Raw genomic sequence first — 56,335 nt, 5'->3', positions numbered from 1 at the left:
GTTTCCGGCAGCACCATTGGTGCTCGGACTTGTGCTCGAGCCGCTGTTCGAGAATGCGCTGCGCCAGTCGATGACCATCGCCCAGGGCAGCACCGCCATCTTCATCACGCGGCCGATATCGGCCCTCCTGCTGCTGGCAAGTCTGGTGTCAGTCGTATGGACAGGGGTCCGCGCCCACCAAGCACGCGCGCGCGGTCGAATGTGATTTCAACGGCACAACGGTGATCGCATGGCGGGCACCCCGAACCAAGCGCGCTAGGCCTTCAGGAAGCCCGTCACCAGGCGCGCCGTCTCGTCGATGAGCGCCTCCATCCGGTCGTTGGTCAACATCCTGGACTGGTGTAGCACTGCGTTGTGTGTCAACGCCTCGATCGTCGTGACACACACGAACGATGCGAGCTCCAGGTCGTCGACGCCGAGCTCGCCCCGAACACCTTCGAGATAGTCCCTGAACAGGCTGAAGTTTTCACTGCTGAAGGTTTCCAGCTTCTCGAGCTTTCCAACCCGCGGGATCTGCTCGGCCAGCACTCGGTGCAATTGAGGATCGAGGCGGTGCGCCTTCACGGCGACAGCGACGAACCTGCGCACGGCTTCCTCCAGCGGCTGCGTCGAAACCCGCGCCAACTCGCTGCGAACCGTTTGCATGATCTGCTGTTGATGGCGCTCGATCACGGCGGCAACGAGTGCTTCCTTGCTCGGGAAGTATTGATAGAGAGAGCCGATGCTCACCCCCGAAAGTTGCGCGATGCGGTTGGTGCTGGCCTTGTCGAAGCCCTCCTTGACCAGAATGCGAGCGGTTGCCTCGATCAAGCTGTCTACGGTCGCTCGCGATCGCTCCTGCGTGGCGAGTTTCCTCGGCTTGATGAGAGGTCTGCGTGCCATTTCTCGAAGCTGCCAATGCGAGTAGCAAAAGCGAATGATCGCTCATATTCTTGGTAGACGTGAACAGGCAGCGCAACATCCTGCACGCAAGACCTGTGACGCGCAAACACTCAGGAGCCTCACGACATGCACGACACATTGCACCGCCTCTTCAAGTTCAAGGCCTGGGCAAACGACCAGCTGTTCACGGCGCTGGCCCGGCTTGGTGACGAGCCCCCGGTTACCGCATTGGCGATCAAGGCGTTGAGCCACACCTACGTGGTCGACCGGATATTCGCCGCGCACCTTCGGCGAGAAGCTCACCCGTACACGTCGGCAAACCTGAGCGAGATGCCGACACTCGAAGAGCTATCCGCTGATCTCGGAAAGAGCGACCAGGAATACATCGACTACGTGTCGGCGCTCGATCGCGACGAACTGGCCGAAGCGATCGAGTTCACCTTCACCGACGGCGCGACTGGGCGCATGTCCCGCGAGGAAATGCTCATGCATGTCCTGGCGCACGGCACAGGTCACCGTGGACAGGTCAGCGCCGTGATGCTGCTCAATTCCGTTCCGCCGGCCAAGGACGGACTTGCGACCTACCTGCATGAAGTGGAGGCGTCGACGAGGAGGCGGACTCTGGCTTGAGCGCGAGAGCCCGGGTTCGCCTACCTGCGCTCGTCAGTGCTCCGAGCCGCTTCTGACCGCGGCGATCACTCTCTCGGGCGCCACGTAGTGCACCATGTGCCCCGCCCCCGGGACGACGACCAATTCGCTTTGCGGCACGTCCCGATGAAGTCGCGTCGAATGCGCTTCGAAGTCGACCACCTTGTCGTTGGCGCCTGCGATGATGGTGACCGGCATTCGAAGCTCCTTGTATCGGGCGCTGCTGGCGCTCGCCGCGGGCATCATGAAAGTTGCGTCCTCCGCATTGGCGCGGATCTGCACCGGGCGCAGCATCATTTCGCGCGAGAGCACTGGGAAGAAGTTGGCTGGCGCTTCATTCGGCCAGAACATGCCCTGCACCGTGCGCCCGATCAGCGCCCGGCTCGAAAGCGCAGTCACCGTATACCGCATCACGTCGCCCAACACCGGTAGCGCTACGGGAGCAATGAGGAGCGCATCGACGCGGACCGTCGGGTAGTAGTAGCCACCCATCAGCACCAGGCTGCGCACGTACTCTGGATGGTCGAGCGCCATTGCAAGCGCGACCAGGGTGCCCATCGAGTGACCGACGACGATCGGTCGCTCGACGCCCAAGCGCTTCAGAGCCGCATGGAGCATTGCCGCTTGAGCGCTGGGCGTCCAACGACGATCGCGTGGTCGGGTGCTGTGGCCAAAGCCGGGCCGGTCGATCGCGATCACGTGGTGGTCTACGGCCAGTCTCTCGACAAGGCCGCTGGCATCGAAGTCGGCGAGCGATACGACGTTGCCGTGAATCAACACGACCGTAGGCCCTTCGCCGCGCTCGACGTAGTGAAGCCTTGCACCGTCGACGTCCACGAACCGCCCGGCGGGCGGGTGCTCGCGTTCTGCTCGACGCGCCTGAAGCTCGACCCAAACCGCGGTGGCTGCCGAGGCGGCGAGAGTGGCACCAGCGACCAAGCCGGCCCGAGAGGTGGCAAGCGTTTTCTTCCGGGACAGATTCATGATGTCAGTTGAGGCAAGCGAGCCAAGAAGAAGATCGTCATCGGATTGCCCGGCAATCCACGTGCCTGGCAGCGCACGGTCAACTGGCAAAGCGCCTTCGATATTCGCCAAGACTCACCCCGAGCCGACGCCCGAACGCACGCCGGAACCCGTCGACGTTCGCGTAGCCCACCGCGGCAGCCAGTCGCTTGGCCGGCAGGTCCGACTGCTCCGCCAGGCGGCGGGCTGCGTCGATCCGCGCATGCTCGACGAAAGCGGCGGGCGTCGTGCCGGTCTCACTGCGGAAGATCCGCGCGAAGCTGCGTTCGCTCATGCCCGCACGCGAAGCCAGCGCGGGTATCGACAGGTCGTCGGTCAGCGTCGCAAGAACATGCTCCTGCACCGCGCGCACGCTGGAGCGCTCGGAGGTCTGCGCGGCCAGGTGCGCGCTGAACTGGCTCTGCCCGCCCGGGCGCTTGAGGAACATCACCAACTGGCGTGCCACCTGCAGCGCAAGTTCGCGTCCATGGTCCTCTTCCACCATCGCAAGGGCGAGGTCGATTCCGGCGGTCACACCGGCGGACGTGAACAGCTTGCCGTCCTTCACGTAGATGGCGTCTGCTTCCACGCACGTCCCCGGATAGGCTGACGCCAGGCGGGCGGTGGCATTCCAGTGGGTTGCCACGCGCTTGCCCTCCAGCAGTCCCGACGCGGCCAGGACGAAGGCGCCGGTGCACACCGACCCATAGCGTCGCACGCTGCGGGACTGGCGCCGCAGCCAGGCCTGCAATTGCGCATCGCTCGCCATGTCCTCGATGTCGGGGCTTCCCGCGACCAGCAAGGTGTCGATGCGCGCGCGATGGGTTGCCACGGTCGCATCGACGGCCAGGCGCAACCCGCTGCTGCTTCGGAGCATGCCTTCGTCGGTGCCGATCACCTGCACCTGGTACGCCCGGGGGTCGCCGAGCTGGCGCGATGCTTCGGCGAAGACGTCGGCGGGTCCGGCGACGTCGAGCAACTGGAAGCGCGGGAACGCGAGGATGGCGATGCGCATGGCTGACCTGGCCCGATGATTGGCAGAAAACGCCAGCTGTTGAAAGCGGCAAAGGGGAGAGCTTGGCAGAAACTATCAGGTCTTGCAAATACTGCCAAACAGGTCCGCCGTGCAAAGTCCCGCTTTCAGCCCCTCTTCGTCGCCCTCGGTTCTTCGCAGCGAAAGCTCCGTGAAAAACCTGCCGGTCAACCTCTTTGCCTCGGTGATGGGCCTCTCCGGGCTGTCGCTGGCCTGGCGACTCGCGCACGACAGCCTCGGCGCAACGGCTTTTGTCGGCGAAGCCATTGGCGTGTTCGCACTGGGCGTGTTCGCGCTCATCTCGCTCGGGTATTTGGTCAAGCTCGTGAAGCATCCCCAGGCCGTGTGCGCGGAGTTCCTCCATCCGGTGGCAGGCAGCTTCTTCGGAACCATCGCGATCTCGATTCTTTTGCTGTCTGCCGTCGTCGAACCCTATGCGGCGGCCGCAGCGCCGGCCATCTGGACGATCGGCGTCGTGGCGACACTCGCGCTGAGCTTCATCGCCGTGTCGCGCCTGCTCAAAGGCCAGGTCGATGCATCGCATGCCGTGCCTGCGTGGATCATTCCGGGCGTGGCCACGCTGGACATTCCCGTCACCGGACAGCACATGCGCATGGCCTGGGCTTCGGAGATCAACCTGCTGGCTTGCGCCGTCGGTGCCGTGATGGCGCTCGTGATTCTCGTGATGGTCATCAGCCGGCTCGTGCACCGTGACCCGCTCGCGCCCGCCATGACACCGTCGCTGATGATTCTGGTCGCGCCTTTCGCAGTGGGCTTCATCGCCTACACGAATGTCATCGGCGGCGTCGATCGCTTTGCCGCGCTGCTCTTGTATTTCGGGCTGTTCATGTTCGCCGTGGTCGTACCGAAGGTGTTCCGCCCGAGCGTGAGCTTCTCACCGTCCTGGTGGGCGATCGGCTTCCCGATGGCAGCACTGGCCAACGCGGCGCTCAGGTACTCGGCGTACCGCGACAGCGGTCCGCTGTGGTGGCTCGCGATCGGGCTGCTTGTGGCGCTGAGTCTTGCCATTGCGGTGCTCACCGTTCGCACGGTCCATATCGCGCTGAACGGCAAGCTTTTCACATGAGGCAGGCAGGAGGAAGATGCCTCGATGAACGACGACGATGTGCGAGCCGCGCTGCAGCGCCACTGGGCGGCCTCCGATGCCAACGACTTTGCGGCCGAACACGCGATCTATGCCGAGCAAGCGGTGCTCGAGTACCCTCAATCGGGCGAACGCATTCGCGGCCGGCAGCAGATCGAAGCGTCGCGCAGGGCGCAGCCGGACCCCAAGCGGTTTGTCGTGCGGCGGACACTGGGCGGCGGCGAGCTTTGGATCACCGAAGTGGTCGTCACGTATGACAAAGCCCCGGTCCATGTCGTGAGCATCATGGAGTTCAAGGGCACCCAGGTGATCCGGGAAACGCAATACTTCGGCGAACCTTTTGCGCCGGGTTCTTCTCGCGCGCAGTGGGTCGAGCCGATGGACCGAGGCCAGCACTCCCCTGGTCAGCAATTCCCGAAAGAATAGGGGCAATCGCTCGGTGGCCGGTTTGCCTTCGAGGGATTCGTGGCACTCAAGGGCGGGGAGTACTTCTTTGCGCCTTCCATTTCATTCTTGAAGGCGCCTGAATAGCTGCGAGGCCACCTGCGCGGCATCGCTACATCAGCGGCGTCCACCCCGAAGGATTTTCTTCCTCGTCGAGGGCGTCGCGACGCGGACCGCGCTGGTGTGTCTCATAGAGTCTGCGAAGCGCGTTCACGCCCTCCTGCAAGGCGTGTTCATAGCTGTCGCTCCCGCGAGGCGCGGAGTTCAAAAGGCGAAACTCGTCGTCAGGCCCTTGCGCTTCCAGCAGGACCCAATAGAAATGGCCCGGATCGGGCTCGTCGACGGTGACTGCAATGGATCGAAGAAAACTTGGCATGTTGCGTGGCTTGAAGTGTTGAGCCGGCACTCCGCCGATCGATCAGGAATCGGGGACTGCGCGCTCTCGATGCGATCACGGCGGTCCGCCGCTCCGGAAAGCTCAGCTGCTTCTCTGCGCCTTGCCCCAGCCGGAGAACACGCGGCCGAGGAGGCCTCGTGCCGGCGCCTCCTCGTGCTTGGCGTTGCGGCCCTGCGGCGCCTTGCCCGGGGTCGCGGCAAACGCGGCCTCCCTGGAAGCGAGTTGGCCCAGGTTCTCGAACACGTAACGCGGCGGTGCGGTGCGGAAGCCAAGGGTGCGTTCAGCCAGCTGGATCACGCGCATGGCCTTCAGCGAATCGCCGCCCAGGTCGAAAAAGTTGTCGCTCGGCCGGATGTCCGAGGTTTCGATCTTGAGCACGTCGGCCCAGATCTGCGCCAGCCGCAGCTGACCGGCGCCAAGCGCGACAGGGGGCGACGCCGACGCAGCCAGGCTGATCGCAGGCTCGACGCGCTCGCGAGAGTCCAGCTCGGCCGCATCGCCGCGCGACAGGTGCGCGAGCTGCTGCGCAGCCTCGGCCGAAGCGCCATCGGCGACCAGCGCCGCGAGGCTCTCTTGCGGATGCTCGGCCACGCGCCGCAGCAACTCGACGTAGCGGTCTCGCAGGGCCAATGCCGTTTCGCGCCGGTAGATGTCGGCGTTGTAGGTGAGGCCGCCTTCCAGCCCGCCGGGCCCGTCGGTGAGCCAAAGTCCGAGGTCTTCCGTGGCACCGCGCTGAGATATCTGGACCGGACGAAGTTGCAGCGGGCCCAGGTGCTGCGCGCGATCGCGCGTGTCCTCGAAGGAGAAGAGCACCTGGTACAGGCCGACGCCCTTGGCCCGCGTAGAAAATTCCGGCTCACCCTCGAAGCGCTCGAAGGGAACCTGCTGGTTGTCGAGGGCCGAGACCACCTGCTGCTTCAGCGACTGCATGAACTGGCCCAGCGTCTGCTGAAGATCGAAGGCGACGGGCAGCGGCAGCAGGTTGCCGAACATGCCCATCACCGGCTCCGTCTCCGGCAGCTGGCGGCCGCGCACCGGCGTGGCAACCACCAGCGAGCGCGCATCGGCCACGCTGCCCAGCAGGAGCACGTACACGCCGAGCGCGAGCATGTTGAGCGTGACGCCGTGGCTGCGCGCCACGGCATGCAGCTGGCGCGTCAGTTCGCCATCGACCGCCATCCAGTAGGTGTGGCCCTGGCCGGTCATGCCCGCGCCGCGCGGCCGATCGGTCGGCAAGGCCTTGGTCGGTGGTGAAGCGGCGAAGCGCTGCTTCCAGAAGCTCAGCTGTTGGTCGAACCGCGGCGAGGCGAGCCACTCGAGGTACCACTCGGCGTAGTCCCCGTGCGTCACGGCCAGTCCGGGCAGCTCGTGCGGCACGCCGCTCAGCTTGGCTCGATAGAGAGCCGACAGTTCGTTGATGAGCAGATCGACCGAAGCGCCGTCCCACACCAGGCGGTGCGGCACGAAGACGAACACATGGTCCTCGTCGCCCATGCGGATCAGGGCGGCATTGAAGAGCGGAGCGCGGTGCAGGTCGATCAGCTGGTCCGCCACGTCCTGCAGCTTCTCGACGAGTTCCGGCTCGCGCTGGTCGGCAGGCACGCCGCCCAGATCGATGCGCATCAGCTCGACCGGCACCTCGGCGGCGATCGATGCGGTGCACTCACCCGTCTCCGGGTTGCGTGTGAACGATGTGCGCAGCGCGGGCTGGCGTTGCACGACCTCGCGCAGCGCGTCATGAAAGACCGCGATGTCCAGCGGGCCTGTCAGCCGGTGGGCCGAGGGCGTGTTGTAGACGGACCGGCCGGGATGCAGTTCCTCGAGGAAGAGGATGCGTTCCTGCATCGGCGTGAGCGGCGCGTTGCTGCGCCCGGCGCGGCGGGGGACGTGCTCGACGGGCTCGATGCCGCTGGACTGCAGTTCGTCCAGCGCCGCCGAGAGCCGCTCGGCCGTCGGCGCCGCGAAGAGCGTGCCCAATGGCACGGTGATGCCGAACTCGCGGCTCAGCCGGGTGGCCAGACGCGATGCCAGGAGCGAATGGCCGCCGAGCGCGAAGAAGTCGTCGTGAATGCCCAGGCCCGGCAGGCTCAGCACCTGCTCCATGGCCGCGAGCACGAGGCGCTCGCGCTCGTCGCGCGGCGCCGTGGGCGCGCGCTCGCCCGCCTGCACGGCCCCCGACGAAGACGCAGCGGGCGCGGGCAGGCCCTTCCTGTCGATCTTGCCGTTGGGCAGCCGCGGAAGTTCGTCGAGCACGACGAAGTGCTGCGGCGCCATGTACTTCGGCAGGCGCGCGCCCAGGGCCTGCTTCACCCCCGACGTGTCGACCTGCGCGCCGGCCGCGGCGACGAGGTAGGCGACCAGGCGCACGTCGCCCGGCTGGTCCTCGCGCGCGACGACGACGCTGGCGCCCACGCCGGGCACGTCGTTGCAGCAGGCCTCGATCTCTCCGGGCTCGATGCGGTAGCCGCGCACCTTCACCTGGTGGTCGATGCGGCCCTGGTGTTCGAGCAGGCCATCGTTGCGCCAGCGGCCCCGGTCGCCGGTCCGGTACAGCCGGCCGCCGGTGCTCGAAGCGGGATCGGGGATGAAGGACTGCTGCGTCAGTTCAGCACGCTCGAAGTAGCCGATGGCCACGCCGGCGCCGCCGATGCAGATCTCGCCGGGCACGCCCACCGGGCAGCGCTGCCCCTGGGCGTCGATGATCCAGACGCTGGTGTTCGCGATGGGCCGGCCGATGGAGACGCCGTTGCGCGCGACCTGCTCGTCGTTCACGCGCCACGCCGTGGAGTAGACGGTGGTTTCGGTGGGCCCGTACATGTTCCAGAGCTCGCCGCAACGCGCGTTGAGCGCCAGGGCCAGATCGCGGGGCAGCGGCTCGCCGCCGGTGATGGCTTTCAACCCCTGCCTGCCTTGCCATTGCGCATCGAGCAGCAGGCGCCAGGCAGTGGGCGTGCCCTGCAGCACGGTGACCTGTTCGCGCTCGATGAGCTGGCGGTAGGCCTGGCCGTCCTTGGCCGTCTCGCGCGAGACCAGCACGATTTCCGCGCCGGTCTCCAACGGCAGGATCAGCTCCATCACCGCGATGTCGAAGCTCAGCGTGGTTGCCGCCGCAACGCGGTCACCCGGGCCGATGCGCAGCGTCTCGCCCATGCTCTGGAGCAGGTTGGCCACCGCAGCGTGCGCAATGCCCACGCCCTTGGGCCTGCCGGTCGAGCCGGAGGTGTAGATGAGGATGGCCATGTCGCCGGCCTGCGCGTCCTGCGGGCCGGCGGGCAGCGGCGTGGGCGGCGCGTCCAGCCAGTCGACGTCCTTGTCCAGCCAGAGTAGCTGCGCGTCGCCGTCGTCGCACCAGGCGCTCGGCGCGTGGGCGATGTCGGACGTGCTGATCAGCAGGCCGAGCCGCGCATCCTCTGCCTGGTAGTCGAGGCGCGCCTTCGGAAAGTCCGGGTCCAGCGGCACGTAGGCGGCGCCGCACTTGAGCACCGCCAGCAGGGCGACCAGCATGTCTGCGTTTCGCTCGAGGCACAGGCCGATGCGCTCGCCGCGGCCCATGCCGCGGGCACGCAGGGCATGCGCCAGCCGATTGGCGCGCGCGTCCAGTTCGGCGTAGGTCCACTGCCGGCCTTCGTGCCGCAGCGCGGCGCGATCAGGCTGCGCCGCCGCCATGCGCTCGAAGCCGGCATGGACGAGGCCGCCGCGCGAGAGCGCCGTGGGGGCAGGCTGAAGCGCGAGAAGGCGCGTTTCCTCGGTGGCACCGAGCAGGTCGATGCCGCCGAGCGCCACTCCGGGCTCGCGCACGGCGGCCTTCAGCAGGGCTTCGTACATGTCCATCCAGCGGGCGATGGTTTCGTCGTCGAACAGGTCGACGTTGTATTGCACTTCCCACTGCATGCCGCCGGCGACGGGCGTGAGGTTGAGGAAGAGCTCGAAGTTCTCGCAGGCGCGCGGGATGCTGCGCAGCTGCGTCTGCAGGCCGGGGAACTCGCCCGCGGAACGCTCGTTGCTGGCGTCGACATTGAAGAGCACGCTCACCAGCGGCAGGCGGCTCGGATCGCGCGGTACCAGCAGCTTCTTGAGCAGCGTGCCGTAGGTGAGGTTCTGATGCTCGAAGGCGTCGAGCAGCAGGTTGCGGCTCTGGCTGGCCAGTTCGGTCAACGGCGACGCGGCGTTCACCGAAACCCGAAGCGGCAGGAGGTTGGCGCAGTGCCCGACGAGCCGAGGCATGTCGCTGGCGAGCTGGCCGGCGGCGGCGATGCCGATGACCAGGTCATCCTGGCCGGTGATGCGATGCAGCAGGCCGGCGAAGGCGCCGAAGAGCACGGCGTAGAGGCTGGCGCTCGATCCGGCGGCCAGCTTGCGAACGCCATCGACGAGCCCGGCGTCGAGCAGGCCGTCCAGCCTGCGCGACCGGAAGGTCCGCACGGCAGGGCGCGGCCGGTCGAGCGGCAACTCGAGCACCGGCGCATTGCCACCGGCGAAGCGGCCGAGCCAATAGTCGATGTGGGCCTGCATGCGCGGGCTGGCCGTTTCGTCGGCTTCCCACTGCGCATAGTCTGCATAGCGAGGCGCGGACTCCGGCGGTGGGCGCATGCCGCGCTCGTGCGCGTACAGCTCTCCGAGCTCGGTGCAGATCACGCCCAGGGACCATCCGTCGCACACGGCATGGTGCGCGCTGATCAGGAGCGTGTGGTCTTCCAGCCCGCTGCGGTAGAGGCTCGTGCGAAAGAGCGGGCCCTGCTCCAGGATGAAGCGCTCGCGGACGGCCGCTTCGAAGGCGGTTGCCAACAGGCGCTGCTGTTCGGCGGCATCGGCCTGCGAGAGGTCGAGGCGTTGCAGCACGGACGTCGAGGCTTGCGCAATGAAGAGCTGCGTGCCATCGGGTGAGAAGGTGGCGCGAAGGCAATCGTGCCGTGCGACCAGTCGCTCGATGGCGCGTTGCAGAGCGACATCGTCGAGCGGGCCGGTGAGCCGCAGCGCACTGGCTTCGTTGTACGCCAGGGACGCGTCTTCGCCCAGGCGATCGCCCAGCCAGACTTCGCGCTGCGCCTCGGTCGTGGGAATGATCGCCTCGACCTCGCCGAAGGCGAACGGATCGAAGGCATCGGTGTCCGGCACGTGGGCCTCCCGACGAGCGGCCATGGGCACGCCGTCCGTCAGGGACTTGACTGCTGGAGCGGTGTAAATGTTTGAAAGACTCCGCATTGTCTGCAGCATTGCCGAAGGGCTGGCCCGCTACTGTCAGACGGCAACGCATGGGCCTGAAGGGCGGCGGGCCGCTGCAGTCCCATGCGCCGGTGAGTCAGGCAGGGTCGCTCGCCGCTGTCCACCCGGAGCGCAGCTTGGCAGGCATTCCCGCCGGGCTCGGACGAACGGGTGCCCGCGGCGCCCCGGCCCGGAGCCTTCGCATGGCGCCGGGTTCCGCTTCCAATCGCTGGATGGCCGTCGCGCTGGATGCCGGCTGGTGGTCATGAGGCACCACCAGCACGTCCCTGTCGCGACCATGGTCGAGCACGCGCTGGGCAACGCTTCCGAAGAGGAAATCCGACAGGGCCGATGCAGGATGCTTGCCCACGACGACCAGCTCGGCGTTGCTGCGCTGCTGTTGCACGAGCACCTGTCGGGCCGGGTCGCCATGGCCGATGGCGGAGAGCACGCGGTTGCGGCGTGAATCGTAGGAGTCGGTCATCCAGAACATCCGGTCCTGCGCATAGCGGCGGCACTGGTCGCGGTACACCTTGATGGCGTGCTCCGAGACCTCTGCGTAGCGAAGCTTTCCCTCGTTCGCGGTGCTGATGGCGTGGAACAGCTCGACCTTCGCCTGCTGGTTGAGCGCGAAGCCCAGATCCACCAGGCTGCGCGATGCTTCCGTGAAGTCGACAGCCACGACCAGGCTGCGATAGGGCGCGTGGGCCGGACGCCGCACGACGAGAACCGGCCGTTGGCAGCGTCGGAGCACGGCTTCGACGGGCTGCCCCACCAGGAAGGCACGAACGCCCCGGGCCGGCGCGGTACCCCACACCAGCAAGTCGGCACAGCGCGCCGATGCCAGGACATCATCCAGCGAGAAGGCGAGGCGGCTCAGGGCGCGCACGCGAATCCCGTGGCGCTGATGAAGTTGCAGCGCATGGTGCGCCAGCCGGCACGCCGCATCGGGCGGCGGCGGTTCTCCGGGATAGGCCACGCAAAGGAGCTTGAGCGTTGCACCGTGGGCCGCGCAGAGGTAGCCCGCACGGGCAAGGGCGTGATCGCCTTGATTCGAAAAATCGGTGATGGCGAGGACGGAATGGGGGGTCATGGCAAATCGCTTTCGGAATGGCTGGCGCCACGCGCGAGCGCCGACGGGATCGACGGCCGCGCAGTAGCGGGATGTGAAGCAGGGGGCTCGCGTTCGAGCAGCGGACGTGGCAACGGCATCGATCCGTCGCCTGGACCGGGCGCATTCAAACGCGGTCGACGTTGCGCGGGGCTTGGTGCCCGGCGGTGACTGGTTGCGCTAAGAGGATGAAGGGGAGCGGACCGCCGGGCTCAGGAGAGTGCGGGCGTCGATTGCCGACGCGCCTTCTTTGCAACCGCACGTGCGTAGGTCGCAGCAAGAAGCAGTGCGGCCAGTGCAACGTGGGTGCAAACAAGGGTGGTGGTCATGCGATCGAGTCTATCCACGGACCCCTGCAGTGGCAACCAATGGCCTCAAGCTTCTTGCCAGATTGAAATGCATGTAGGTGTGCGCTGTCGCTGCGCACAGCCCGCACCCTTCACTCTGACGGGACCATCGACGCTGTGCTTCGAGGCATGGCGATTGGAACCTCGGTTCTCCCAGTTTTTCAATCAAGGAGATTTCGATGGCCGAACGGAATGACACCAAAGAAAAGACAGCCGCCACTGGCGTTGGCGCAGTGGTGGGCGGCGCCGCAGGTGGCGTCGCAGGAGGTGCAGCTGCAGGAGCGGCTGTTGGCGGCATGACGGGCCCGGTCGGCGCGGCCGTCGGGGCAGCGGTGGGGGCAGTGGCCGGCGCGATTGCCGGCCGCATGGCCAAGGCCGATCCGGAGGCGGAAGACGCGTACTGGCGCGACAACTACACCGGGCGCCCCTACGTCGAGCAGGGATCGAGCTACGACGACTATTCGCCGGCTTACCGCTATGGCGTCGATGCGCATTCGCGCTACCCCAACCGCAGCTTCGACGAGGTCGAACCGGAATTGGGCCGCGACTGGGGCACGACGCGCGGTCGCTCCTCGCTGGAATGGGAGCGTGCCAAGCACGCGTCGCGCGATGCGTGGCAACGCGTCAGCGACAACGTCGAGCGCGCAATTCCCGGCGACTCGGACCGCGATGGACGCTGAAACGTTGTCGCGTCTTTGAAAGCGGCCCGCAAGGGCCGTTTTCTTTGTCCGGAAGCCTCGACCTTCTTGCCGGATCGGGCTGCTTCCGGCTTGGCTGGCGAAGCCTGCGCACTCGTTCACCGCCGGCAGTGGCGGTGCAGGAAAGCCGGTCGCCATGGCGCTGGACTGGGCCTGCGCCGGGTTCAGCCAGGCCCTTCATGCCGCAGGCTGTTGCCCAGTGCCGTCTTCCGCAGGATCACCGCGAAGGACTGCACCGCCGCCGGCTTGCTCTCCTTCAGCCGCCACAGGATGCCGGGCGTCCTCACCGGCGTGGGACTCTCCAGCGGGATCATCTTCAGCCCCGCCATCGACTCCGGCACGGCGTTGATTGCCACGATCGAGCCGATCATCGTGCGCGCCACCAGCGCCAGCATCGGCGCGACGGTCGACATTTCGGCCACCACGGTCGGCTCGGCCCCGCAGGCTTGGAAGCATTCGTCGAGCATGGTGCGCGTCGAGAAGCTGGACGCCACGAGCACCAGGTCCTGACGGTGCAGCTCCACCATGCGGATGCGCTTGCGCGCCGCAAGCGGATGGGCGGTGGACACGACGAGCACCATCTCCTCGTTGTAGAGCGGCTCGAACCACAGCCCGCTCGGGTCCTGCGGCCGGTAGGAAATGCCGAGGTCGAGCTCGCCGGCCACGAGACGGCTCGCAATCACCTCGGCCGCCAGCTCCTCGACGCTGATGCGCACCGTGGGATGCCGCGCAAGGAACTGCGCGACGCACTCGGGGATGAGGCCGATGTTGAAGGTGTGCGTGGCGCCGATGCGCACCTTGCCGGTGAGATTGCCTGCGCCGGGCTTCAGCAGCGCCACCCCCTGGTCCACCTCCTTCAAGGCGCGAGAGGCAAAGCCACGCAGCAGCTCGCCGGCCTCGGTGGTCACGACCTTCTTGCCGATGCGCTCGAAGAGGGGCTGGCCCAGCTCTTCCTCGAGCTGCTTGATCTGGTGGGACAGGGTCGACTGCGTCACGTGCACGCGCTCGGCGGCCCGGGTGAAGCTGAGGCAATCGGCCAGGGCCACGAAATAGCGTAGATGCCGCATCTCCATGAAAACCCCTGCAAATGATCGATGCCATCGATGATATCCATGGAAATTCATCATTTGCCGCCGCCTGCTGCGCGGCCTATCGTCCGGCCACCTTCAGGAGACAAAGCCCATGGCCGACTACAACCAGGACAGCATTACCCAGGACGTGCTCGACGCCTTCGCGAAGGCACCCGACCCGCGCCTGCGCCAGCTCATGACGGGGCTGGTGAAGCACATCCACGCCTATGCGCGCGAGGTGGACCTGAAGCCCGGGGAATGGCTCGCGGCAATGAAGTTCCTCGAGGCCACGGGGCAGATCTCGACCGACAAGCGCCCGGAGTTCATCCTGCTGTCGGACACGCTGGGGCTGTCGATGATGGTGGTGGCGCTCGAGCAGGCGCGCGCCGGCGGCGGCGCGCAAGGCGCGACCGAGGCGACGGAGGCCACGGTGGAAGGACCGTTCTACTGGGCCGGCGCGCCGGACGCGCCGCTGGGCGCGGACATCCGCGGCAGCGCACGCGGTGAGCCGACCTTCTACATGGGCCGCGTGACCGACGTGCACGGCAAGCCGCTGGAGGGCGCGGTGCTCGACGTGTGGTCGGGCGACGGCGAGGGCAAGTACGACGTGCAGCTGAGCACGGAGCCCACGATGGCGGCGCGCGGGCGCTTCCGCACCGATGCGCAGGGGCGCTATTGGTTCTGGTCGATCCGCCCCGCCTACTACCCCATTCCGGACGACGGGCCGGTGGGGCAGATGATGCACGCCACCGAGCGCAGCATCTTCCGGCCGGGCCACATCCACCTCATGGTCTCGGCGCCGGGCCATGCCTCCCTGACCACGCAGGTCTTCGTCGGCGGCAGCCCGTACATCGACCAGGACGCGGTGTTCGGCAAGCGCGACAGCCTGGTCGTCGACTTCGAGAAGCACGCGCCGGGCAAGGCGGTGGACGGGCGCGAGATGCAGGAGCCCTACTACTCCGCGAGCTTCGACGTCAGGCTTGCACCCGCGGCCTGAATCCTTTTTCCTCGTCTTTCTCTTTTCGCAAGGACCCTCATGAAGATCGGCAAGGCCACCGTGCCGCGCACGGCCATCTGCACCTCGGACGAACACACCATCGTGATTCGCGGGCGCGACCTGTCGAAGGAGCTGATCGGCAAGATCTCCTTCGTCGACCATTTCTTCCTGCTGCTGACGGGACAGATGCCGACCCCCGGCCAGGCCGCCGTGCTGAACGCCACGCTCGTCGCGATTGCCGAGCACGGGCTGGTGCCCAGCGTGCAGGCCGCGCGCATGACCTTTGCCGCGGCGCCCGATGCGATGCAGGGTGCGGTGGCCGCCGGCATCCTCGGCTGCGGCTCCGTGGTGCTCGGCTCGTCGGAGACGGCGGGGCGCATGTACGTGGAGATCGACGCGAAGCTGCAGGCCGGCACCGCGCTGGACGAGGCTGCGCGCTCCGTCATGCAGGCATGGCGCGCGGCCGGGCGTTCCATTCCCGGCTACGGCCATCCGCTGCACAAGGAACGCGACGAGCGCGTGGGTGCGCTGTTCGATGCGGCCAAGGCAGCGGGCACGAGCCTGCGCTTCGTCGAGATCGCCGAAGCCTGCGAGCGGCTGCTGCCCGACCTGCTGGGCAAGCCGCTCAAGCTGAACGTATCGGGCGCCATCCCCTCGGTGCTGCTGGGCGCGGGCTTCCCGGTCGAAGGCCTCAAGGGCGTGCCGATGCTGGCGCGCACCGCGGGGCTCATCGCGCACATGGTGGAGGAAATCCGCCAGCCCATCGGCTTCGCGCTGTCGTACCAGGCGACGCGCGAGATGGAATACGACGGCGTCGTGCCCGCCGGCTTCGGGAAGCACGAATGATCCCTGTGCTGCAAGGCCTCAAGGTCATCGAGCAGGGCACCTTCATCACGGGGCCGGCCGCGGGCATGCTGCTGGGCGACCTGGGGGCCGACGTGATCAAGGTGGAGCAGCCGGGCACGGGCGACCCCTTCCGCGCCTTCAAGAACGGCCTGTACAGCCCGCACTACCAGACCTACAACCGCAACAAGCGCAGCATCACGCTGGACACCAAGAGCGGCGAAGACCGCGAGGTGCTCGACGCGCTGATCGCCGATGCCGATGTGTACATCCAGAACTTCCGTCCCGGCGTGGCCGAGAAGCTGGGCGTCGGCGCCGAGCGGCTGCAGTCACTGAACCCGAAACTGGTCTACGTGGCGATCAGCGGGTTCGGCTCGACCGGCCCGGCGGCCAACCGGCCCGCCTACGACACGGTGGCGCAGGCGGCGAGCGGTTTCCTCAACCTGCTGGTGAACCCCGAGAACCCGCGCGTCGTGGGGCCGGCCATCGCCGATTCGCTGACCGGCTTCTATGCCGCCTACGGCGTGCTCGGCGCGCTGTACGAGCGCAGCCGCACCGGCATCGGCCGGAAGGTCGAGGTGTCGATGCTGGAGGCGATGGCGCATTTCAACCTCGATGCCTTCACGCACTTCTTCCAGGTCGACGAGGTGATGGGGCCGTACAGCCGGCCGAGCGTGTCGCAGTCGTACGTGCTGCGCTGTGCGGACGACAAGTGGATCGCGCTGCACATGTCGTCGCCGGAGAAGTTCTGGCGCGGGCTGGCGGTGGCCATCGAGCAGCCCGACATCTTCGAGGACCCGCGCTTCGCGACCCGCGACGCGCGCATCGAGAACCAGGAGGCGCTGATCGCGCTGCTGGGCGCGCGTTTCGCCACGCAGCCGCGCGACGAATGGTGCGCCCGCCTGCAGCGCGAGGACGTGCCCAACGCACCGATGTACGACACCAGCGAGGCGCTGGAAGACCCGCAGGCCAAGCACCTGCAGTTGATGACCTCGGCCGAGCATCCGGTGATGGGGCTCTTTCGCACCGTGCGTTCGCCGGTGAGCTTCGACGGTGAGCGCGCGCTGCAGGTACGGCCGCCGCCGATGCTGGGCGAACACAACGACGAGATCCGCGCGGCACTGAAGCGCAAGTAGATAGATAGAGAAAACGGAGACTAGCGATGACTTTCAGGACAACGATGCGCACGCTGCTCGCCGCGGGCGTGCTGCTCGCGGCTGCGGCAACGCAGGCCCAGGACAAGGGCCCGATCAAGATGGTCGTGCCCTTCGGCGCCGGCACCACCACCGACACGGTGGCGCGCGTAGTCGGCGAGGCGCTGGGCAAGGCACTGCAACAGCCCGTGATCGTCGACAACCGTGCAGGCGCGGGCGGCTCGACCGGCAGCGACCTGGTTGCCAAGTCGCCGCCCGACGGACGCACGCTGGTGATGGGCACGGTGGGCACGCATGCGATCAACGCCGCGCTCTTCAGCAAGTTGCCCTACGACCCGATGCGCGACTTCGCGCCGGTGGCCTTCATCGGCTACACGCCGACGCTGCTGGTGGTGGCGGCGGATTCGCCGATCAAGTCGCTCAAGGACCTGGCGCAGGCGGCGGCCAAGCCGCAGGGCGTGACCTTCGCCTCGGCGGGCAACGGCACCTCGGGCCATCTTGCGGGCGAGCTGCTGGCGCAGCGCTTGGGCGGCAAGATGATCCACGTGCCTTTCAAGGAAGGCGCAATGGCGTTGACGGGCGTCATCGCGTCCCAGGTGGACTTCATGTTCTATCACCCGGCCGCGGTGATGCCGCAGGTCAAGGCCGGCAAGCTGCGCGCGCTGGCTGCCAGCGGCGCGGTGCGCAGCGCGGCGGCGCCGGACGTGCCGACGGTGATGGAGCAGGGCATTGCCGACTTCGACCTCGTCGCCTGGTTCATGTTGTACGCGCCTGTCGCCACGCCGGCCGCCACGCTGGCGCAGTTGCGCACGGCCGGCGCCACGGCGCTCGCACAGCCCGAGGTGATGAGCAAGCTGCGCGAACAAGGCATCGAGTCGCGTCCGATGAAAGCCGAGGAGATGCAGCCCTTCAACAAGGCCGAGCTGGGCAAGTGGGCCGGGCTCGTGAAGCGCTCGGGCGCGCAGGTGGATTAGCTCGGGGGCAACACCAGCGGCCCGGCAAAGCCGGTTCCGCGGTGTTCCCCGATCAGTCATTCGTTGGCAGTGGACAAACAACTAACCAGGAGACGAGGACCATGAAAACGCAGCAGAACCTTCGAGGCATCGGGCGGCGCGCCGCCGTGGGGGCCATCGCGCTGGCCGCGGCCGGCTTTGCGCTGGCACAGCAGCCCACGGGTGCGCCGATCCGGATCGGCAGCACGCTGGCGCTCACCGGGCCGCTCTCGGCCACGGCGCAGATCCACAAGGTGGTGGGCGAGATCTACGTCGAGCAGCTCAACAAGCGCGGCGGCCTGCTCGGCCGGCCGGTGGAGTGGGTGGTCAAGGACGACCAGTCCAAGCCCGACCTGGCACGCACGCTGTACGAGCAACTGGTGACCGCCGACAAGGTCGACCTGCTGATGGGCCCCTACGCGACCGGCGCCATCCTGTCCGCCATGGGCGTGGCGCAGCGCTACAACAAGGTGCTCGTGCACCACACGCTGGGCATCCCCTCGCTGGCCAAGTACGACATGCAGTTCCCGGCCTGGTCGATCGGCTCCGACCCCGCCACCACGGTGCCCAACACGCTCTTCGATGCGCTCGCGGCCTCGCCCAAGCCGCCGAAGACGGTGGCGGTGGTCACCAGCAAGTTCCCGTCGATCCAGTTCATGAGCGCAGGCGCGCGCGAGGTGATCAAGAAGCGCGGCCTGACCGAGGTGCTGTTCCTCGAATGGGACTTCGGCAACCGCGACTTCGGGCCGATCGCCAATCGCGTGAAGGATGCGAAGCCCGACTTCGTGTGGGTCGGCGCCATCGGCCTCGAGGGCAACCTGCTGCTCGACGCGATGAAGAAGATCGACTATTCGCCGCCGCAGCACTTCTACCTGTACCCGGCGCCGGGGCCGCTGCTCGTGCTGCCCGAGGCGAAGAACGCGCTCTCCGCCACCATCTTCGAGGCGCAGCCGCCCTTCACCTCCAACAAGGGCGCGGCGGAGTTCGTGAAGCTCTACTCCGAGCGCGCCACCAAGGCCGGCTTCTCCGACACCTCGGTCGAGACGCAGGCCGCGGCCTCCTACACCGCGTGGCAGATCCTGGAAGCGGGCGTGGTCAACACCAAGAGCCTGGACGACAAGGCCATCGGCACCTGGCTCAAGGCCAACAAGGTCGACACGCTGCAGGGCAAGCTGCGCTTCGACGGCACGGGCAATTTCGGCGACGACCTGATGCGCATCAAGCAGATCCAGAACGGAAAGTGGGTGGTGGTGTGGCCGAAGGAAGTGACCGCGGGCGACGCCAAACTCATCGCGCCCTGACATGAACGTGCCCCCACGCTCACTTCGTTCGCTGCCCCCCGAGGGGGCGCGTCAGCCCCTTGGGGCGGCCCGGCGGTGCTGACATGATCATGCCCCCACGCTCACTTCGTTCGCTGCCCCCCGAGGGGGTGCGTCAGCCCCTTGGGGCGGCCCGGCGGTGCTGACATGAGCGGCTTCACGCTGCCCAGCATCTCGCTGCTGTCCCAGTCCATCCTGTCCGGCATCTTCGTCGGTGCGCTCTACGGGCTGATGGGCCTGGGCCTCAGCCTCAGCTGGGGCCTGCTGCGCCTGATCAACCTGGCGCATTTCGCCTTCGCCTTCCTCGCGGCCTACCTGTGCTACCAGATGGCCACGATGGGCATGGACCCGCTGCTGACGCTGTTCGTCATCGTGCCGCTGTTCTTCGCGCTCGGGGCGGGCCTGCACTGGGTCATGGCGCGCTTCGCGGTGACGCCCTTCAATTCGCTGCTGCTGACCTTCGGGCTGACGGGCATCGCCGAGAGCGTCATGCAGTCGATCTGGACGGCAGACTTCCGCAAGCTCGAGTCGCACTACGGGGAGCAGAAGTTCAAGCTCGCCGGCCTCTACATCCCGGTCCCGGAGTTGATCACGCTGGTTGTCGCGGTGGGGCTCGCCTTCGCGGTGTGGGGCGTGCTGCGCTACACCGACCTGGGCCGCGCCTTGCGCGCGGCGGCGCAGGACGGGCCGGTCGCCGCGGCCTTCGGGGTGAACGAGAAGGCGCTGGGGCTGCTGCTCGCCGGCACCTGCGCGGCGCTTGCGAGCATTGCGGGCGTGTGCCTGGCGCTGAGCTTCACGCTCACGCCTTCGCAGATGTACGCCTGGATCGGCGTGGTGTTCGCCGCCGTGATGCTGGGCGGCCTGGGCAGCGCGCTCGGGCCGCTGGTCGCCGGGGTGCTGATCGGCGTGAGCGAGGCGGTGACGATGGCGGTGACGGCGCCTTCGTGGGCGCCGATCGTGTCGTTCACGCTCCTCATCGTGATTCTTCTGTTCAGGCCGGGAAAGAGTGTGTAGATGAAGCAGCAGAGCATCGGATTGGGTCCCCTCTCCCTCTGGGAGAGGGTCAGGGTGAGGGCGCGCGCCGTATCAACCAGCGCAGACCCGTCCACCGCCCGGCGCCCTCACCCCCGCCCTCTCCCGGAGGGAGGGGGAGCAAGAGGGGCGGTGCGCGCGGTCGCGCCGCCCGCCCGAAGGAAGCTGACTCCGCTCCTGATCGTCGCCGCAGGCATCGCCCTCGCCTTCGTCCCTCGACTCGGCCTGCCCGCCTTCTACGACTCGCTGCTCTACCTCATGCTCCACTGGGTGGTGCTCGCGACCTCGTGGAACATCCTCTCGGGCTATTCCGGCTACTTCTCCTTCGGCCACGGCGCCTTCTTCGGCGCGGGCATCTACACCAGCGCCAACCTGATGGCGCGCTACGACTGGCCCTTTCTCTGGACCTTGCCCGCGGCGGCGGGCGTGGCGATGGTGCTGGGCGTCGCGCTGGGCGCGATCGTGTTCCGCGTGAAGGGCGTGCGCGGCGAACTCTTCGCGCTGCTGACGCTGGCGATCACCTTCGTGATCGGCACCATCGTGGTCAACACGCCGCTGGACGGCGGCAACGGCGTGTCGCTCGCGGCGGTGGCGGTGCCGAAGATCGGGCCCACGGCCTCGTCCACCTTCTACCTGCTGGCACTGGCCGCAGCGGTCGCGACGCTGCTGATCGCCTGGGGCATCCAGGTCTCGAAGTTCGGCGCCGGGCTGTTCGCCATCCACGACGACGAGGAAGCGGCCGAGGTGCTGGGCGTGCCGACCTACCGCTACAAGCTGACGGCCCTGGCCGTGTCCTGCGCACTGGCGGGCGTGGCGGGTGGCATCCATGCGCTGTTCCTGTCGTACGTGACGGCGGGCGAGGTGTTCACCATCGCGGTGCCGCTCACGGTGGTGCTGATGAGCGTGCTCGGCGGCACGCGGCACTGGGCCGGGCCGGCCATCGGCGCGGGGGCGATCACGGGTCTGCTCTACAGCTTTACCGCGGCGGACCATGCGGTGGCGGGCAAGGCACTGATCGGCGTGATCCTGATCGCGGCGATCCTCTTCATGCCCGACGGCATCCTCGAGCGGGTGAAGCGGCTGTGGCGCCGCGCCCCGGCTGCGCCTGGCTTGCTCCCTCTCCCTCCGGGAGAGGGCGGGGGTGAGGGCGCCGGGCGCTTGGAGAGGCGCGGCGATGGGACAGGCCCGGTGCCCTCGCCCCAACCCGCTCCCGGAGGGAGAGGGGGCAAGTCAACGGCAGCGAGCGCGGGTGCGCCCGGCGAGGTGCTGCTGCGTGTCAAGGGGCTCGCCAAGTCCTTCAAGGGCGTGCGTGCGCTGGCCGGCGTGGACGTCGAGGTGCGTCGTGGCGAGATCCTCGGCCTGCTGGGACCGAACGGCTCGGGCAAGTCCACCTTCATCAACGTCGTCAGCGGGCACTACACGCCGACCGCGGGGCACATCGAGTTCGAGGGGCGCAGCCTCAACGGCCTGCCGGCACACCGCATCGCGGGCAGCGGCATTGCGCGCACCTACCAGATCCCCCGCCCCTTCGGCCACCTGAGCGTGCTGCAGAACGTGGCCATTGCCACGATGTTCGGCGGCGCCGTGCGCGACCCGGCGGACGCCAACCGCCAGGCGATGCGCTGGCTGGAGTTCACAGGCCTGGAAGCCAGGCGCGATGCCAGGCCCGAAGACCTGAACCTGCACCAGCGCAAGTTCTTGGAGCTGGCCCGCGCGCTGGCCTCGCGCCCGCGGCTGGTACTGCTCGACGAGGTGCTGTGCGGACTCACGCCCGGCGAGATCGATGACGCCGTGGCGCTGATCCGGCGCATCCGTGAGCAAGGCTCCACCATCGTCTTCGTCGAGCACGTGATGCGCGCGGTGATGGCGCTGACGGACCGCATCGTCGTCTTCAACCACGGCGAGCTGCTGGCCGAGGGTGCGGCGCGCGAGGTGATGCAGCGGCCCGAAGTGATGAGCGCCTATCTCGGAAAGGCCGCCCATGCTTGAAGTGCACGACCTGCAGGTGGCCTACGGCGCGGCCAACGCGCTGTGGGGCGTGTCGCTGGAGTTGCGCCGCGGCGAGCTGCTGTGCGTGGTCGGGCCCAACGGAGCGGGCAAGACCACGTTGATCGCCACGCTCGCCGGCATGCTGCGCGCGCGCAGCGGGCGCATCGTCTTCGACGGGCAGGACATCACGCGGCTGGCGGCGCACCGCTTTTGCGAAGCCGGCATCGCGCTGGTGCCGGAAGGACGGCGCCTCTTCACCGGCATGACGGTGCAGGAGAACCTCGAGCTCGGCAGCCTGTTGCCGCAGGCCAAGGCGCAGCGGCAGCAGACGATGGCGCAGGTGCTGGACCTGTTCCCGGCACTTAAGGAGAAGCTCGCGAGTCCGGCGGGTGAGCTCTCGGGCGGCCAGCAGCAGATGGTGGCCATCGCCCGCGCGCTGATGGCGCGCCCGCGCGTGTTGCTGCTGGACGAGCCCTCGCTGGGCCTGTCGCCGCGCATCGTGGGCGACATGTTCGCGGCCATCCGGCGCATCAACGCCGACGGCGTGTCGGTACTGCTGGTGGAGCAGAACGTCGCGATGGCGATGGAAGTGTCGCAGCGCGCCTATGTGCTGGAGGAAGGCCGCATGGTGGCCGAAGGGCTGCCGCAGGAGCTGCTGGCGCGGCCCGAGATCCAGCGCGTGTACCTCGGCGTCTGAGCCTCCGTTCGAATCATCCGTTCACCTTTTTTCCTGGAGAAGCCCATGCTGTTCCCCACCACCATCGTCGGCAGCTTTCCGCAGCCGGACTGGCTGATCGACCGCGCCAAGCTGGCGGGCCGCTTCCCGCCGCGGGTGCGCGCGCGCGAGCTGTGGCGCATTCCGCCGCAGTACCTGGAGGAAGCGCAGAACGACGCCACGCTCATGGCCATCCGCTCGCAGGAAGAGGCCGGGCTCGACATCGTGAGCGACGGCGAGATCCGGCGCGAGAGCTATTCGAACCGCTTCGCGACGGCCCTCGACGGCGTGGACCTGGACAACCCCGGAACGGCACTGGACCGCTCGGGACACCCCAATCCGGTGCCGCGCATCGTCGGCCGCATCCGCCGCCGGCACGCGGTGGAGGTGGACGACCTGAAGTTCCTGCGTGCCCACACCGACCGCCAGGTGAAGATCACCGTGCCGGGCCCCTTCACCATGCTGCAGCAGGCGCAGAACGATTTCTACAAGACCGAGGAAGAGGCGGCCATGGACTATGCGGAGGCGGTGAACGCGGAGATCCGCGACCTGTTCGCCGCCGGTGCCGACGTGGTGCAGATCGACGAGCCCTACATGCAGGCGCGGCCCGAGAAGGCGCGGCAGTACGGGCTGGCGGCGCTGAACCGCGCGCTCGACGGGATCACCGGTACGACCGCGGTCCACATCTGCTTCGGCTACGCCGCGATCATCCACGAGCGGCCGAGCGGCTATTCCTTCTTGCCCGAGCTGGCCCAATGCAGCTGCAGGCAGGTGTCGATCGAGACCGCGCAATCGCACCTGGACTGCTCGGCACTGGCGGCGCTGGACGGCAAGCGGGTGATGGTGGGGTGCATCGACCTGTCGACGCCGGAGGTGGAGTCGGTCGACACCATCGTCGAACGCATCCGGCGTGCGCTGCCCTACGTGAAGCCGGAGAACGTGATCCTGGCGCCGGACTGCGGCATGAAGTACCTGCCGCGGGAGTCGGCTACGGCCAAGTTGCGGGCGATGGTGGAGGCCGCCAAGGTGCTGCGCAACGAGCACGCGTGACTTGCTCCCCCCTGCGGGGGAGGGCTGGGGTGGGAGCACCGGACCGGCACGCCTTGCATGCCGCGCGCTCCTGCGGCGGTCCCTTCGCTCTTCATGACGAAAGCGATGGATTCATGTCAGATTGCCGTGCCGATCTGACGCCCGTCCAGCGCTGCCGACCCCTATCGTTCCTGGCATGGCGACTTCCTGTCGTCGCATGAGAAAGGCAACGATATGCTGTTCAAGAGCAGGCCGAGACGAATGGCGAACGCGAGACGACCCATGGCCGCTTTCGGCAAGGAGTTGACGCGCGCTCCGGCGAAGCGCGGGCCGTCAGCGGAGCACGCCGACTACGCGCGCGAGTTCGAGGCTTATCTCGAAAGCACCATTCGCCAACATATCAACTATCTCTCCCGGGTGTCGCTGACGTCCGGGCGCCTGCAGCGGGAGATCGCTGAATTGGCCAGCATCTTCCCGGACTCCAGCAGGCTCACGGACTTTGCATGCGAAGAATGCGGCAAACCGCTCGTTCATCATCTGAGGCACGGCGCAGACGGCGACGACTTCTTCGGCTGCTCGGGCTGCTTGGACGGTTGCATGAGCCTGTACGACAACTTGGACGGCAGGCCCATTCGTAGCGCGTAAAAAACGATCGGACACGTCGCAGGTGGTCTTGCGCTGTTGCGGTGACCTTAACCCGGCTCGCGAAATCTCTCTAAATGTCGCGAATTCCATCTTCGAGCGTCAGACTTCTCTAGCATTTGCCACCTCACGCGCGGCTCGGCCTGCGGAGAGGAGCGGCCCGTTCTTTCAGACAGGGGGTCGCCTCGAATAAAAACCTTGCCCCAGGGAGTGGCGCAGGCATCGCCATGCGCCGACCAAGAGAATGAAAATCCTTTGTCCTCATTGCGATCATGCAGAGGCCGATGTCTTCGAGCTGATCGAAGTCAACGAGTTGCACGATGATCTTGTCTGCGCCCACTGCAAACTAGCTTTCGTGGCATGTGTCCGGAACTGCATCCGCTGTGATTTCGAGCAGGCGCTTACGTGGCGCACCGATTCAGTACCAGAAGCCATTGCCGCACTGCCATGCGGGCAATGTGGTCACATCGAATCGCAACCGGATGCACTGGATGAACTCTAGGCCCTTCCTCATCGCCTCCCTCGATGGCGGGAAACTCGAATTCGAAGTAGTCCGCCTGCAATGCGGTGGAGGGCTTGGCATCGTGCGCAGACTCGAGGTGATCGGCGTCGGCCTGTACGAGATGAACGTTGTGTTCGACAACCGGGGCGCATTCCTGGACTGGATCGAGTTCGATGAGTATCGACACCACGCACCAGGACTGATGGCCTTCGTCAAGAACCGGTTCGACGAGTTGTACTACTCGCCAGAGGGCAACCATGAGAAGAAGCCTTGCGGCGATAGTTAGCGATCCGGGCTTCATGCGTGAGCTCAACGATGCCATCAACCAGATCCCGCATCGAGCCCATGCCGCGGAGGTCACCGCGATCGTCAAATGGGTCGCCGGGAGGCTGGGATGCAATGGGGCCGTGTTCTCATCGTTCATCCAGGGCGAGGAGGATTTTGAGAGCTATCGGTACATCGTCGCCTGCGCTGCGAGCTGGTGCAATCTCTATATGGAGCAGCGCTGGTTCGCGATCGATCCTTTCCTCATCTATGCACAACAACACACCGAGCCGGCGGTCGGTAACGAGATTCCGCTTCGAACGGAGGGGCAGCGGCTCTTTCGACTACGCGCGCGAGAGACAGGCTTCAACAGCATTGCCGTGGTTCCCTGCCACACGGCAGCTGGGCGTTCTCGGATGGGAGTGCTCTACCTGACCAGTGACGATCCTGACTACTTCACCCACGAGACGATCGCGCTGGCGAAGATGTGTCTTCGATCGATTGCCGCGGAACTGCTGGAATGGTGGTCGCGAAAGATCCGCCGAGAGCTTCTGCGCGACCTGAGCATCCGGGACGATGAACTCCGTCTGCTTCGGCTCGCTCACCAGGGCTTTGGATCGAAGGAGATCGCGCGGCTGTTCGACACCAAGCCGGCCATCATTGACCAGAGATTCGCGCGGCTTTCCCTGAAGCTCAATGTGCCATCGCGCGCCATGGCCGCCAAGCTCGCCCATGAGAGCGGGTTGTTCGACGAATGACCACGCCTGTTTCGCTCAGGGCGGCTGGGCATCTGCTCGCGCTTTCGCCCATGATCCTGCTGGTTGCAGGCGTCGTCTTGGGGGCACCGTGGTTTGTCTTCGCATTCTTCTTCGGCGTCCTGCCGATCGTCCGCATGCTCCTGCCGGACGATCGCGCCGATCCTGGGGATATCGGTCGAATCCCCCGAGCACAGTTCGTCTTCCTGCAGACCATCCCATTGGTGCATGTGTTCTTGTGGGCCTTGGTCCTGCCATGGGCGATGTTCGTGGCTGCGCAGCTGCGCCTTGGGCAACTGGCGTGCTTTGCCCTGTCGTTCTGGGTTGTCACCTCGTTGAACCTGACCGTCGCGCATGAACTACTGCATCGACCCGCCCGATGGCAGCGGGTGGCGGCAAGACTTCTTGCGGGAAGCATCGGCTACTTCCAGATGTTGGAAGAGCACAGGTCGCATCACGTCCACGTGGGAGGTCGCGACAACGGCGACAGTCCGGAGATCGAGGAGTCCGTCTTCGCCTATGCCGTGAAGAGATACGTCAGATCGTTCCGGGTGGCGCAGGAATGGGAATGGCTGGACCAGCTCCGGTGCGGACGGGCGCGTTGGAACAACAGGATCGCCTGGACTGCGCTGGTCACGACAACGGTCATGGCGGGTTTCGGCCTCGTCGCGGGGTGGCGAGGCGTCGTGTTCCATGGCTTGGTGATTCTCGGGACGGGATTCACCATGCAGGCGATCACCTACATTCAGCATTGGGGTCTGACGGACCGGCTCGCACCGCACTTGAGAACCGTGGGTTACTCATGGGAAGACAGATGCGTGATGCAAGCATGGGTGACGCTGAATCATGCGTACCACGGACATCATCACGTCCGCCCCTCGCTTCCCTACTTCCGGCTCGGCGGCTTCGCGAACAGCCCGCGCCTTCCCGCCTCCTATCCCGTGATGTTGTTGATGGCGATGATTCCGCCATTGTTCAAGCGGACGATGCGCCGCCGTCTCGACGCATGGATCGCGGCAGAAGGCACCAGTCAGCCTCGGGCCGAGCGGCCATGTGCGAACCTGGGCGAGTTCTTCAGGCCCTGAGCAGTCGGCAGCGGTTCCAAGTCGCAGCGTTGCGCACGCGCCGAAGGCCTGGCGCCCTCACCCTCACCCTCTGCTCGAGGAAGAAGGAACAAGGCCTCACTCCCGCACCGTCTCGTCCCTCAATCCGATGCGGTCGAGCCCCCGGCCGATCCATCCGCGCGAATACGCGATCGCGTGGTAAAGCGCGGTGGCCGCGTGCGCCCAGCGCACGTACAAGCCGGGCAGCCTCACCGTATTCGCAAGGCGATACAGGCGCCGGCTCCACGCCGTGATGGCTGCGCGCATGCGGTAGACGAGCTTGCGCCGAAAGCCGAGCGACGAGGCCGAAGGCGGCACCCGCTTGCGCGGCCGAATGCCTCGCCGGCGCCAGGTCAAGCGGTAGGCCAGCCCTTCGCGCCGCTGCCGGAAGCCCGCCGCCTGCGTGCGCTGCACGAAGCCCGCGTCGACGCTCTCCAGCCGCAGGCGCTGCTCGGCCACGGCACGATCGACCAGCTCGCGCAGCCGTGCCGATCGCACCACCATCACGTTCGTGCCTTGTCCGTCGCTGGAGTACGGCTCGACCCAGGCATCGCCGAACGAGATGTCGGCGGTCTCCGCCACCACGTCGTCGCAATAGTTGCACGCCGCATTCTGGAAAAAGCCCGAGCCCCAGTCACCTTCGGCCAGGTGGAACCAGTCATGCCGCAAGGTGCGACCATCGCGCAGCGTGAACTGGACCGTGTACCAGTTGGCCGGACGCCGCGGGTCCTTGACCCGAAAGTCGAGTTGCCGGACGTCTTCCACCCGAACGCCGGCCTGGTAGGCAAAGCTCTCCACCATGCGCGCACTCTTCATGTGGCCGCAGAACAGCCCGAGGGTGAAGACCACCCGCTCGCGCACGACCGGGTCCTCGCGGCGCAGCAGCTGGATGGCCTTGATGAAGCAGGGCACGCCGACCACGGCATAGCGGCCGGGCACCGCGCGGATCATCGACAGCACGCCGGACATCTCGACCGGGTAGTAGCGCGACTTGGCATCGCGGCACACTTCCTCGGGACTGCGCGAGATGCGGTAGCGGAAGAAGGGCTCGCCGTCGCCGGGCGCATCGACCGCGCCCACGTGCGCGATGCCATCGACCAGGCCGCTGCGCAACAGCTCGGCCGCCACCCAGCTCACCAGGCCGCCGGAACTGCCCTCGGCGCGGAACTGGCCCTGCGCGGCATAGCCCACGTAAGCCGACTCGAATCGCCCGATCATCGGATCGGCCTGCGGCGCATCGGGGTAGAGCGCCTGCGCGAGCATCGTCTCGTCGGCGGCGGATGGCGAGAAGGGACAAAGGCGCGCGAATTCGTCCGACCGGCGCGCCATCCACGCTTCGGCCCCGTCGGGCTTCAGCTCGCCATTCCGATCCAGCTTCATTCGCGCCTCGCCGGCGGGCGCGCGCGAGACGCAGGCTCCGCAGCCCACGCAAAGTCCCGCGCGCTGCATGTCGCGTGGACTCACTGGCGCACCTTCGCCTTCTGTGCCGTTCGTCTTCGCAGCGGCCGCCCGGCTCGGCACCTCGACACGGTCAGGCCGCATAACGCGGCTCTTCCTCGCGCGGACTGTCGTGCGAAAGAACCCGGTCCAGGTACGCCTCCGACACGCGGCGCCGCTGCTCGAGCCGGCGCGCGATGTCGATCGAGAGCGGCTCGTCCAGGAGAGCGGCGTAGGCCCGCCAGGGACTCTGCTCGTCCACCAGGTGCTCCGTGGTTCCGGCCAACGCCATCAGCTCGCCGATCTTGATCGAGCGATAGGGCGAGCGTTCGCAGACGAAGGGCTTCCACTCCCGCAGGGCGAAGACGCAGCCGTGGAAGAAGTTGGTCGCGACGGCACGCGCCCCGGCCATGAAATGCCTGAAGTCCTCCGGCCCCGCCGAGATCCAGCTGTCGTCGGTCCAGGGGTTGCGATAGCCGATGCTCACCAGCCGGAGGTCCCTGCGCCGGGCCCAGTCCCGCAAGGCATTGGCAAACCACCCGCTGAAGCTGTGGCCATAGACTGCGATGTAGGCGTCGCCGGGATCGGACCGGTTCGCGTCGCGCTGTTCGGCACCGAAGGGAAACTGAAGGCAGGGGTCGAGGACGATCTCGGGCGCGACGCCCAACGCGTCGCTGACGATGGCGCGCGAGTTGCCGTCGCGCACCGACATCAGGTCGAAGCTGGAGAGCCGCTTTGCCCAGGTGCGCGGAAGGCCCTTGCCTGCCGGATAGTTGCCGAAGCTCGCGCCGTAGGCGGCCAGGCGGCGAGCCCGCAGGCGCTCGCCGAAGAACAGGGGGCAGCCGCCGTACCAGGGGTGGTCGAGGTTCCATACCTCGTCGCTGCCGATGATCACCAGGTCGTAGCCGTCCATGGCGGGAGGCGAGTCCAGGTCGAAGCCGGGTGAAGCGGGAAGCGCGGCGAGTGCGTCGAGAAAGCGGCGCGTCTTGCTGGCATAGAGCGGGCGATCCGAGCGGTACCAGGGCGCGGGCCCGGCCGGGCGAAGCGCGCACCGCCATTCCGCCACGTCGATCCTGCGGGAGCCGTGGTCGAGCAGCACGGCATCGTGGCCACGACTTCGCAGCGCCTGCAGCAGGCAGCGCGCCTGCCAGTAGGAGCCGTAGTTGATGCAGCGGTGGAAGGTGAGCAGCCCGATCTTCATGGCCCCTTCTTGGCAATGCGCATGCCTGCGCCGTGCGAGCGCATCGCGTCTTGCCGGCGCGGATTGCTGCAGTTCTTGCCGGGGCGCGCTCGCACGTCGGATAACGCCGCTGCTGCACACGAGACCGCTCCTACCTGCGCCCCTGGAACTCCGTGCTAGACCGCATCCAACTTCCCGAATCGTCGAGTCCACGTGGAGTCTCCGCTGCAGCCAGGCTTGCGACCGAGCGCCCTCCTTCCGGCCGGCGTCCAGGCCTTGCGCATCATCGGGCCGCGAGAAGGCCGGGCTCGTGGCGTGGATCGTCGATCCGCTGGGCGTCGAGCCGGGCAGCACGATGGCGGCGAGCAGCCTGCCGCCGGGCGAGGTCCGCGCACTGCTCGCCTGCCTGGAGGGCCTGCGATGACGGGGCCCCACCTTTTCATCGGCCTGTGCCTCTGGGCCTGCGCCTCAACGGCCGCCGCCCATTCGGCGCTCGATCCTGCCACCGGCGGCACGGCCGCGCTGCGGTGGTCCTTCGAGCCGCTGGTGATCGCAGCGATGCTCCTGAGCCTGGGCTTGTATGTGGCGGGCTTCGCTCGCCTGCGGCAGCGCACGCGGCTCGGCCGCGTACACCGGCTCTACAGCGCAGCAGCCTTCGTGGCAGGCTGGCTGGCGCTGGGCGTCGCCTTCGTATCGCCGCTCGACGGACTGGGTGCCTGGCTCTTTTCCGCCCACATGGTGCAGCACGAGATCTTGATGCTGGTGGCCGCGCCGCTCCTGGTGCTGGGCCGGCCGCTGGGCGTCTGGCTGTGGGCCCTGCCGGCGGCGGCGCGCACGCGCATCGGGCGCGGCGTGCAGGCACGGTCGGTGCGCGGCGCATGGCGCTGGTTGACCTTGCCCGCAACCGCTTGGGGACTGCACCTGGTGGCGCTCTGGGGCTGGCACATCCCTCGTGCCTTCGAAGCGGCGCTGGTGCACCCCGCCCTCCATGCCGTGCAGCACACGAGCTTTCTCGTCAGCGCACTCTTGTTCTGGTGGACCGTGCTGGCGCCACGCGCCGGCCATGCCGGACGCGGCTTCGCGATGCTGTCGCTCTTCACGACGATGGCGCACACCGGCGCACTGGGTGCGCTGCTCACGCTGGCGCCGGCGCCGTGGTACGCCTCCTATTTCGAATCGGCGTCCGCGTTCGGCCTCGACGCCCTCGAAGACCAGCAGCTCGGCGGACTGGTGATGTGGGTGCCAGGGGGGCTCGCCTATCTGATCGCGGCCTTGGCCGTGGCGGCGAGCTGGATGGCCAGTCGCAACACGGCGACACCGGGAAGGGACGCGCTTCCGAACCCATGAAGGCGATGCGGGCGCGGCGCGTGCTGTCGCACATGGCGCTGTGGGCGCGGCGACTGGGGGGCGTCGGCAAGCAGGGAGCGCACGTTTGCGCTCCTGCTTGCCGATCTTTCAGGACTCTGCGGGCTTGCTTCGGCCGATGCGGCTCTTCAATCCCGCGGCACGCGCCTCGGCCGAATTGAACTCGTGGGCCGTGCCTTTTTCATGCGCCGAACGCCCGCCTTCGCGGGCAATGTCGCGCTGCCGCGCCGGATCCATGCCTGCGAAGCCGCGCCGGCGCACGCGTGCTGCGCGCAGGACATCGTCGTCATCGTTCAAAGCCATCAGGACTCCTTTCTGGGGTTGGGAAGAACAGGGACAGAGGCAGCACGCAAAAAAATGCTGCCCCATACACCATGGCAAACGGTGTGCCTGCTCAATCCCGGGCGAAGTGCCCGACCTCGTCCCGATGGCGATCGCTCGCGTGTCGCAGCAAGGCCAGGCGGTGTGCGCCCCGCCCGGCTTGCTGAAGCTCTTGCCGACTCCGATTCACTTCCGCTTGCGGGGCGATGCGCTCGCCTGGGTCGGCGCATCCGGATCGTCCGGCGCCATGCCCAGCTCGGCACCGGTCGGCGGGTCGCTGGCCGGATCGGAAGCGGTCCGCAGGGCCATGGCGTCCCACGCTGCCTGCTCGTCCGCCGTCATCGAGACGGAGGGCTCGCCGGTGCCGCCGTCCACGGCCATCTGCGATTCGGGCTCGCTGCGGTAGTCCCAGTTCGGGCCCTGGTTCCAGGGGCCGCGCATCTCGCCGCCCTTGGACATGTCGAAGTACACGCTGGTGAACTCCGGCCTGCCCGGCAGCTTGCCCGGCGGGAAGTTCGGGGTGATGGCATAGAGCGCCTTCTCGAACGACTTCTGGTGCGCGATCTCGCGCGTCATGAGGAAGCCCAGCGCCTCCTTCACCCCGGGGTCATCGGTGCAGGCGATCAGCCGTTCGTAGACGATCTTGGCGCGCGCTTCCGCCGCGATGTTGGAGCGCAGGTCTGCGGTGGGCTCGCCGATGGTGTCGATGTAGGCGGCGGTCCAGGGCACGCCCGCGGAGTTGACCAGCGGCGGGCCGCCGCCGTAGAGCACCTGCGTGACGTGGCTGTCGTTGCCCGCGCCGGTGATGAGCCTGTACATCTCGGCCTCTTCCTCCGCGGCCTCGGCGAGCTGGCCCTTGGCGCCCTTGTTGAGCATGCCCACGATGGTGCCGATCACCTCCAGGTGGCTGAGCTCCTCCGTCGCGATGTCGAACAGCATGTCCTTGCGGCCGGGATCGTCCTCGCCGACGGCCTGGGTGAAGTAGCGCATGGCCGCGGCGAGCTCGCCCTGCGGCCCCCCGAACTGCTCGAGCATGAGGTTGGCGAGGCCGGGGTTGCACTCGCTCACGCGCACGGTGTATTGGAGTCGCTTGTTGTGAGAGAACATGGAGGCATCCTTCGCGAAGTAAGGGTTGGACAAGACGGCTGGGTGCCGCGAAAAGTGCAATCTCCGTCCCGACCCGGTGCATTCGTGTAGGCCCCTCTGGCGCGCTCCTGTCTCTTTTCATTGATGAGTCTGGCTGCTCGCAATTCGAGCGCGAGGAGAAGCGATGACGGTGCCGAAGCGCTTCAAGCCCGCGCCGCGGCGCGCAGTTCGATCGGGTCGATGCGCAGTGCCTGCCGGTACTTGGTCACCGTGCGGCGCGCAATGCGAAAGCCCTGGTCAGTCAGGCGGCGGGCGAGTTCGGCGTCGCTGAGCGGCGCTCCGCTCGGTTCCGCCGCGATCAGTTCGCCCACCAGTTGCCGCAGCGCCGTCGGCGCGCTCGCGCCGCGATGCGCGTGCTGCATTCCGCGGGAAAAGAAGTACCTCAGCTCGAAGACGCCAGCCGGCGTCGCCATGTACTTGTGGTGAACGGCGCGCGAGACGGTGGACGGGTGCACGCCCACGGCATCGGCGATCTCGCGCAATCCCAGCGGTTTCATCGCCAGCGGGCCGTAGTCGAAGAAGAGCTTCTGTTTGGCGACGATCGCCTGCGCGACGTCGCGGATGGTGGACACGCGCTGCCCTACGTTCTGCACCGTCCAGCGGGCGCTCTCGAGGCAGCCACGCAACTCCGGGTTGGCCGCGACGCCCTGCTGTTCCAGCATGCGGGCGTAGGTGTGATGGAGCTTCACCCGTGGGACGGTGGCTTCGTTGAGTGCGACCGTCCAGACGCCGCGCCGCTTGCGCACGATCACGTCGGGCGTGACGAACGCCGGCGCCTGCGCATCGAGCCGCCAGCCAGGCCGCGCGTCGAGCTTGCGAATGCGCTCGGCCGCGAGCTTGATCCGCGCGACCGGCTCGCCGAGCGCCGTGGCAATGCGTTGCCAGTTGCGCGAGGCCAGGTCCTCGAGATGGTCGGTGACGATGCCGCGCGCCAGTTCGCGCATCGGCGCGTCGTCGATGCCGCCCAGCTGGAGCAGCAGGCACTCGGACACGCTGCGTGCCGCGACACCCGCGGGGTCCAGCGACTGCACTCGGGTGAGCGCCGCGTTCAGCGCAGGCAACACATCCTCGCCGGCATCGCCGACCAGCGCGCCGATCTCGTCCAGCGACACCCGCAGGTAGCCATCGTCGTCCAGGGACTCGACCACCGCAGCGGCCAGCAGGCGCTCCTGCGCGTCCAGCCTGAGCACGCCCAGTTGCGCGTGCAGGTGCTCGCGCAGCGACACTGTCGCGGGGATGCGCTGGAGCGCGTCGGCGCTCTCGTCGTGCGACAGGCGCGCGCCGGGCAAGGCAGGGCCGGCGCCGAGCCGGTCGAACGCGGCCTCCGCGGACCACTCGGCGCCTTCGAAGCCTGGCGAATCGAGGCCCGGCGCCTCTTCCAGTTCGAGAAAGGGGTTGGCGTCGGCGGCCTCGTGCAGGGCCTGCGCATAGTCGAGTGCGGAAAGCTGCAGCAACCGGACGGCCTGCTGCAGCCGAGGGGAAAAAGCGATGGTCTGGATGGGACGGGCTTGAAGCGAAATCGAGCTCATGGTCTTCCTTGTGGGGCCGCGTCCAGCGCAACACCCGTGCCAGGCCAGAACTCGGCGTTTTAGAGTGCTTTCGTTTTCAAAACGACAAGAACACCGGCGCGGGCGAGCATGCTTTACCGCAACTCTTGCGATGCGGTCCGACTCCGCGGCGCAAACCTTTGTTCGACACTCGCAGGATGAGATCGCCAGCCTTCGCCTTCGCCGCCCGTACCGCTTGCTTCACGGTGTTTGGCGTTGCCACGACCCTGGCCGCCATCGCTTTTGCGCGCACGGGGCGTGCCGACCCCACGCCAGAGCCCGGCAAGGGCGGACCCGAGACCAACACCAACACCAACGCCAACTCAGGGGCCGGGACCGGGACCGGGACCGAGGCCGAGGCCGAACTGACGGCACTGCGCCGGGCACTCGCCGCTCACGCGGAGGAAGCCAGCCGCCTCGACCACGCGTTCCGCACGCCGATCGGGGCCGCAGCGGCAGCGCTGCAGCTGCTGGAAACATCCCGTGACGATCCTGAGCTCCAGGCCCAGGCGCGGCAGGTGATCGCGCGACAACTCAGCCGTATGACGGCGCTGACAGATTCCCTGCGCGAAGCCGCACAGCGGCTCGGCGGCCGGGAGTAGTCTGCATACGCAGTTTTCACGGCAGGATTCCGAATCCGGCCCAGGTGTCGTTCATGGAAAGCGGAAGGCAAAGAGCAAGAGGGGCAACAAGTTGGGACACGCGCTCATCGTAGAAGACGACGAGGACTCCGGTCGCATGCTGGCGACCCTCGTCAAGCGCGAGGGCCATTCCGTGGCCACCGCCAGGACGCTGGGCGATGCGCGCCGCTTCCTCGCGATGCAGCAGCCCGACCTCCTGCTCCTGGACCTGCACCTGCCCGACGGCAACGGGCTCGACCTGTTCGAAGACACGGGCCTGCTGTCCGACACCGAGGTGGTGCTCATGACCGGCCAGGCCAGCCTGGAAACCTCCATCCGGGCGCTGCGGCTGGGCGCGGCCGACTACCTGGTCAAGCCGGTCAATCCGCAGCACCTCCAGGGCCTGCTGTCGCGGCTCATCCGCCCGTCCAAGCTGCGCGCCGAGCTGGCGGAGATCACCGAGCACTGGCGCGAGACCGGGCGCTTCGGCCCGCTGATCGGCGCCTCCGACGCCATGCAGAGCATCTATCGCCAGATCGCACGCGTCGCGGAAACGGCCGTCAGCGTCTTCATCCACGGCGAGAGCGGCACTGGCAAGGAGCTGGTGGCGAAGGCCGTGCACGAGCTCAGCCGCAGGCGCGAGCAGCCCTTTCTTGCCGTCAATTGCGGTGCAATTTCTCCGCACCTGATCGAGAGCGAGATCTTCGGGCACGAGCGCGGCAGCTTCACCGGCGCGGAGCGTCAGCACCAGGGTTTCTTCGAGCGCGCCCATGGCGGCACCCTGTTCCTCGACGAGGTGACCGAGATGCCGCTCAACCTGCAGGTGAAGCTGCTGCGGGTGCTGGAGAACGGCACCTTCATGCGCGTGGGCTCCACCCAGCTGCAGCAGACCGACGTGCGGATCATCGCGGCCACCAACCGCGACGCCGCCGAGGCCGTGATGCGCGGCGCGCTGCGCGAAGACCTGCTGTACCGGTTGAACGTGTTCCCGATCTCGCTGCCGCCCCTGCGGGAGCGTGCCGACGACATCCCTCTGCTGGCCCACAGCTTCCTCGAGGACCTGCAGCGGCAGGAGCAGGTGGCCAAGCGCTTTACTTCCGAGGCGATGGGGCGGCTCCAGGCCTACACCTGGCCCGGCAACGTGCGGGAACTGCGCAATGCCGTGCAGCGGGCGTGGGTCATGGCCACCGGCGCGGAGATCGACGACGAATGGCTGCCGAAGCAGAACGGCTCGGAAAACCAAAGGCCGCCGCAGCGCCCCGCTGCCGAGCCCACCCTGCCCGGCGGGGAGCCGGCGGACGGCCGCCGGGAGCTCAGCGTCCGCGTGGGAACGCCGTTGGCCGAAATGGAGCGTCAGCTCATCCTGGCGACCTTCGAATACTGCAACCAGAACAAGGAGCGCACGGCGGCGCTGCTGGGCATCAGCATGAAGACGCTGTACAACCGCCTGAAGGAATATCGCCTTTGAGACGGCGGGCACGCCGGTTGCCGGAACCGAATGCGGGAATGCGCCTATTGCGCATTTCTGCTTTGCAGGACGGAAGCCATTCATGACGACAGTCTCCGACCACATGACGCGGGGCGTCCGCGCGATGTCGCCGCGAGATACGGCCGAGGCCGCGGCCCAGGTGATGGCCGAGCTCGACGTTGCCGTGATCCCGGTCTGCGATGCCGGCCGGCTGGTCGGCATGGTCAGCGACCGGGACATCGCCGTGCGCGGTGTTGCGCGCGGGCTCCCGCCAGCCCATACGCCGCTCGGCTACCTCATGAACGCCGAACTGCTCTCCTGCTACGAGGACGAGTCGATCGACGATGTCGTCGCGCGGATGCGCCATGCGCGGGTGCGGCGCCTGCCGGTGGTGGACCGCCGGCGGCAGCTGGTGGGCATGCTGTTGCTGGGCGAGCTGAGCGAGGTTCAGGCCGGGTTGCACTGGTCGACCTAGCCGCCTTCGTGCCAGCCCGCGCCGCGCTCCTTCAGCATCTGCGCCATGGCGTCAATCAACCGGTTCGCCTCGATCGGCTTGCTCAGATGCATGTCGAAGCCGCGCTCCAGCAGGTTCATGCCCTCGGTCTTGCTGCCCCAGCCGGTGAGCGCGATCACCACCAGCCTGTTGCCTGAGGGCATTGCGCGCAGCCGCGTGGCCACCTCGATGCCGTTCATGCCCGGCATGCCGATGTCCAGCACGGCCACATCGGGCATCGCGCTTTCGGCCAAGGCCAGGGCTTCCGGGCCGCTGCCGGCGACCGTCGTCTCGTGTCCCTCCGATTTCAGCAGCATGGACAGGGTCCACGCGGCGTCCTCGTTGTCGTCGACGATCAGCACCCGTGTCCTGCCGAGCCGGGCGGGGGCCGCGGCCGGCAACGGTGGCGAGGCCGCCGCTGCGCTGCCGAGCGGCAGCCGCACGCGGAAGCGGCTGCCCTTCCCGGGGCCCTCGCTTTCGGCCTCGACCTGGCCGCCGTGCAGCCGGACGATGTTGCGCACCAGCGCCAGCCCCACGCCCAGGCCGTCGTTGTTGCGGTGCGCCGCGGCCGGCCCCTGCGCGTAGAGCTCGAAGATGCGGTCGATCGTCTCGGGCGTCATGCCGACGCCGTTGTCGCTCACGACGATCTCCACCTCGCTGTCGCCCACTTCCACCTCCAGCGACACCTCGCCGCCCGGCGCGGTGTACTTGGCCGCGTTGGTCAGCAGGTTGACGATGACCTGTGCGATGCGCAGCGGATCGACGCGCACGTAGACCGGCCGGTCCGGCATGCGGGTCGACAGCAGGTGCTGCGCGGCCTTCAGCAGCGGCTCCGCGGTCTCGAGCGCGGCCTGGACCACGCTGCACAGCGCCACGTCCTGCACGTGCAGCTCGAGCTGCCCCACGGTCAGGCGCGACACGTCCAGCAGGTCGTCGAGCAGGACCTTCATCGTGCGGGACTGGCGCCGTACGATCTGGGACGCCTGCTCGCGCTGCGGCTGGGTGCTCGCGCCATCGGTCAGCAGGGCGGCGGCGCTCGTCACGGCGGCCAGCGGGTTGCGCAGCTCGTGCGAGAGCACGGCCAGGAAGCGGTCCTTGGCGGCGTCGGCTGCCTCCAGCCGGGTGCGCGCGGCCTCGTTCTCCTGCAGCGCATCCATCAGCTCGGCCTGGCTGCGCTTGAGCGCGGCTTGCGCTTCGCGCGCCTGCGTCTGGTCGCGCAGGATCTTCACGAAGCCGACCGGTTCGCCGGAGCTGTCCTCCATGCGCATCATCGTGCCGCTGCCCCAGAAACGGCTGCCGTCCTTGCGCAAGTGGAAGCGCTCGTCGGCCGCTCTCCCCTCGCTGAGCGCGGTCTGTGTTTCCTGCACCGGCGCGCCGGCGCTCCGGTCTTCCTCGGTGAAGATGAGGTCGCCACGCCGCCCCAGCGCCTCGGCCTCGGTGTAGCCGAGCAATTGCTGGGCGCCCTTGTTCCAGCTCGTGATGGTGCGTTCGAGGTCGGTGGAGAAGATCGCGTAGTCGCGTGCGTTCTCCACCACCAGGCGCAGCCTTTCCTCGCTGCGGCGCAGCGCTTCCGCCGCCTGCCTGGCCTCGCCGATGTCGCGCACCGTGGCGGTGCCGCCCGCCACGTTGTCGTCGGCATCGCGGATCGGAGACGCCGTGAGCGACACGTGGATGGCGCTGCCGTCCTTGGCGCGCTGCACCGTTTCCAGGGCCTCGATGCCCAGCCCCTGCGTGATCCGCTGCAGAAGGCGCGCGGCGTCGCCGTCTTCGCTGGTCAGCAGTTCGAGCGGCTGGCCGACGGCTTCCTCCGCAACGTAGCCGAAAACGCGGCGCGCGCCGGCGTTCCAGCTCAGGATCTTGCCCTCGAGCGAGAAGCTGATGATCGCGTCCATCGAGGAGGCGACCACGGCCGAAAGCCATTGGCTCACCTTCTCGGCCTTCTTGCGTTCGCTGATGTCGATGAACGAGAGCACGACACCGGCAATGCGATCCTCGGCGGCCCGATAGGGCGACAGCCGTGCCAGGAACCAGCTGCCGTCCGGGCGCCCCACCTCGCGTTCGATGGGCGCGAGCCGGTCGAGGACCTCTTGCGCATCGCCGCCGAGTTCCGGGTACTGCAGCTTGGGCGTCAGGTCGCTCAGCGGCCGCCCCAGGTCGCCGGGGATCAGGTTGAACAGCCGCACCGCCATGGGCGTGTAGCGGGTGATGCACAGGTCGCGGTCCAGGAAGATGGTGGCGATCGCCGTCGCATCCATCAGATTCTGCATGTCGCTGTTGGAATGCGCGAGCTCGTCGACCTTGGTCTTGAGCTCGTGGTTGACGGTGACCAGCTCCTCGTTGATGGACTGCAGTTCTTCCCGGCTGGTCTCCAGTTCCTCGGTGGCCGAGCGCAGCTCCTCGTTGATGGCCTGCAGCTCCTCGTTGCTGGCCTTGAGCTCCTGCGTCGAAGTCTCGTACTGCTCGACGGTGTCGCGCAGGTGCGTGCGCATGCGCTCCAGCTCGTGGTCGAGCTGGGCGACCAGCGGCGAGTGCGCGTCCGACGCCGCCGACGGCGAGGGCGAGGGCGCCGCGCCGGGAGCCTCCATGTCGAAGAGCACCAGGGCCATTTCATGGCGGCCGTCCTTCACCGGGATCACCCGCATGGTGAGCGCCCGGGTCTCGCTGCCTGCCGGCAACTGCAGCTTCGGCGTCTCGACCGGCTCGCCGCCCTGCATGGCCCGGTGCAGCGCGGTGCGCAGTTCGATGCGCAGCGCGGAGGGGACCAGCCGCAGCAGATTGCGGGTCGGCTCGCCCGCCGCGTGCTGCAGCAGCTGCGCCGCGCTGGCCGACAGGTGCACGATGTCGTGCTCGGCGTCGACCAGGGCCGAGGGCGGCCCGAGGTGCTCCAGCAGCTTCAGGTGCAGCTCGCCCCAGGAGACGCCCCGGATGTCCGGACCGTCCGCGCGTCGTCCGGCGATGAAGTGCTGCTGCTCGAACAGGCGTCCGGCGATGACCGGCGCCTCCGGCACGGCGTGCCGGCTGTCCAGTGCGAGTGACAGGGTGCTGGGCCCATTCGGGACCGGCAGGCCGGTGCGCGGCGCTGGGCGCTGTGCGTAGATGCGGTGCTTCTTGTCGAGCACGGTGAAATACTGGCTCCCCTCGTCCACCGATTCGGAGGTCCCGAGGAACAGCCGCCCGCGCGGCAGCAGCGCGAAGTGCAGCACGTCGAACACGCGCGCCTGGGCGTGCGGGTCCAGGTAGATCAGCAGGTTGCGACAGGTGACCAGGTCCAGGCGCGAGAACGGCGAGTCCTTGAGCAGGTCGTGCGTCGCGAAGAGCACGGTCTCGCGCAACTCCCGCCGCACCCGGTAGCTGCCGTGCTCCTTGATGAAGAAGCGGCGCAGGCGCTCCGGGGAAACATCGGCCTCGATGGCCGCGGGGTAGATGCCGTCGCGCGCGGCCTGGACGGCGTTCTCGTCCAGGTCGCTGGCGAACACCTGGATGGTGGGCGCCACGTCCAGCGTGCGCGCGTGCTCGGCCAGGAGCATGGCGACCGAGTAGGCTTCCTCGCCGGTGGCGCAGGCCGTCACCCAGGCACGAACCGTGTCGTTCGGGCCCTTGCCGACGAACAGCTCCGGGAGGTGCGACGCCAGCGCGTCGAAGCATTCGGCGTCGCGGAAGAAGTTGGTCACGCTGATGAGCAGGTCCTGCAGCAGCGCACCGGCTTCGCCGGAGCGCGTGCGCATGCAGTTCAGGTACGACGGGAGGTCGTTGACCCCGTTGACCTGCATGCGGCGGCCGATCCGGCGCACGATGGTGGCGCGCTTGTAATAGGAAAAATCGCGGCCGGTGCGCGCGCGCAGGAAATTGAGGATCTCGCGCAGGATGGCCTCGTCGGAATCGGTCGGCGGCCCGCTCGCCGGCTGCGCGCCCTCTTCGGGCGGCAGCCGCAGCAGCTTCTCGATCTTGTAGTAATCCAGCAGGCGGGCCGCCATCTGCGACACCGGCAGCACCCAGTCGACCATGCCGGTCGCGATGGCCGCCCCTGGCATGCTGCCGTGCTCCGCCTCGTCGGGATCTTGCGCGATCGTGAGCCCGCCGCGTTCCTTGATGCGCTTGATGCCGATGGCGCCGTCGCCGTCGCCGCCGGACAGCACGATGGCCGCCGAATGGGCACCATGGGTGTCCGCCAGTGCGCGGAAGAAGTAGTCGACAGCCATCCGGCGGCCGGGCTTCGACTCCAGATCGGTCAGCCGCAGGTAGCCGTTGGCCGACTTGATCGCCTTGCCCGGCGGGATGACGTAGACCGTGTTGGGCACGACCTTGCTGGTCTGCTGCACCTGCACGACGCGCATCGGGGTGGCGCGCTGGAGGATATCGGCGAGGATGCTTTCCCGCTCGGCTGCCAGGTGCAGGATGACCACGAAGGCCAGGCCGCTTTCGGGTGGCACGCTCTGCAAGAAGACCTGCAGTGCCTGGATTGCACCGGCCGAGCCGCCGAGGCCTACCAGCGGCGTCAGACCGTAACCCCGCGTGGGGACCACGTTGTCGATCAGCTCGGAGTGAGCTTCCTCGAAATGGTCAGGGTGGATGTCGTTCATGGCTCGCAGTCCCGTTTGGCCTGGGCCAGTCTCGGCACGTCAGGTCGATGATGATTATGCGAGCCAGCGGCTACGCCGCCGGTGCGGATGCAGCTGAGTACCTTCTCGCCCAGCAAGGTGAATCCCGGGCGCTGGCCGACCGTTGCGTCATCTCCGGCATTCGGCGTGCCCGCGGCGCAACCGGTCCTCCGGCCGCCGCAGGGGCCGTGCGACTCATCGGTCGAGCTTGCGCTCGCTTTGCTGCATGCGGTCGAGCACCTGCTCGGGCGCGACATCACGCTTGAGCTCCTCCAGTTCCGGGTCGTGCGCCTCGGGCACGCCCATGCGGCGGGCCATCTCGCCGACCAGCGTGACCAGGCGGGTGATCTCGTGCTCGGAAAGCAGGCTGATCTGCAGGTCCAGGTCGGCGCGCTGGTCCGCCTGCGCGGCCATGCGGTTCTGGCTCACCAGCACGAACGTGGAGATAAAGATGGCCTCGACCGAGGCCGCCATGGCGAGGACCACGAAGGTGGGGTCGAAGCGAGGCACCGGCGGCAGCCAGCCGAGGTTGGCCGCGATCCAGGCGCCGTAGACGAGCAAATGCAGGTAGACGAATTTCATGCTGCCCGCGAAGGAGGTGATCGCATCGGCGATCCTTTCCTGCAGGGCGGTCTCGCGCTGTTCCTGGCGGCGCCGCCGGATCAATGCCTCGATGTTGCGGTCGATGAGGCCGGCCATCTCGCCCGAGCCTTCCGGGTCCGGCGGCTGTGCCGGCGCCGCATCATCCGTCGCCACGGATCGCTCCGGCTGCCGCGTCGAACTGCGACGCGTACAGCGTGCGGGCGCGCGCAGCCTCTTCGTCGGGCGCACAGAGATAGATCTCGTGCCCCGGGCGCGCCTCCACCCGCAGGCCGCTGGACCGCAGCATGGCCTCGACGGCCGCATGGTTGGGCGCCCACCAATTGGTGGGATCGTTCGCCAGCCGATGCTCGATGAAGGCCATGCGCGGCCAGCCCGACTCGAGGAGCGGCGTGCGGTCCTCGATCGGGCAGTCGGCGGTGTTGGCATACACCGAATCGCCCGGCATCGTGAGGGTCTGGAACATCAGCAGGCGCCGCGTGCGGCGGGCCAGCAGGTCCAGCGCGAGCAGCGGATAGCGCAGGTGGTAGAAGACGCCCATGAACCACACGAGGTCGAACATCTCGTCGGAGCGCGCGAGGTCGTAGACCTCCATGCGGCGGAATTCCACCTGCGACTCGAGCCCGAATTCCTGGGCCGCCCATCGGGCCTGCGCCAGGTAGTGCGCATCGACGTCGATGCCCAGCACCGAGGCGCCGCGGCGCGCGAGCTCGAAGCTGTAGAAGCCCGCATTGCAGCCGACGTCCAGCACGCGCCAGCCGCGCAGGTCGGCGGGCACGAAGGGCTCGATCTGCTGCCACTTGAAGCGCGGGAAGTCGCCGCCGAGAAAATGTTGCGGCAAGGTCTGTACGCCACCAGGCAGGTGGAGGTTGTGGAACCAGGGCGCGAGCGCGTCGATGCGGCGCTGCAGCGCATCGGCGTCCGCGCGGCCGGGCTCGGGGCTGGACATGGCTGCGCGCTCCTTCATGCCGCCTCGCGGGCACGCAGTGCGTGCACATAGCCTTCGAGCTGCGCGGCGCGGTGCGCGGCCGTGTGCTGGGCCAGGATGCGGGTGCGCGCCCGCTCGCCGACCGCGAGGCGCTCGTTCTCCGGCAGCTCGCGCAACAGCCGCAGCACCTCGGCCGCAGAGTCGGCCAGGAAGATCTCGCGCCCGGGCTCGAGCAGGGTCTCGATGCCCTCCCACCGGTCGCTCACGATCGGCGTGCCGCAGGCCGCCGCCTCGAACAGCCGGACGCTGGGCGACCAGCCGGCTTCGATCATGTCGTCGCGCGTGACGTTGAGCGTGAAGCGCTGGCGGTTGTAGAAGGCGCGGTGCTCGGCCGGCGGCAGGTGCTCGATGTGCTGCACGTTGCCCGGCCAGTCCATGCCAGCAGGGTATTGGGCCCCGGCGACGGCGAAGCGGCCTGCGTGCCACTGCCGCGCCGGCTGCAGCAGCATGCGCTCGACCCGCGGCTGGCGGTCGTCGCTGTAGGTGCCCATGTAGCCGAGGTCCCACTGCAGCGGCAGCGGCTCAGGGAAATAAAGCGCGGGATCGACCGCGCAGTGGAGCACCCGGGCCGCTGGGGAGCCGAACTCACGCTCCAGCCGGGCCAGCGTCGGGCCGCCGGTGAACGAGAGGTACAGGTCGTAGCCGGCGATCTGCCGCGCGTCGAGGTAGGGCGCCTCGCCCGGCGGCGGTTCGCGCAGGCGCGCAAGCGTGACGGGCGTGTCGATGTCGTAGAAGGCCGTGAGGCCGGAGGCTTCGGCCTGGACCCAATCGCCGACCGCGACGCCGTCGCGCACGAAGGAGCCGACGATCACCAGGTCCGCCGCGCCGATGTCTTCGGCATGGTTGCGCTGCAGCGCCTCCAGGTCCTCGTAGAGCACGGTGCGGCCGAAGGGCGGCTGCGGCAGGTCGCGATGGCCGGCGTACCAGGGCACGTCGCATTCGAGGAAGAGCACGTCGTGCCCGCGCGCGGCCAGCTCGCGCACCAGCCCGCGGTAGGTGGTCGCGTGGCCGTTGCCCCAGGACGAGGTGATCGACAGGCCGATGATCGCGATGCGCAGCGGGGCTGGGTTCATGGATGGGCCTCCACGTGGCTCGCTTCGGCTCACTGGGCCAGCTCCGCCACCCGTGCCGTCTCCCGGCCCTCGAGCAGCGCCTCGAGTTGCGCCGCACGGTGCGCGTAGGTGTGATGCGCCAGCAGGCGCCGGCAGGCGGCCTGGCCGATGCGGTGCGCCGAGGCGGGGTCCAGCCGCTCGAGGTGCGCAGCCACGTCGTCGCCGCTGGACGCGACCAGCACCTCGTGGTCCGGCTCGAGGAAGAGCTCGATGCCCTCCCACGCATCGGTGATGAGGCAGGCGCCGGCGCCCGCGGCCTCGAACACCCGGGTGGCGGGCGAAAAGCCGTAGCGCGCCATGCTGTCGCGGCTGATGTTGAGCACCGCCTTCGGCGTGCAGTTGAACGCGTTGTGGTCGGCCGTGTAGACGTGGCCGATGTATTTCACGTTGCCGGGCATCGCCTTGTCCTCCCAGCCGCTGCCGCCGAGCAGGAAGCGCGCCTCGTGCAGCTGGGCGGCGGCACGCAGGAAGAACTCGTCGACACGGGCCTCGCGGTCCGGCAGCCGGTTGCCCAGGAAGGACAGGTCCGCGACGAAGTGCGGCAGCGGCTCGACCGGGTGATGCGTGGCCGGATCGAGCGCGTTGTAGATGGGCACGCAGCGCCGCGCACCGAAGCGCTCGTAGGCGGCCACCACAGGTTGGCCCCCGCCGTAGGTGAGCACCAGGTCGTAGCCCGGCACCAGCGCGCGGAAGGGATCGGCCGGATCGGCGTCCATGCGCTCGAGCGTGGCGGGCGCGTCCACGTCCCAGAAGGCGACGCGCGTGCGCGGGCTCTTGAGGTCGAGCACCGCGGCCTCCAGCAGCGCATCGAACACGCCCACGCCGCTGGCCTTCACCACCAGGTCCGCGCCGCGGGCCTGCTCGACCATGCGCAGCGCATGGTGCTCGCCCTCGCCGGGGTAGACGATCACCTCGGCCCAGTCGGGGTCCTCGATGTCGCGGTGCTGCTGGCGGCCATAGGCGTCGGGTTCGTAGAAGCGCACGCGATGGCCGCGCTCGTGCAGGGCGCGCACGATGCCGCGGTAGTAGGTCGCGGCGCCGTTCCAGTAGGCCGAGACCAGGCTGGAGGCGAAGAAGGCGATGTCCATGTTCTTCCTTGGTTCACGCAATGCTGGGTGCCGCCTGGGCGGCCGGCTGGAGCTCGGCGACGATGCCGAGCAGCTCGTCCACCCGGTGCGAGCAGGTGTGGCGCGCGAGCACGGTGCGTCGGCCATTCGCCGACAGCTCGCCCCTGGCTTCGGGATCGGCCAGCAAGGCGCGCAGGTGCCGTTTCATGGCGCGGCCGTCGGCCGCCACGAGGTAATCGCGGCCGGGATGGAACAGCCCTTCGGCGTCGTCCCAGGGTGCGGAGACCAGGGGAATCCCGCAGGCGAGCGCCTCGAACATGCGGATGGTCGGGATGCCGGGCAACGCCTTGGCATAGGGCCGGCGCGGCACGTGCACGGTGACTGCGTAGTGCGCGAACACGCGCGGTGCCTCGTGGTTGGGAAGCCAGCCGCCGTAGTCGATGCCGGCCCGCTGCAGCCGCTCGAGCGCGTGCGTCGGATAGCGCACGCCGTGGATGCGCGCCTTCAGGCCGAGCTGCCGCACCGGCTCCAGCAGGAATTCGCCGAGCTCGGCCTCGCGCTCGTCGTCGCCCCAGTTGCCGATCCACACCAGGTCGCCCTCGCGCGCAAGGCCTTCGATGGGATGGAAACGGCGCACGTCCGCCGCTTCGTGCCAGGTCCATGCCTCGCGGGCCCAGCCGCGCGCGCGGTACAGGTCGCGGATCACGTTGCCGAAGGCGAGCACGCCGTCGTAGTCCGACAGGTCGTAGCGGGCCATGCCCAGCGCATCGGTCACGCTGCGATGGTGCGTGTCGTGGAACAGCAGCCGGTAATGCGGGTTGGTGCGGCGGTGCTGGCCGATGCGGCGCACCAGCGCATGCGAGTTCCACTCGTGCACGAGCACCAGGTCGGCGCCGTCGAGTGCCTCGTCCAGGTCGAGCGTCGCTTCGTCGTAGAAGCGGCTGTGCAGCTCCGGGTAGGCGCGGGCAAAGGCCGCGAATGCGGGCTCGCCGTGCTCCGCCAGCAGGTTCATGCGGCTCCATGCGTCGCGCGGTTCGTAGACCGCGAGCGCATGTCCGCGCGCGATGAGCTCGCTGCAGACGCCGCGCAGGAAGTGGGCGTTGCCGTGGTTCCAGTCGGACACCAGCGAGTGGCAGAAGATCACGACGCGCATGAGAACGCCTCCAGCGTCGGCGGCGCAGACGCGTGCGCGATCAGTTGTCGGTAGGCACGGCGGTAGGCGTGCGCCATGCGCGCCGGTGTGAAATGCAGCGCCCGGGCCCTTGCGTTGCGAGCCAGTTCGTCGCGCAGCAAAGGCTGCGCGATCAGGCGCTGGAGCGCCTCCCGCAAGGCATCGTGGTCATCGGGCGGCACGTAGAGCGCGGCAGGTCCCCACAGCTCGCGCAGGCTGGCGATGTCGCCGAGCACCAGCGCGCAACCCGACAGCGCCGCCTCGAGTGCGCTCTGGCCGAAGGGCTCGTAGCGCGCAGGCAGGGCATAGATCGCAGCCTGCGACATCTGCACCGCCAAGGCCGAAGGCGAGAGCTCGCCGAGCGGCTCCACGGCGCGCGTCTCGCGCATGCCACCGCCGGGCATGCGCGTCGCACCGGCCACGCGCACCGGCCACGGGAGTGCCGGCGCGACGGCCTCGAGCGCAGCCAGGTTCTTGGCCTCGTCCCACAGGCGCCCTGCAGACAGCACCACCGGCTGCTTGGCTGCGGGGCGGTAGGCCAGCGGATCGCGCCCGTTGGGCAGCACCAGGCCGGGCCGCGACAGGCCGTGGTTCTCGCCCAGTGAAGCGAGCATGGCCTGCGTGGGCGCCGCGACCAGGCTGGCGCCGGCCAATCCGGCAGCCACCCCCTGCCGGTAGCGATCGAAGCGCGCAGGCGCGCTGCCGCCACGCACCGCGCGCCACCACGACAACACGCACGAATGCGCCACCACCAGCGTCGGCGCACGGAAGCGCAGGGCACCGAAGGCGAACTGGTTGAGGTGCACCACGTCGGGACGCAGTGCCTGCTCGAGCTGCTGCAGCCAGCGGCCTGCCGCCGCGACATCGTCCCAGGGGTCGTCCATCCATTCGAGCCGCCAGCTGCTCTCGTGCAGCGACAGCGCCGGAATGCCTGCTGCCTGCGCGCGCTGCGCCGGACTGAGCGGCGCTCCCATGCTTGCCAGCGTGACGCGCACGCCGAGCGCGCCGAGCGCGGCCGTCAGTTCCAGCGCGTGGGCCCAGACACCGCCCACGCAATCGGCCGTCATCAGGACGTGGAGCGGGCGCTCAGCGGCCATAGATCGCATCCAGCACCGCTGCGACTTCCGCAACGCGTGCCACGTCGGGATCGAAGCCCTCGCCCGCCGCGAGGCGGCGTGCCCAGTCGACCGCGGCGCGACCGCCCCAGTCGTCGGGCGGTTCGGCCAGCAGCGTGGCGCGGGTGCCGTCGAGGCGCTCGGCCACGAAATCGTAGAAGGAGCCGCGCAGGTTGCGCAGGCGCGCGCCGCCGCGTGTGCCGTGGAAGCTTGCCTCGATGACGGCATCGCAGCCCGCGTGCAGGTTCCACGAGCAGGCAAGTCGCGCGACCGCGCCGCCGCCCAGTTCGAGTTGCGCGATGGCGTGGTCTTCCACCACGGACGGTCGTGGGCCGAGGCGGCGGCCCTGTGCCCAGAGCGTGCTCTGCACTTCGAGCACGCGCGGAAAGCCGAGCGTCCACAGTGCCAGGTCCACGAGATGGATACCCAGGTCGATGACGCAGCCGCCGCCCGAGCGCCGAGGATCGCGGAACCACGGCTTGTCAGGCCCATAGGCGTTGTGGAAGACCAGGTCGATCGCGTACACCTCGCCGATCTCGCCGCTGGCCACCAGCTCGTGCACGCGGCGCATGGCAGCGGTGTGGCGGTACGACAGGTCGACGGCGAGCAACAGCCCGGCCTTGCGTGCCGCATCGATCACGCGGGCGCTCTCGGCAGCGGTGCGGCCCAGCGGCTTCTGGCAGAAGACGGCCAGGCCGCGCGCCAGCGCGGCTTCGGCCTGCTGCGCATGCAGCGCACTCGGCGTGGCGATCACGACGCCATCGAGCGCTTCGTCGAGCAGCGCGTCGAAGGACGACGCCGACGCCGCGTGCGGATGCGCCACCGTCGCGGCGCCGAGCGCCTCGGGCCCCGCATCGCACAGCGCGGCGACTTCGGCTGCGCCATCCGCGGCGATGGCCTCCATGCGGTGCCGGCCGATCCAGCCGACGCCGAGGAAGCCCAGGCGCGGCCTGCGCGTGCCATCGGACAGGGCGGCAGACCTTGCCGGCGCGCTCTCGACCATCAGTTCCCTCACCTGCTTTCCTCCTCCTGCAATGTCATGCGATGTCAGTTGCTCGTGACGACGGCCTTGAGAAATCCGTCCGGCCGCTTGCGCGTGAGCTCCAGTGCTTCGCCGAGCCGATCGAGCGGAAGGCGGTGCGTGATCAACGGCGCGGGGTCGAGCACGCCCGCGGCCATCAGGTCGATGGCGCCGCGGATGCCTTCGATATAGCGGGCCGGGTCGCGCTCATGCGCGTTGACGACGTCGATGCCGCGCCAGTTCCACAGCTGCAGGTTGACCTGGCGCAGGCCGTCCTGGTGATAGCCCGCAATCACGAGCCGCCCGCGCTCGCCCGTGAGTTCGCCGGCCAGGTCCAGCGGCCACTGCAGCCCGACGGCTTCGATCACGCGCTCGCACCAGCGCCCTTCGGTGAGCCGCTTCGCTTCCTCGAGGATGCGCGCGTGCTCGTCCATGAGGATGGTCTCGGTGGCTCCGGCCTCGCGCGCGATCTCGAGCGCAAAGGGACGGCGCGAGATCGCGATCACGCGCGCACCGGCGCTCGCGGCCAGCCGCGTGAGCAGGGCTCCGAGGAAGCCGATGCCGACGATGGCCACGGTCTGCCCTGCCTCGATGCCGCTGCGGCGGAAGATGTTCACCGCGCAGCCGAGCGGCTCGCCCGGCATGACGGCGTCTTCGAGCTCTGGCGGAATCGGCACCACGGCATGCGCATCCGCAACGTCGTACTCGGCGTGCGCGCGATAGCTCAGCGCGGCGACCCGCATGCCTTCGCGCAGGCCTTGCACGCCCTCGCCGACGCCCGCGATGCGGCCCCAGCCTTCGTGCCCGGGTGCACCTGCGGCCTGCGGATAGTCGAACCACGAGCGGCCTTCCCACAAGGGCAGGCTCGATGCGCACACGCCCGAGCCTTCGAGGCGCAGCAGCACCTGCCCCGGCCCGGGTTCGGGCCGCGCCACCCGCGCCAGCGTGGCCTCGCGCGGCGCGCTTATGACGCCGGCAAGCATTGCGGTTCCCAGCCGGTGCGGATGTCCGCCGGCAGTCCCGCCGGCGTGGCATCGCGCATTTCGCGCAGCCAGCGATGGAGCCGCTCGATGCCTTCGGCAGCACCGATGCGCGGCGCCCAGCCGGTGGCCTCGCGGAAGCGGCGGATGTCCGACACGTAGTAGCGCTGGTCGCCGGTGCGCCAGCCGCCCGCCTCGGTGCGTGGCCGCATGCCGTCGAGCCGTTCGATGTGCTGCAGCAAGTCGAGCAGGCTGATGACGTTGCCCGGCCCGCCGCCGATGTTGAAGGCCTGGCCCGAGAGCCGCTCGACATGCCGGTCGGCCAAGAGGAAGGCTTCGACCAGGTCGTCGACGAAGAGGATGTCGCGTACCTGCTTTCCGTCGCCGTAGATCGTGATCGGCGTGCGGTCCAGCGCGCGCAACAGGAAATGCGCGACCCAGCCCTGGTCCTCGGTGCCGAACTGGTGCCGACCGTAGATGCAGCTCATGCGGAACACCACCGTCTTCAGGCCGAAGCTGCGCGCGTAGTCGTGCACGTACTGGTCGGCAGTGCCCTTGGAGCAGCCATAGGGGCTGTGGAAATCGAGCGGGCGCGACTCCGGGATGCCGTGGGCGGCAAGCTCCTGCAACACGGGTGCGTAGCGCTGGCCGCGCAGCTCGAGCGCGATGTCCTCCAGGCCGCCATAGACCTTGTTGGTCGAGGTCATGATCACCGAGGGCGGCACGCGTTGCGCACGTGCGGCCTCCAGCACGTTGAGCGTGCCCTGTGCGTTGATCGAGAAGTCCTCCCGCGGATCGACCAGGCTGGTGGTCACGGCCACCTGCGCCGCGAAGTGGAACACCCGGCGCGCACGCGCGACGGCACGCTCCACCGCCTGCGCGTCGCGCACGTCGGCAACGGCGATCTCCAGACCTTCGTGATGCGTGTTGCGCAGCCACGCGAGGTTGTGCTCGACGCCGGCACGCGACAGGTTGTCGAGCACGAGCACCGGCTGCTTCTCGGACAGCAGGCGATGTGCGAGGTTGGCTCCGACGAAGCCTGCGCCGCCGGTGATGAGCGTGAGGCCTTCGCGTGCCGCGCCGCCATTGAGGACCCTGACCTTGCTTGTGTTGACCCGCGTCATATTGCGAGCCCCCGGGCATCGAGTTCGGCGCTGGCCTGTGCCACGCGGTCGACCGCCGCCTGCCCTTCGAGCCAGGCCGCCAGCTCTGCGAGCCCGTCGTCGAGCTTCACCTGCGGCGTGTAGCCCAGGATGTCGCGCGCCTTCGAGATGTCTGCGAAGCAGTGCCGGATGTCGCCCACGCGGTACTTGCCCGTGATCTCCGGCTGCAGATGCTCCTTGCCGGTCACCGTGGCCAGGCGCTGCGCGATCTCTCGCACCGTGATGGCTTCGCCGCTCCCGATGTTGAAGACCTCGCCCGCGGCCGCCGGCGTCTCCAGCGCAAGGCGGCATGCGCGTGCAATGTCGTAGACGCTCACGAAGTCGCGCTGCTGCCATCCATCCTCGAAGATGCGAGGCGGGCTGTCGTTCAGCAGGCGCGAGGCGAAGATCGCCAGCACGCCGGTGTAGGGATTCGACAGCGCCTGCCGCGGCCCATACGCATTGAAGAAGCGCAGCGCGACCGCCTTCATCCCGTAGGCACGCGCAATCATCAGGCACATGCGCTCCTGGTCGAACTTGGAGAGCGCGTACACCGAGGCCAGCGCGGGCACCTTGGTCTCGGGCGTCGGCGCGGGCATGAGCGGCGCGCCATCCTCGTCGCGCCATTCCCACTCGGCGCGGCGCAACTGCTCGAGCGAACGCTCGCCCACGACGCGGGTCGCCCCGCGCGCCGTGCGGTAGAGGCCTTCTCCGTAGAGGCTCATGCTCGAGGCCACGATCAACTGCGCGACCGGCTTCTCGATCAAGGCCTCGAGCAGCACCGCGGTGCCGAGGTTGTTGGTGCGCGTGTAGTGCATCACCTCGTACATGCTCTGCCCGACACCGACCGCGGAAGCGAAATGAAAGACGGCATCGACGCCGCGCAGCGCGCTGCGAACTGCGATCGGATCGCACACGTCGCCGTGCATCAGCTCCACGTCGGGGTCGAGGTAGTCCGGCCTTCGGGCATCGCTGCCGTGGACCTGAGAGGCGAGGTTGTCGAGGACGCGCACGCGAAGATTGCGTGCAAGAAGTTCGTCAGCGAGATGAGAGCCGATGAAGCCGGCCCCGCCGGTGATGAGTACAAGCTGCGACATGAGAGTCCCTGTTCTTGTGTTGTTCACGGACGGTCGCGCATGAGGGCAGTCGACCGCTGCTGGGAGCCTCGAGCGTGTTGCGGGGCCGCTCGGATTTCTGTGCGATGCAACTGACTCAGGTGTAGGAACAAAGCTTCGTTACGCCACTGCTGAGCTGTGGTATGAGGCGTGCGCGCAGATGATGGAGGCTCGCATCGACAGAGAGACCATCAACAGAGAACAGAGAGAGGTGATCGATCCATGAACAAGATTCGCGTCGCGCTCATCGGCGTCGGCAATTGCGCTTCGTCGCTGGTGCAAGGCGTTCACTTCTACGGCAACGCCTCGGGCACTGACTTCGTGCCGGGCCTGATGCACATCGATCTCGCGGGCTATCGGCCAGGCGACATCGAGTTCAGCGCGGCCTTCGACGTGCATGCGGGCAAGGTCGGACTCGACCTCGGCGAGGCCATCCTGCAGGCGCCCAACAACACGATCCAGTTCGCGGAAGTGCCGCAGCTCGGCGTGAAGGTGCAGCGCGGCCCCACGCTCGACGGCATCGGCAAGTACCTGCGCGGCGTGGTGCCGCAGGCCCGTGCCAAGCCGGTGAACGTCGCGCAGGTCCTGAAGGACAGCGGCACGGATGTGGTGGTCTCTTACCTGCCGGTGGGTTCGACCAAGGCCACCGAGTGGTATGTCGAGCAGGTGCTCGAGGCAGGCTGCGCCTTCGTGAACTGCGTGCCGGTCTTCATCGCTTCTTCGAAGCAATGGCAGCAGCGCTTTGCCGACCGCGGCCTGCCGGTGATCGGCGACGACATCAAGTCGCAGGTGGGCGCGACCATCGTGCACCGCATCCTCACCGACCTGTTCCGCAAGCGCGGAGTGCAGCTCGACCGCACCTACCAGCTCAACTTCGGTGGCAACACCGACTTCCTCAACATGCTGGAGCGCGAACGCCTGGTGTCCAAGAAGATCTCGAAGACGCAGGCGGTGACCAGCCAGCTCGGCCATCCGATGAAGGCCGACGACGTGCACGTGGGGCCGAGCGATCATGTGCCCTGGCTCACCGACCGCAAGTGGTGCTACATCCGCATGGAGGGCACCACCTTCGGCGACGTGCCGCTCAACTGCGAGGTCAAGCTCGAGGTCTGGGACTCGCCCAACTCCGCGGGCGTGGTGATCGACGCGGTGCGCTGCGCCAAGCTGGCGCTCGACCGCGGCATCGGCGGGCCGGTGCTGGCGCCGGCCAGCTATTTCATGAAGTCGCCGCCGCAGCAGTTCACCGACGACGAGGCGCGCGAGCTCGTCGAAGCTTTCATCCGCGGCGATGCCGAGGCGCTCGCGCCGACACCCGCGCGCGCGGCACACGCCACCGAGGAAGCCAGCGTCAAGCCCGAGAGCAAGAGCAGGCAGACATGATCGAAGCCGTCAAGTTCTGGAACGAGCCCAACAACAGGTCGCACTGGGATCTCGAACTCGATCCGGAGTGGGCCGCTTATGGCGCCATGGTCAAGGAGGCCTCCGCGGCGGTCCGCGCGGAGAACGTCGAGCTGACCCAGGTGCTGGGCGGCATCTCGCCCATCGACCCCTTCTTCATGCAGCGGTTGCGCGACCAGGGTGTGCTCGAGGGCCTCGACGCAGTCGCGGTGCACGGCTTCCCACTCGATTGGAACCATTGGCAGATCGACGAGTGGCCCGCGCGCATCGCCGAGATCGAGTCCGTGACGCCCTTGCCGGTGTGGGTCACGGAGGTGGGCATCTCCACCTTCGGTGCCGAGGAGGTGCAGGAGTTCGGCCTGCGGCGCACGGCCGAACTGTTGATGGGCCGCGTGCCGCGCATCCACTGGTACTCGCTGTACGACCTGCCGAAGGCGTGGCCCGCGACGACGCGGCATCGCGAGGCCGAGGGCTCGAGCTACTACCGGCATTTCCACATGGGGCTGCTGCGCGAGGACGGAACGCCCAAGCTGGCCGCCCGGCAGTTCAGCGCCTGCACGCCCGAGATGGGCATCTGCCAGTGGTTCCACTTCGAGGACCATCGGCTGGACGACGCGGTGCAATGGCTGCGGCGCCTCGGCGTGCGCCGCCTGCGCACCGGCCTCAGCTGGGCCGACAGCTTCCGGCCCGGCGCGGACCACTGGTTCGACCGGCAGATGCGGGCGCTCGAGGACTTCGACGTGACGCTGACCTTCTGCTTCACCCCCGAGCACCGCGGCGTGGCCCCGCATCACACGAGCCCGCCGCGGGTGGCGGGCGAGTATGCGGAGTTCTGCGCGCGGATGGTCCGGCGCTATGCGCCGGGACTGCGCAGCGTCGCGCAGCCTTTGGCGGCGTCGTTTCTCACGCCTGCGCCGCGCGACGCGCCTTCGCCCGCGGCTTGAGATGCTTCGCGACGCTCGCCGCGGCAGGGGCCACGTGCTGCGGCGCACTCACCGCAGTCGCCTGCATGGCGGCAGTTTCGCCAAGCAGGCGATCGAAGTAGGCGATGGTCCTGGTCAGCCCTTCCTCGAGCTGGATGCGCGGCTGCCAGCCGAGGGTGTCGCGCGCGAGTTCGATGCGGGGCTGCCGCTGCAGCGGATCGTCCGAGGGCAGGGGAGCGAAGCTCAGCTTCGAGCGCGAGCCGGTGAGGCGAATCACGAGCTCGGCCAGCTCGCGGATCGTGAACTCCCCGGGGTTGCCGATGTTGATGGGGCCGATGCCCGCGGTCTCGCATTCCATGAAGCGGTGCAGGCCGTCGATCAGGTCGTCGACGAAGCAGAAGCTGCGCGTCTGCTGGCCTTCGCCATAGATGGTGATCGGGTCGCCGCGCAGCGCCTGCACGATGAAGTTCGACACCACGCGGCCGTCGTTGGGATGCATGCGCGGCCCGTAGGTGTTGAAGATGCGCGCCACGCGGATGTCGACTGCGTGCTGGCGGTGATAGTCGAAGAACAGCGTCTCGGCGCAGCGCTTGCCTTCGTCGTAGCAGCTGCGGATGCCGATGGGGTTCACGCGGCCCCAGTAGCTCTCGGGCTGCGGATGGATGTCCGGGTCGCCATAGACCTCGCTGGTGGAGGCCTGCAGGATGCGCGCATGCAGGCGCTTGGCCAGGCCCAGCATGTTGATGGCGCCATGCACGCTGGTCTTGGTGGTCTGCACCGGGTCGTGCTGGTAGTGCACCGGCGACGCGGGGCAGGCGAGGTTGTAGATCTGGTCGACCTCGACGTACAGCGGGAAGGTGACGTCATGGCGCATGAGATCGAAGCGCGGATGCTCGAGCAGGTGCTCGATGTTGCGCTTGGTGCCGGTGAAGAAGTTGTCGACGCACAGCACCTCGTGCCCTTCGGCGAGCAGCTTCTCGCACAGATGGCTGCCGAGGAAGCCGGCACCGCCGGTGACGAGGATGCGACGTTGGGCGTTGTAGATGCGCATGGCGTTGGCTCTTTGAAGTTGAAGTGAAAGGTTCAGGTGCACAAAAAGCTAGCAGAGTTTTCGATGGCGAGAAACCGGACGAAGTCCTTCGCCGCCGTTGACCCCAATGATGAGCTGCCGCTCGCAGCGCATTGCTTCGACAACAGACCCTGATGTGTTTGCCGTGAATCCTTGGGAACCGAACTTCAGCTGGATCGACGACACGCTCGCGGTCGGCGGCAGCTTTCCGGGCGATCGCGCGGAAGCGCTTGCGCGCGAGCACGGCGTCCAGGCGGTGGTCGACCTGCGCGGCGAAACGCAGCCCGATGCCGTGGTGCTGCGCCGGCACGGCATTGCGCTGCTGCACCTGCCGACCGAGGACATGTGCGGCGTGGCGATGTCCGACCTCGATCGGGGCATCCGCTTCGCCAACGCGTTCCTCGACGCCGGCCAACGTGTGCTCATTCATTGCGAGCACGGCATCGGCCGCTCGGCCACGCTTGCGCTGTGCGTGCTGGTGCAGCGGGGCCAGGCGCCACTCGATGCACTCGCGCTGATGAAGAAGCAGCGCCCGCTGGTGTCGCCTTCTCCGGAGCAGTTCGCCTGCTGGTGCGCCTGGCTGGAGAGCCATCGTTCGACGAACCCGGTCGACTGGCTCGCGCCGAGCTTCGATGAATTCCAGGCGATTGCCTATGCGAGGCGCGAGCCGTAGTGCGTGATGCTCATCTACGCAGACGCCGTTCGCCATGAAGACGCTGCCGCCGTGCTCGCACGCCTGCGGCGCTGCCTGCGGGAGCTCGCGCTGCTCCCACCGGGACTCGCGCGGCACTCACGCCTCGTGGGCGCATTGATCGAGGCCGGCGAGTTCGCACAGGGGCTGGCCGATGCGCAGCACGTGAGCGCCGATGCGGCGATGGCGCTCGTGCGCGCGCTGGCCGAGTGCTGCGCGCTCTCGTGGGACAGCGACTTCGAGCACGACGGCAGCGTGCCGGCCGCGACGCTCGCCGCTTGCGCGCACCGCTTGCCGCGGGAGCCGATCGCCCTGAAGCGCCCGGAGGGCTATGCCTACTACGCGCTCTATCCCGAGAGCTACCTGGAGGCGGCGCGGCAGCTGCGCGCGCCATCGTGGCAGGTGTTCGGCATCCGGAGCATCGGCACCGGCCTCGCTGCCATGGTCGCGGCAGGGTTCGGTGCTGGATGTCCGAGCACGTTGCGGCCCGGCG

50 protein-coding genes (2 of these 50 running past the window's edge) are annotated in these 56,335 nt (G+C 68.1%); 26 read left to right on the top strand and 24 right to left on the bottom strand.

The window, feature by feature from the left end:
- Positions 1-205, top strand: the 3' end of a protein-coding gene (locus G3W89_RS27595) for a tripartite tricarboxylate transporter permease (RefSeq protein WP_162577132.1). The gene continues 1,286 nt to the left of window position 1, outside the view; the window shows 205 of its 1,491 coding nt (coding positions 1,287-1,491); its start codon lies off the left edge, out of view; it ends in the stop codon at positions 203-205.
- A gap of 50 nt (positions 206-255) precedes the next feature.
- Here the strand turns inward: G3W89_RS27595 and G3W89_RS27590 are convergent, their stop codons facing one another.
- Complete coding sequence (locus G3W89_RS27590; RefSeq protein ID WP_162577131.1) at positions 256-882, bottom strand: TetR/AcrR family transcriptional regulator; 627 nt, start codon at positions 880-882, stop codon at positions 256-258.
- 126 nt (positions 883-1,008) lie between these two features.
- On the opposite strand from G3W89_RS27590, the gene G3W89_RS27585 reads away from it, so the two are divergent.
- On the top strand, positions 1,009-1,512 hold the full coding sequence (locus G3W89_RS27585) for a DinB family protein (protein WP_162577130.1): 504 nt from the start codon (positions 1,009-1,011) through the stop codon (positions 1,510-1,512).
- Between the two features lie 33 nt (positions 1,513-1,545).
- Here the strand turns inward: G3W89_RS27585 and G3W89_RS27580 are convergent, their stop codons facing one another.
- Positions 1,546-2,625, bottom strand: coding sequence for an alpha/beta fold hydrolase (locus tag G3W89_RS27580; protein WP_232076776.1), 1,080 nt, complete (start codon positions 2,623-2,625; stop codon positions 1,546-1,548).
- The gene (locus tag G3W89_RS27575; RefSeq protein WP_162577129.1) at positions 2,594-3,547 is read right to left on the bottom strand and encodes a GlxA family transcriptional regulator; all 954 of its coding nucleotides are present in this window, start codon (positions 3,545-3,547) and stop codon (positions 2,594-2,596) included. Before G3W89_RS27575 ends, G3W89_RS27580 begins: the two co-directional genes overlap by 32 nt.
- A 169-nt stretch (positions 3,548-3,716) precedes the next feature.
- On the opposite strand from G3W89_RS27575, the gene G3W89_RS27570 reads away from it, so the two are divergent.
- Positions 3,717-4,652: an SLAC1 anion channel family protein gene (locus G3W89_RS27570; RefSeq protein ID WP_232076775.1), complete on the top strand. Its 936-nt coding sequence runs from the start codon at positions 3,717-3,719 to the stop codon at positions 4,650-4,652.
- Between the two features lie 24 nt (positions 4,653-4,676).
- Positions 4,677-5,096, top strand: coding sequence for a nuclear transport factor 2 family protein (locus G3W89_RS27565; protein ID WP_162577127.1), 420 nt, complete (start codon positions 4,677-4,679; stop codon positions 5,094-5,096).
- Between the two features lie 130 nt (positions 5,097-5,226).
- On the opposite strand, the gene G3W89_RS27560 is transcribed toward G3W89_RS27565, so the two are convergent.
- The 3 genes from G3W89_RS27560 to G3W89_RS27550 form a co-directional block, all read right to left on the bottom strand.
- The gene (locus G3W89_RS27560; protein WP_162577126.1) at positions 5,227-5,520 is read right to left on the bottom strand and encodes a hypothetical protein; all 294 of its coding nucleotides are present in this window, start codon (positions 5,518-5,520) and stop codon (positions 5,227-5,229) included.
- 72 nt (positions 5,521-5,592) lie between these two features.
- On the bottom strand, positions 5,593-10,650 hold the full coding sequence (locus G3W89_RS27555) for a non-ribosomal peptide synthetase (RefSeq protein WP_162577125.1): 5,058 nt from the start codon (positions 10,648-10,650) through the stop codon (positions 5,593-5,595).
- Positions 10,651-10,810: 160 nt separating this feature from the next.
- Complete coding sequence (locus tag G3W89_RS27550; RefSeq protein WP_162577124.1) at positions 10,811-11,806, bottom strand: universal stress protein; 996 nt, start codon at positions 11,804-11,806, stop codon at positions 10,811-10,813.
- Positions 11,807-12,350: 544 nt separating this feature from the next.
- On the opposite strand from G3W89_RS27550, the gene G3W89_RS27545 reads away from it, so the two are divergent.
- Positions 12,351-12,851, top strand: coding sequence for a glycine zipper domain-containing protein (locus G3W89_RS27545; RefSeq protein WP_162577123.1), 501 nt, complete (start codon positions 12,351-12,353; stop codon positions 12,849-12,851).
- A gap of 182 nt (positions 12,852-13,033) precedes the next feature.
- Here the strand turns inward: G3W89_RS27545 and G3W89_RS27540 are convergent, their stop codons facing one another.
- A complete protein-coding gene (locus G3W89_RS27540) occupies positions 13,034-13,942 on the bottom strand; it encodes a LysR substrate-binding domain-containing protein (RefSeq protein ID WP_162577122.1) in 909 nt (302 codons plus the stop codon).
- Between the two features lie 109 nt (positions 13,943-14,051).
- Here G3W89_RS27540 and G3W89_RS27535 point away from each other — a divergent pair, with 109 nt between their 5' ends.
- From G3W89_RS27535 to G3W89_RS27475, 13 genes are all read left to right on the top strand, one after another.
- Positions 14,052-14,936: a dioxygenase family protein gene (locus G3W89_RS27535; protein WP_162577121.1), complete on the top strand. Its 885-nt coding sequence runs from the start codon at positions 14,052-14,054 to the stop codon at positions 14,934-14,936.
- A 39-nt stretch (positions 14,937-14,975) separates the two neighbouring features.
- Positions 14,976-15,782 carry a citryl-CoA lyase gene (locus tag G3W89_RS27530; RefSeq protein ID WP_162577120.1) on the top strand — a complete coding sequence of 269 codons (807 nt, stop codon included), beginning with the start codon at positions 14,976-14,978 and terminating at the stop codon, positions 15,780-15,782.
- Positions 15,779-16,915 (top strand): CaiB/BaiF CoA transferase family protein, encoded by a 1,137-nt coding sequence (locus G3W89_RS27525; protein WP_162577119.1) that lies wholly within the window; start codon positions 15,779-15,781, stop codon positions 16,913-16,915. Before G3W89_RS27530 ends, G3W89_RS27525 begins: the two co-directional genes overlap by 4 nt.
- Positions 16,916-16,941: 26 nt before the next feature.
- Positions 16,942-17,907: a Bug family tripartite tricarboxylate transporter substrate binding protein gene (locus G3W89_RS27520; protein ID WP_162577118.1), complete on the top strand. Its 966-nt coding sequence runs from the start codon at positions 16,942-16,944 to the stop codon at positions 17,905-17,907.
- A gap of 101 nt (positions 17,908-18,008) precedes the next feature.
- Positions 18,009-19,226 carry an amino acid ABC transporter substrate-binding protein gene (locus G3W89_RS27515; RefSeq protein WP_162577117.1) on the top strand — a complete coding sequence of 406 codons (1,218 nt, stop codon included), beginning with the start codon at positions 18,009-18,011 and terminating at the stop codon, positions 19,224-19,226.
- 165 nt (positions 19,227-19,391) lie between these two features.
- A complete protein-coding gene (locus tag G3W89_RS27510; RefSeq protein WP_162577116.1) occupies positions 19,392-20,258 on the top strand; it encodes a branched-chain amino acid ABC transporter permease in 867 nt (288 codons plus the stop codon).
- A 150-nt stretch (positions 20,259-20,408) separates the two neighbouring features.
- Positions 20,409-22,265 (top strand): branched-chain amino acid ABC transporter ATP-binding protein/permease, encoded by a 1,857-nt coding sequence (locus G3W89_RS27505; protein WP_232076774.1) that lies wholly within the window; start codon positions 20,409-20,411, stop codon positions 22,263-22,265.
- Positions 22,258-22,962 carry an ABC transporter ATP-binding protein gene (locus tag G3W89_RS27500; RefSeq protein ID WP_162577114.1) on the top strand — a complete coding sequence of 235 codons (705 nt, stop codon included), beginning with the start codon at positions 22,258-22,260 and terminating at the stop codon, positions 22,960-22,962. The genes G3W89_RS27505 and G3W89_RS27500 overlap by 8 nt, the downstream gene beginning before the upstream one ends.
- A 45-nt stretch (positions 22,963-23,007) precedes the next feature.
- Entirely contained in the window at positions 23,008-24,030 is a 1,023-nt protein-coding gene (locus G3W89_RS27495) for a uroporphyrinogen decarboxylase family protein (protein WP_162577113.1), read from the top strand.
- A 261-nt stretch (positions 24,031-24,291) separates the two neighbouring features.
- Positions 24,292-24,654, top strand: coding sequence for a hypothetical protein (locus G3W89_RS27490; protein ID WP_162577112.1), 363 nt, complete (start codon positions 24,292-24,294; stop codon positions 24,652-24,654).
- Positions 24,655-25,142: 488 nt separating this feature from the next.
- A complete protein-coding gene (locus G3W89_RS27485) occupies positions 25,143-25,439 on the top strand; it encodes a hypothetical protein (protein WP_162577111.1) in 297 nt (98 codons plus the stop codon).
- 13 nt (positions 25,440-25,452) lie between these two features.
- Entirely contained in the window at positions 25,453-26,175 is a 723-nt protein-coding gene (locus tag G3W89_RS27480) for an autoinducer binding domain-containing protein (protein ID WP_162577110.1), read from the top strand.
- Complete coding sequence (locus G3W89_RS27475) at positions 26,172-27,257, top strand: fatty acid desaturase (protein WP_162577109.1); 1,086 nt, start codon at positions 26,172-26,174, stop codon at positions 27,255-27,257. The genes G3W89_RS27480 and G3W89_RS27475 overlap by 4 nt, the downstream gene beginning before the upstream one ends.
- A gap of 96 nt (positions 27,258-27,353) precedes the next feature.
- Here G3W89_RS27475 and G3W89_RS27470 read toward each other — a convergent pair whose 3' ends face one another.
- Both G3W89_RS27470 and G3W89_RS27465 read right to left on the bottom strand, forming a co-directional pair.
- The gene (locus G3W89_RS27470; RefSeq protein ID WP_232076773.1) at positions 27,354-28,739 is read right to left on the bottom strand and encodes a Coenzyme F420 hydrogenase/dehydrogenase, beta subunit C-terminal domain; all 1,386 of its coding nucleotides are present in this window, start codon (positions 28,737-28,739) and stop codon (positions 27,354-27,356) included.
- 67 nt (positions 28,740-28,806) lie between these two features.
- Positions 28,807-29,913 carry a polysaccharide pyruvyl transferase family protein gene (locus G3W89_RS27465; RefSeq protein ID WP_162577108.1) on the bottom strand — a complete coding sequence of 369 codons (1,107 nt, stop codon included), beginning with the start codon at positions 29,911-29,913 and terminating at the stop codon, positions 28,807-28,809.
- 399 nt (positions 29,914-30,312) lie between these two features.
- Here G3W89_RS27465 and G3W89_RS27460 point away from each other — a divergent pair, with 399 nt between their 5' ends.
- Positions 30,313-31,239, top strand: coding sequence for a cytochrome c oxidase assembly protein (locus G3W89_RS27460; protein WP_162577107.1), 927 nt, complete (start codon positions 30,313-30,315; stop codon positions 31,237-31,239).
- A 108-nt stretch (positions 31,240-31,347) separates the two neighbouring features.
- On the opposite strand, the gene G3W89_RS27455 is transcribed toward G3W89_RS27460, so the two are convergent.
- From G3W89_RS27455 to rpoN, 3 genes are all read right to left on the bottom strand, one after another.
- A complete protein-coding gene (locus tag G3W89_RS27455; RefSeq protein ID WP_162577106.1) occupies positions 31,348-31,560 on the bottom strand; it encodes a KGG domain-containing protein in 213 nt (70 codons plus the stop codon).
- A gap of 204 nt (positions 31,561-31,764) precedes the next feature.
- The gene (locus G3W89_RS27450; protein ID WP_162577105.1) at positions 31,765-32,685 is read right to left on the bottom strand and encodes a manganese catalase family protein; all 921 of its coding nucleotides are present in this window, start codon (positions 32,683-32,685) and stop codon (positions 31,765-31,767) included.
- A 182-nt stretch (positions 32,686-32,867) separates the two neighbouring features.
- Entirely contained in the window at positions 32,868-34,253 is a 1,386-nt protein-coding gene (gene rpoN, locus G3W89_RS27445) for an RNA polymerase factor sigma-54 (RefSeq protein WP_162577104.1), read from the bottom strand.
- A 176-nt stretch (positions 34,254-34,429) separates the two neighbouring features.
- Between rpoN and G3W89_RS27440 the strand changes: the two genes are divergently transcribed.
- The 3 genes from G3W89_RS27440 (at position 34,430) to G3W89_RS27430 (ending at position 36,834) form a co-directional block, all read left to right on the top strand.
- Complete coding sequence (locus G3W89_RS27440) at positions 34,430-34,873, top strand: histidine kinase dimerization/phospho-acceptor domain-containing protein (RefSeq protein WP_162577103.1); 444 nt, start codon at positions 34,430-34,432, stop codon at positions 34,871-34,873.
- Between the two features lie 91 nt (positions 34,874-34,964).
- Positions 34,965-36,359, top strand: a complete 1,395-nt coding sequence (locus G3W89_RS27435) for a sigma-54-dependent transcriptional regulator (protein WP_162577102.1) — start codon at positions 34,965-34,967, stop codon at positions 36,357-36,359.
- 82 nt (positions 36,360-36,441) lie between these two features.
- Positions 36,442-36,834 carry a CBS domain-containing protein gene (locus tag G3W89_RS27430; RefSeq protein WP_162577101.1) on the top strand — a complete coding sequence of 131 codons (393 nt, stop codon included), beginning with the start codon at positions 36,442-36,444 and terminating at the stop codon, positions 36,832-36,834.
- On the opposite strand, the gene G3W89_RS27425 is transcribed toward G3W89_RS27430, so the two are convergent.
- The 11 genes from G3W89_RS27425 to G3W89_RS27375 form a co-directional block, all read right to left on the bottom strand.
- Entirely contained in the window at positions 36,831-41,432 is a 4,602-nt protein-coding gene (locus tag G3W89_RS27425; protein ID WP_162577100.1) for a PAS domain S-box protein, read from the bottom strand. The genes G3W89_RS27430 and G3W89_RS27425 overlap by 4 nt on opposite strands.
- A 213-nt stretch (positions 41,433-41,645) precedes the next feature.
- Complete coding sequence (locus G3W89_RS27420) at positions 41,646-42,206, bottom strand: DUF1003 domain-containing protein (protein ID WP_232076772.1); 561 nt, start codon at positions 42,204-42,206, stop codon at positions 41,646-41,648.
- Entirely contained in the window at positions 42,193-42,999 is an 807-nt protein-coding gene (locus G3W89_RS27415) for a TIGR04290 family methyltransferase (RefSeq protein ID WP_232076771.1), read from the bottom strand. Before G3W89_RS27415 ends, G3W89_RS27420 begins: the two co-directional genes overlap by 14 nt.
- A gap of 14 nt (positions 43,000-43,013) precedes the next feature.
- Positions 43,014-44,111: a CgeB family protein gene (locus G3W89_RS27410; protein WP_162577098.1), complete on the bottom strand. Its 1,098-nt coding sequence runs from the start codon at positions 44,109-44,111 to the stop codon at positions 43,014-43,016.
- A 29-nt stretch (positions 44,112-44,140) separates the two neighbouring features.
- A complete protein-coding gene (locus tag G3W89_RS27405) occupies positions 44,141-45,238 on the bottom strand; it encodes a CgeB family protein (protein WP_162577097.1) in 1,098 nt (365 codons plus the stop codon).
- A 13-nt stretch (positions 45,239-45,251) separates the two neighbouring features.
- Positions 45,252-46,370, bottom strand: coding sequence for a CgeB family protein (locus G3W89_RS27400; RefSeq protein ID WP_162577096.1), 1,119 nt, complete (start codon positions 46,368-46,370; stop codon positions 45,252-45,254).
- Positions 46,358-47,485 (bottom strand): glycosyltransferase family 4 protein, encoded by a 1,128-nt coding sequence (locus G3W89_RS27395; protein ID WP_162577095.1) that lies wholly within the window; start codon positions 47,483-47,485, stop codon positions 46,358-46,360. Before G3W89_RS27395 ends, G3W89_RS27400 begins: the two co-directional genes overlap by 13 nt.
- Entirely contained in the window at positions 47,475-48,518 is a 1,044-nt protein-coding gene (locus G3W89_RS27390; RefSeq protein ID WP_232076770.1) for a Gfo/Idh/MocA family protein, read from the bottom strand. The genes G3W89_RS27395 and G3W89_RS27390 overlap by 11 nt, the downstream gene beginning before the upstream one ends.
- A gap of 32 nt (positions 48,519-48,550) precedes the next feature.
- A complete protein-coding gene (locus G3W89_RS27385) occupies positions 48,551-49,507 on the bottom strand; it encodes an MDR/zinc-dependent alcohol dehydrogenase-like family protein (RefSeq protein WP_162577094.1) in 957 nt (318 codons plus the stop codon).
- Positions 49,489-50,628 (bottom strand): NAD-dependent epimerase/dehydratase family protein, encoded by a 1,140-nt coding sequence (locus G3W89_RS27380; protein ID WP_162577093.1) that lies wholly within the window; start codon positions 50,626-50,628, stop codon positions 49,489-49,491. The genes G3W89_RS27385 and G3W89_RS27380 overlap by 19 nt, the downstream gene beginning before the upstream one ends.
- Entirely contained in the window at positions 50,625-51,743 is a 1,119-nt protein-coding gene (locus G3W89_RS27375; protein WP_162577092.1) for an NAD-dependent epimerase/dehydratase family protein, read from the bottom strand. The genes G3W89_RS27380 and G3W89_RS27375 overlap by 4 nt, the downstream gene beginning before the upstream one ends.
- A gap of 240 nt (positions 51,744-51,983) precedes the next feature.
- On the opposite strand from G3W89_RS27375, the gene G3W89_RS27370 reads away from it, so the two are divergent.
- Both G3W89_RS27370 and G3W89_RS27365 read left to right on the top strand, forming a co-directional pair.
- A complete protein-coding gene (locus tag G3W89_RS27370; protein ID WP_162577091.1) occupies positions 51,984-53,141 on the top strand; it encodes an inositol-3-phosphate synthase in 1,158 nt (385 codons plus the stop codon).
- The gene (locus G3W89_RS27365; protein WP_162577090.1) at positions 53,138-54,103 is read left to right on the top strand and encodes a glycosyl hydrolase; all 966 of its coding nucleotides are present in this window, start codon (positions 53,138-53,140) and stop codon (positions 54,101-54,103) included. Before G3W89_RS27370 ends, G3W89_RS27365 begins: the two co-directional genes overlap by 4 nt.
- Here the strand turns inward: G3W89_RS27365 and G3W89_RS27360 are convergent.
- Entirely contained in the window at positions 54,063-55,133 is a 1,071-nt protein-coding gene (locus G3W89_RS27360) for a UDP-glucuronic acid decarboxylase family protein (protein WP_162577089.1), read from the bottom strand. The genes G3W89_RS27365 and G3W89_RS27360 overlap by 41 nt on opposite strands.
- Before the next feature lie 163 nt (positions 55,134-55,296).
- Between G3W89_RS27360 and G3W89_RS27355 the strand changes: the two genes are divergently transcribed.
- Positions 55,297-55,824 carry a protein-tyrosine phosphatase family protein gene (locus G3W89_RS27355; RefSeq protein ID WP_162577088.1) on the top strand — a complete coding sequence of 176 codons (528 nt, stop codon included), beginning with the start codon at positions 55,297-55,299 and terminating at the stop codon, positions 55,822-55,824.
- A 6-nt stretch (positions 55,825-55,830) separates the two neighbouring features.
- Positions 55,831-56,335, top strand: partial view of a hypothetical protein gene (locus G3W89_RS27350; RefSeq protein ID WP_162572188.1) — the 5' end (the start) only. The gene runs 1,598 nt beyond the window's last position; the window shows 505 of its 2,103 coding nt (coding positions 1-505); it begins with the start codon at positions 55,831-55,833; its stop codon lies off the right edge, out of view.

This window comes from Variovorax sp. PBL-H6, from assembly GCF_901827155.1.
Classification (GTDB): domain Bacteria; phylum Pseudomonadota; class Gammaproteobacteria; order Burkholderiales; family Burkholderiaceae_C; genus Variovorax.
The sequence above is the reverse complement of the archived record's forward strand: the minus strand, read 5'-3'. Positions and strand labels throughout refer to the sequence as shown.

Excerpts from the sequence above, each read along its gene's own strand:
- G3W89_RS27455 (WP_162577106.1), bottom strand. The coding sequence starts at position 31,560 with ATGGCTTTGAACGATGACGACGATGTCCTGCGCGCAGCACGCGTGCGC.
- G3W89_RS27425 (WP_162577100.1), bottom strand. The coding sequence starts at position 41,432 with ATGAACGACATCCACCCTGACCATTTCGAGGAAGCTCACTCCGAGCTG.
- G3W89_RS27510 (WP_162577116.1), top strand. The coding sequence starts at position 19,392 with ATGAGCGGCTTCACGCTGCCCAGCATCTCGCTGCTGTCCCAGTCCATC.
- G3W89_RS27585 (WP_162577130.1), top strand. The coding sequence starts at position 1,009 with ATGCACGACACATTGCACCGCCTCTTCAAGTTCAAGGCCTGGGCAAAC.
- G3W89_RS27450 (WP_162577105.1), bottom strand. The coding sequence starts at position 32,685 with ATGTTCTCTCACAACAAGCGACTCCAATACACCGTGCGCGTGAGCGAG.
- G3W89_RS27500 (WP_162577114.1), top strand. The coding sequence starts at position 22,258 with ATGCTTGAAGTGCACGACCTGCAGGTGGCCTACGGCGCGGCCAACGCG.
- G3W89_RS27475 (WP_162577109.1), top strand. The coding sequence starts at position 26,172 with ATGACCACGCCTGTTTCGCTCAGGGCGGCTGGGCATCTGCTCGCGCTT.
- G3W89_RS27520 (WP_162577118.1), top strand. The coding sequence starts at position 16,942 with ATGACTTTCAGGACAACGATGCGCACGCTGCTCGCCGCGGGCGTGCTG.
- G3W89_RS27545 (WP_162577123.1), top strand. The coding sequence starts at position 12,351 with ATGGCCGAACGGAATGACACCAAAGAAAAGACAGCCGCCACTGGCGTT.
- G3W89_RS27525 (WP_162577119.1), top strand. The coding sequence starts at position 15,779 with ATGATCCCTGTGCTGCAAGGCCTCAAGGTCATCGAGCAGGGCACCTTC.
- G3W89_RS27590 (WP_162577131.1), bottom strand. The coding sequence starts at position 882 with ATGGCACGCAGACCTCTCATCAAGCCGAGGAAACTCGCCACGCAGGAG.
- G3W89_RS27535 (WP_162577121.1), top strand. The coding sequence starts at position 14,052 with ATGGCCGACTACAACCAGGACAGCATTACCCAGGACGTGCTCGACGCC.
- G3W89_RS27465 (WP_162577108.1), bottom strand. The coding sequence starts at position 29,913 with ATGAAGATCGGGCTGCTCACCTTCCACCGCTGCATCAACTACGGCTCC.
- G3W89_RS27370 (WP_162577091.1), top strand. The coding sequence starts at position 51,984 with ATGAACAAGATTCGCGTCGCGCTCATCGGCGTCGGCAATTGCGCTTCG.
- G3W89_RS27530 (WP_162577120.1), top strand. The coding sequence starts at position 14,976 with ATGAAGATCGGCAAGGCCACCGTGCCGCGCACGGCCATCTGCACCTCG.
- G3W89_RS27480 (WP_162577110.1), top strand. The coding sequence starts at position 25,453 with ATGCGTGAGCTCAACGATGCCATCAACCAGATCCCGCATCGAGCCCAT.
- G3W89_RS27410 (WP_162577098.1), bottom strand. The coding sequence starts at position 44,111 with ATGAACCCAGCCCCGCTGCGCATCGCGATCATCGGCCTGTCGATCACC.
- G3W89_RS27400 (WP_162577096.1), bottom strand. The coding sequence starts at position 46,370 with ATGCGCGTCGTGATCTTCTGCCACTCGCTGGTGTCCGACTGGAACCAC.
- G3W89_RS27550 (WP_162577124.1), bottom strand. The coding sequence starts at position 11,806 with ATGACCCCCCATTCCGTCCTCGCCATCACCGATTTTTCGAATCAAGGC.
- G3W89_RS27555 (WP_162577125.1), bottom strand. The coding sequence starts at position 10,650 with ATGGCCGCTCGTCGGGAGGCCCACGTGCCGGACACCGATGCCTTCGAT.
- G3W89_RS27360 (WP_162577089.1), bottom strand. The coding sequence starts at position 55,133 with ATGCGCATCTACAACGCCCAACGTCGCATCCTCGTCACCGGCGGTGCC.
- G3W89_RS27460 (WP_162577107.1), top strand. The coding sequence starts at position 30,313 with ATGACGGGGCCCCACCTTTTCATCGGCCTGTGCCTCTGGGCCTGCGCC.
- G3W89_RS27430 (WP_162577101.1), top strand. The coding sequence starts at position 36,442 with ATGACGACAGTCTCCGACCACATGACGCGGGGCGTCCGCGCGATGTCG.
- G3W89_RS27490 (WP_162577112.1), top strand. The coding sequence starts at position 24,292 with ATGGCCGCTTTCGGCAAGGAGTTGACGCGCGCTCCGGCGAAGCGCGGG.
- G3W89_RS27415 (WP_232076771.1), bottom strand. The coding sequence starts at position 42,999 with ATGTCCAGCCCCGAGCCCGGCCGCGCGGACGCCGATGCGCTGCAGCGC.
- G3W89_RS27365 (WP_162577090.1), top strand. The coding sequence starts at position 53,138 with ATGATCGAAGCCGTCAAGTTCTGGAACGAGCCCAACAACAGGTCGCAC.
- G3W89_RS27485 (WP_162577111.1), top strand. The coding sequence starts at position 25,143 with ATGAACTCTAGGCCCTTCCTCATCGCCTCCCTCGATGGCGGGAAACTC.
- G3W89_RS27380 (WP_162577093.1), bottom strand. The coding sequence starts at position 50,628 with ATGACGCGGGTCAACACAAGCAAGGTCAGGGTCCTCAATGGCGGCGCG.
- G3W89_RS27495 (WP_162577113.1), top strand. The coding sequence starts at position 23,008 with ATGCTGTTCCCCACCACCATCGTCGGCAGCTTTCCGCAGCCGGACTGG.
- G3W89_RS27565 (WP_162577127.1), top strand. The coding sequence starts at position 4,677 with ATGAACGACGACGATGTGCGAGCCGCGCTGCAGCGCCACTGGGCGGCC.
- G3W89_RS27440 (WP_162577103.1), top strand. The coding sequence starts at position 34,430 with ATGAGATCGCCAGCCTTCGCCTTCGCCGCCCGTACCGCTTGCTTCACG.
- G3W89_RS27405 (WP_162577097.1), bottom strand. The coding sequence starts at position 45,238 with ATGGACATCGCCTTCTTCGCCTCCAGCCTGGTCTCGGCCTACTGGAAC.
- G3W89_RS27385 (WP_162577094.1), bottom strand. The coding sequence starts at position 49,507 with ATGCTTGCCGGCGTCATAAGCGCGCCGCGCGAGGCCACGCTGGCGCGG.
- rpoN (WP_162577104.1), bottom strand. The coding sequence starts at position 34,253 with ATGAGCTCGATTTCGCTTCAAGCCCGTCCCATCCAGACCATCGCTTTT.
- G3W89_RS27540 (WP_162577122.1), bottom strand. The coding sequence starts at position 13,942 with ATGGAGATGCGGCATCTACGCTATTTCGTGGCCCTGGCCGATTGCCTC.
- G3W89_RS27515 (WP_162577117.1), top strand. The coding sequence starts at position 18,009 with ATGAAAACGCAGCAGAACCTTCGAGGCATCGGGCGGCGCGCCGCCGTG.
- G3W89_RS27375 (WP_162577092.1), bottom strand. The coding sequence starts at position 51,743 with ATGTCGCAGCTTGTACTCATCACCGGCGGGGCCGGCTTCATCGGCTCT.
- G3W89_RS27395 (WP_162577095.1), bottom strand. The coding sequence starts at position 47,485 with ATGGCCGCTGAGCGCCCGCTCCACGTCCTGATGACGGCCGATTGCGTG.
- G3W89_RS27575 (WP_162577129.1), bottom strand. The coding sequence starts at position 3,547 with ATGCGCATCGCCATCCTCGCGTTCCCGCGCTTCCAGTTGCTCGACGTC.